Raw genomic sequence first — 55,483 nt, forward strand, 5'->3', positions numbered from 1 at the left:
GCATCTGCTCTTTCCTGTGGACGCAAAGCATGGTGCGCGAGGACTGGAAGCGCAGCATGCTGTTCGAGCTCGATCAGAACATCCAGAGCGTGCGCGCAGAACACGGCGATTCGCCGGCCACCGTGGGACTGACGGGGCATTATCACAATCTGCTGCGCATGTGGGCGGAGATGTAAGGCTGGGGTCAGACCCCCGGTGAAGTTGGCGCTGAACCTTGCGTTGGCGGTGTTGAGGGTCTGACCCCATAGCGGGCAAAAAAAAGTCTGCCTGGCCCGGGGATGTAGGCTGGCAGACTGAAACAAGCAAATCGCTTGACTAAAAAGGGCGCAAAAAAGCAAGCAGGGCACAGGGTGCGATGCTTGCGGGCTGGCAGCGGCCCTAGGGCCGCAGGAAGGCTAGCTCAACTGGAAGGTCAGGGGGACAAGCACGTACACGGGGACGGGTTTGCCGTTTTCGATCATCGGCTTGAACAGCGCGCGCTGCGCGGCCTGGCGGCCCGCTTCATCGAGGTTCGTGTAGCCGGTCGATTTCTGGATCAGGATTTGCTCGGGCAAGCCCTTTTCATTGATCAGGATGCGCAGCACCACGGTGCCGCTTTCGCCCAGGCGGCGCGACAGATTCGGATAGATCAGCTGCGGCGCCTTGATGTATTCGACGCTGCTGACGGTGCGCGGCGTCGCTGGTGCCGGTGGCGTCGGCGACGGTGCGGCTGGCGCCGTCGGCGCGGCGGTGGCGACGGGCGCCGCTTCGGCGCGCGTCGGCTGCGGCGGCGTGATCGTCGGTTCGCTCGGCGCCACGGCGATCAGCGGCAGCGGCGGGATCACGGCGCGCGGCACGGGCGCGCTCAGTTCCACGGTTTTCGGTACGGACGGCGCCGGCGGTTTCGGTGGCGCCGGCGGGGCGATGATGCTGATGGTGGTGATGGTCGGCATGGCCGCCGTGACGACGCGGCTCAGCAGGCCGCTCTGGATGGCGTAAAAGCCGGCGATATGCAGGACGACGATGGCCATCAGCGGCGCGAATTTGTTGCGCTTCTTGTCGAAGTCGGCAAATTGCTGCACGGCCTGCACCGTTACGGGCGGGGGCATCATCGTCATGGCGTTCATCGCTTTCTTTAGTTTGTCAGTACAGCTCGCATCAATACGGTTTCTTGCAGCGCCACGGTGGCGTTCAGGTGATCGTTCAGCACTTCCCGCGCGCAGGTGTGGCATTTGCCGCAGCAGGTGGCCACGCCCAGGTCGCGGCGCAGTTCGGCCATGCTGGACAGGCCAAGATCGACGGCTTGACGGATTTCACGATCAGATATGTTGTTGCAGACACATACAATCATTGATACACCTTCTGGCTGGAGGATGAACAGACACTAGTGCTTGAAAGCATTGTTGCTAGTGTTTTAATGAGAATCATTATCATTACGTTTCATTGTCGCGCAAAGTGCAGGACAATGCAAGCGATTTTGATCAAGTGTGCGGCAGTTGGCGGCCTGGCGCGGCAGCTTGATCTGCGCTTTGCGCGCATGGCGCAGCCCTTGGCAGGGGCGGCTCTCCGGGCTAAATAAAAACAATTCGCATTCATGTTTATAATGCTGGTATTGTCTCGGACGGTCGCCGTCTGGACACATTGAAAGGCCGCTTGTCGGTAATGCGCAACAGTTGCGTTTTACCTCACAACATCAGGGCATGCGCCAGGCGCAGCAGTCTGTCCCCGGTGTTCTTAATTTGAACGGAATTTGCTCATGACTCTAGTTCCACCCCTGATGACGCTCGACGCGCTGGCAGTCGGCCAGAGCGGCACGGTGTTGCATATCACGCCCAACGCGGCAGGACAGACGGAAGACGGCGTCGACCTCGTCCGCCGGTTGATGGAGCTGGGATTCGTTCCCGGCGAACGAATCCGCATGCTCAAGCGCGGTATTCCCGGCGGCGATCCGCTGGCCATCAAGGTCGGCAATGCCACGTTCGCACTGCGCCGCTTCGAAGCGGCGCTGATCACGATTCAACCGCTGCTTCAACCGGAATAAATATGGGTGCCGTAGAAACTATCGTGGAAGCGGGCGCGCACAAGCCGCCGCACCAGCCACAAATCGCCTTGCTGGGCAATCCGAACTGCGGCAAGACGGCCCTGTTCAACCGTTTGACGGGCGCGCGCCAGAAAGTGGCGAACTACGCCGGCGTGACCATCGAGCGCAAGGAAGGCCATTTCACGTCGCCAAGCGGCAAGCCCGTGCGCGTGCTCGATTTGCCGGGCGCCTACAGCCTGTCGGCCACCACGCCCGATGAAGCCATCACGCGCGACGTGGTGGGCGGGCTGCGCCGCGGCGACCCGCGTCCGGACGCCATCATTTGCGTGGTCGATGCCACCAATTTGCGCCTGAATTTGCGCCTGGTGCTGGAAGTCAAGCGCCTGGGCCTGCCCATGCTGCTGGCGCTGAACATGACGGACGTGGCGCGCAAGCGCGGCATGCTCATCGACACGGCCAGGCTGTCGCAGGAACTGGGCATGCCCGTGGTGGAAACCGTCGCGGTGCAGCACGATGGCGAAAAAGCCTTGTTGGATGCCATCGACGCCATGCTGCCGCTGCCTGCGGTGGAAGCGAAACCGCTGGCGGCCATCGACGCCGTCAGCGTCGAAGAAACGCAGCGCGAAGTGCGCCGCATCCTGGCCGCCGTCAGCAACGACACGCGCGACAGCGGCAACCTGACGGAAAAGATCGACGACGTGGTGCTGCATCCCGTCTTCGGCCCCATCATCCTGGCCGTGCTGATGTTCCTGATCTTCCAGGCCGTGTTTGCCTGGGCTGCCACGCCGATGGAAATGATCACCGATGGCGTGGGCCACCTGGGCGCCCTGCTGACGGCGAACATGCCCGACGGCCACCTGAAAAGCCTGCTGGTCGAAGGCATCATCGGCGGCGTCGGCAGCGTGCTGGTGTTCCTGCCGCAAATCCTGATCCTGTTCTTCTTTATCCTGAGCCTGGAAGACTGCGGCTACCTGCCGCGCGCGGCCTTCCTGCTGGACCGCCTGATGGGCGGCGTGGGCCTGTCGGGCCGCGCCTTCATCCCGCTGCTGTCGAGCTTTGCCTGCGCCATCCCCGGCGTGATGGCGGCGCGCACCATCCAGAATCCGCGCGACCGCCTCGTTACCATCATGATCGCGCCGCTGATGACGTGCTCGGCGCGCCTGCCCGTGTATGCGCTGATCATCGCCGCCTTCATTCCCCAGCGCCAGGTGTGGGGCTATCTGAGCCTGCAAGGCCTGGTGCTGTTCGTGCTGTACTTCGCCGGCATCATCTCGGCCATGGCCGTGGCCTGGGTCATGAAGCGCAGCATGGGCGTGCGCGGCAACCAGCCGCTGCTGCTGGAATTGCCGGCCTACCACTGGCCGCATCTGCGCAACCTGGCCGTCAGCCTGTGGGAGCGCGCGAAGATCTTCCTCACGCGCGTCGGTACCATCATCCTGAGCCTGATGATCATCCTGTGGTTCCTCAGCACCTTCCCCGGCGCGCCGGACAACGCGATCCATCCGCCCATCTATTACAGCCTGGCCGGCATCCTGGGCCGCGGCCTGGAAGTGATCTTCGCGCCCATCGGTTTTAATTGGCAGATATGCATCGCACTGGTGCCGGGCATGGCGGCGCGCGAAGTGGCCGTCGGCGCCCTGGGCACCGTGTATGCGCTGTCGCAAACGGGCGACGCGCTGGCCTCTACCCTGGAACCGCTGATCGCCCATTCGTGGTCGATGGCCACTGCATTGTCATTGCTGGCCTGGTATGTGTTCGCGCCGCAGTGCCTGTCGACCCTCTCCGTGGTGAAACGCGAAACGGGCGGCTGGCGCTATCCGCTGCTGATGGCCGGCTATATGTTCGCCCTCGCGTATGCCGCCTCGTTCATCACGTACCGCGTCGCCCTGTTGCTGGGCGCTTAGGAGAAACCATGTGGCAAACCCTCATCGTCGCCCTGATCGTCGCAGCCGCGCTGCTGCATTTTTCGACCAAGTACCTGCCGGCCGGCGTGCGCCGCGCCATCGTGCGCGGCCTGGTGCGCTGCGGCCTCGATGAGGCGAAGATGTCGACCTTCTTCAAGGTAGCGCCGGGCTGCGGCAGCGGCTGCGGTTCCTGCGGTTCCTGCGACAGCCCTCCGCCGCCGTCCGCCACGCCGCCGGCCGACGGCAGCAGCAAGCGCGTGATCCTGATGCAGGTGCAGCGCCAGGATTGATGCATCGGCCTGTTCCTCGGACCCTTTGCCTGGCCGCCCGTGCCGACTATTCCGACTATGTCGCGGCCCTGAACGTAAAAAAACCCGCTGCTGCGGGTTTTTTTACGCCGGTACTGCGCCTACGCCTTGCCGGCCAGCTTGTCGACGACCGGCACCAGCGCGGCCGGGCGACAGCCGAAGGCGGCCAGGCGGCCTTGCGCGTGGGGCGCCAGGTCCAGGTCGTAGGGCAGGCGGCCTGCCACCAGCCACAGTTTGTCGTGTGGCAGGGCCTCGACCAGGCGGCGCTGGCCGTCGACGAACATGGCGTTATACGTTTGCAGCACGATCTGCCGCGCGCCTTGCGCAAAGGCGATGGCTTCGTTGACCTCGTCGTCCAGCGCTTCGGCCGACAAGGCATATTCGCGCACGTCCAGACCCGCTTCGAGCAGCGCCGGCAGCATCGAGCTGCGCGCTTCCTTGTTGCGGCCCAGCGCCACTTCGTCGATCTCGCTGCGCGAGCGCACTTCCACCGTCAGCAGGGTCACGGGCAGGCTGGCGTCGAGCGGGCGGTAGTCGCCCTGCACGCGCAGCGCCGCCTTTTGCAGCAGCTGCGACAGGGCCATGGCGGCCGGCTGCATCAGCGCCGGCGGGGCGACAGGACGTTCGCGCCAGTCGCGCACGGCGCGGTTGCGCTTGAGTTCCGCCACGCGCGCGCAAGCCGCCTCGATGCGGGAGATCGCAATGTCGCCGCGCTCCACTGCGGCGATGACGGCCTCGATGGCCGCCGTCTGCTGCGCTTCGCGGTGCGAGATGAGGACGATGTCGGCGCCCGCCTGCAAGGTGGCGATGGCGCCCCGGGCGATGCCGATGCCGTCGGCGATGGCCGCCATTTCCAGGCAATCGGTGATGACCACGCCCTTGTATTGCATTTCACCGCGCAGCAGGTCCGTCAGCACGCCCTTCGACAGGGTGGCGGGCACGCTGGTATCGGCCTCGAAGGCGGGGAAGACCACGTGCGCCGTCATGATGGCGTCCACGCCGCCGGCAATCGCCGCGCGGAACGGCGCCAGTTCCACGGCGCGCAGGCGTTCCTTGTCGTGCGGGACCAGCGCCATGGCGTAATGCGTGTCGATGGCCGTGTCGCCGTGGCCGGGGAAGTGCTTGGCGGTGACGGCCACGCCGCTGGCGCGCTGGCCGCGCATGGCGGCCATGCCGTAGTCGATGACGGTGGCGGCATCCTCGCCATACGCGCGCACGCCGATGACGGGGTTGTTGCGGTTGTTGTTCACGTCCAGCACGGGCGCGAGCAGCATATTGATGCCCACCTGGCGCATCTCATCGCCGCTGATCTGGTTCATGCGTTCGCAGTCTTCGATGGAGCCGGCCGCCTGGAAGGCCATCGCCGCGGGAATCGGCGTGACGCCCTGCTCGATGCGCATCACCATGCCGCCTTCCTGATCGATGGAGATCAAGAGCGGGATGTCGGACACTTCCGCGTTGATCTCCTGCAGTTCGCGGCACAGGGCCGACACTTGCGCGGGCGTGTGCACGTTGCGGCGGAACAGGATCACGCCGCCTACCTTCTTTTCGCGTATCAAGGTCTTGATATGCTCGTCCGCCTGCAGGGCGTCGAAGCCCACCATGAACAACTGTCCTATTTTCTCGCGCAAACCCTGCTCCATGCTGCAACTCCTCCGGTATTGATTGTGACGACGGCATACGTATTCTGGCACCGTGGTGGCGCATCGTGGCGGTCACCGGAAAAGCTGCCTTGGTTTTGTACTTGTTTTGGTATTGTATTGGATTTGGGTTTTTGCGCAAGTGGTTATTAAGTGGTATTGCTCCACTTGCGCAAACACCGTATCAATCGAGGCGCTGGAACGAGGCCGATTGCGCCTTGGGCCAGTACAGACCGAACACGGGCGGCAGCTGCGGCAGCTGGCTCGGGTCGAGCAACTGGCCCGCTTCCAGGAAGGGCAGCAGGGCGGACGCCAGTTTCACCTGATTCGGCGAGATGCGCCGCACCAGGTGGTGCGGACGCAGTTCCTGCGGATGCGCCAGGCCGGCGGCGGCGATCAGTTCGGCCAGCGCCTTCATGGTGTTCTGATGGAAGTGCGCCACGCGGGCGATCTTGTCGGGCACCACCAGCGCGCGCTGGCGCTGCGGGTCTTGCGTGGCCACGCCCGTGGGGCAGCGGTCCGTGTGGCAGCTTTGCGACTGGATGCAGCCCAGCGCGAACATGAAGCCGCGCGCCGAATTGCACCAGTCGGCGCCCAGCGCCAGCAAGCGGGCAATGTCGAAGGCCGTGATGATCTTGCCCGAGCAGCCGATCTTGATCTTCGCGCGCAGGTTGGCGCCCACGAGAGTGTTATGCACGAGTACCAGCGCTTCCTGCAGTGGCGTGCCCACGTGGTCCGTGAATTCCAGGGGCGCCGCGCCCGTTCCCCCTTCGCTGCCGTCGACGACGATGAAGTCGGGCGTGATGCCCGTTTCCAGCATGGCTTTCACGATGGCGAAGAATTCCCACGGATGGCCGATGGCCAGCTTGAAGCCCGTCGGCTTGCCGCCCGAGAGCGTGCGCAGGCGGTCGATAAAATGCAGCATTTCCCGTGGCGTGGAAAAGGCGCTGTGCGCGGCCGGCGAGACGCAATCCTCGCCCACCATCACGCCGCGCGTGGTGGCGATCTCGATCGTCACTTTCGGGCCGGGCAGCACGCCGCCGTGGCCCGGCTTGGCGCCTTGCGACATTTTCAGCTCGATCATCTTGACCTGCTCCGAGCTGGCGTTGGCGATGAAGCGCTCTTCCGAAAACGTGCCGTCCTGATTGCGGCAGCCGAAGTAGCCGGAGCCGATTTCCCACACCAGGTCGCCGCCGTTTTTGCGGTGGTAGGGGCTGATGCTGCCTTCGCCCGTGTCGTGCATGAAGCCGCCGCTGCGCGCGCCGCCGTTCAGGGCCAGGATGGCGTTGGCCGACAGGGCGCCAAAGCTCATCGCCGAGATATTGAAGACGCTGGCCGAATACGGCTTGGCGCGCGGGCAGTCCGGATGGTTGCCGATCTCGATGCGGAAATCGTGGCCCGTGACCTTGGCGGGGGCGATGGAGTGGTTGATCCATTCGTAGCCTGCTTCATACACGTCGAGCTGGGTGCCGAACGGGCGCTTGTCCGTCTGCTCCTTGGCGCGCTGGTAGACGATGCTGCGCTGGCTGCGCGAAAACGGCGTCGCCTCGCTGTCGCTTTCCAGGAAATACTGGCGGATTTCGGGGCGGATGCTCTCAAAAAAGAAGCGGAAGTGCGCGAGGATGGGGTAGTTGCGGCGCAGGGCGCGCTTCGTTTGCAGCAGGTCGCTGATGCCGACCAGGGTCAGCGCACCGGCCAGCACGGGCAGCCAGTAATGGTCATAGTAAAACAGGGACAGGACAAAGATGGCTGCCGTCGCAATGAAGGTCAGGTAGCGAAATGGTACTAGGTGCATGGGCACTCCGGGAAAGTCAGACTGATATTGCTGAGTCTACCTTCGATTCACGGAACGTGCTGGTGGGAAAGAACGCGGCGCCCATAGGACGCCGCGCACGGTACTTAGCGTTGTGCGGCGCGGATGCGTGCGATGCGCTCAGTGCTGGCCGGATGGCTCGACAGGTAGGGCGTGCCATGGTCCAGCTTGCCCAGGGCGACAAACACCTGCGCCAGGTGTTCCAGGGGAATACCGTTCTGGCGCAGCATGGCAATCGCGTAGTCGTCCGCCTCGCGCTCGACATCGCGCGAATACTTCAAGTCCAGCAGCAGCGGCGGCAAGGTCGCCACCACGGTCGAGACGTCGCCGAACAGCAGCGCCGCGCCGGCGCCCACGGCCGAGGTCTGGATCAGGCGGCGCGTCAGATGGCGCTGCTGCAAATGGCCCAGTTCATGCGCCAGCACGCCCATGATGGCGTCGTCGTCCGGCATCAGCTCCACCATTTCATCGGTCAGCACGATGTCGCCGGACGGCAGGGCGAACGCGTTCGGACCGATCTTGCTTTTGCGGAAAACGATGCGGTGCGCGGGCGCGCTGTCGCCGGGCGTGGCCAGGCGCGCGAAACGGGCGCGCAAGGCTTGCTGGCGCGCGCCATCGAGCTTGCTTGCCTCAAACACGTGGCCGTCGAGGAAATCGAGCACGCCCTGGCCCAGCTGGCGCTCGACGGACTGGGGAATCGCATACGCGACGCCCTTCGCCACCACAGGCAGCAGGTACTGATAGCTGAGCCACAGGGCCAGTACGGTGGCGACCGTGGCCAGCAGGGCGCCGCGCCAGCTTTGCTGCAGCCGCACGACCCAGCCGTCGCGGTGGCCCGTCTCATGCAGCACGTCGTTGAAGGCCGCCTGGTCGGCGATCTCCAGGTAGGCGCCGTCGGGAAAGCTGACCTTGCGCACGGCGTGGCTGCTGCGTTCGGACACGTGCAGCTCGCCCAGCGGGCAGCTGCGCTCGATGTCGCCGGCCAGCACGGCCATGCCATCGCGCACGCTGAGCGTGACGTGGTACAGGCGCGAGGTCTGGCCGTCGAAATAGCGCGCGGGCACGGGGACCGCGCCCGGCGCGTGGTGATCGAGCGTCATGCTACAGCGACAGGTCGAAGTCCAGCAGATCGACCATGCCTTCGCCCGTGGCAGAGACTTGCTCGCCGGTGGCGGCGACAAAGGCGTCCAGGCTGCCGTGCACCAGCATCGACGTCGCTTCCAGGCGGTACTTCAGCCAGCGCACCTGGGCGAATGGCGAAAACAGGCCCAGGGTGACGACGATACCGAGCAGGTTGGTCAGCATGACGAACGTGGTGCGGCCCCAGGTCAGCTGCGACTGGAACTGGTGCTGCTGCAGGCGCGTATGGTTCCAGATCAGGTTCTGGATCATGGTCAGGAACAGCGGCAGCACGATAAAGGCCCACGCATACAGGGCCGCCACGGCGCCGAAGATGCTGCCGGCCTTGGTGACATCGTTGGCATCGGTGGCAAAGGTGGCGAAGACGCTGGCGAAGACGACAAAGATCAGGACCAGGAAACCGGCCAGCAGCAGGGCGAAGAACAGCAGATAGGTCTTGTAGAAGCTGCCAACCGAGGCGTCAAAGCTGAAATTGGTGCTGCCGAAGCGGCTCTGTGTGTGCTGGAAGCGCTTCAGGCGCTGGTGCAGGAACGGCGTCATCAGGCCAGCCGTGAAGGTGTTCAGGATGGGCAGCCACAGGAAGTATTTGTAGGCTTCGCTGGCGCTGCCGTCGAAGCCGAAGCGGATGCCGCGGTAGCTGGTGTTGTAGAGCTTGAACTGCAGGCTTTTCCAGACCAGCCATGGCAGCACGGCCATCATCAGCACGAGCATGATCAGGCCGACGATGGGCGAGATCTGGAAGGCGATGTTGTAGCCGCCGATCAATACCACTGCCGCGATGCGGCCCTTCAGGATGGCGACGGCATTGCCGTGGTATTCGAAGCTGCTGCCAGCGAGGTGGGTGCTGGAATAGAAATAGCGGTTGCGGCGCACCTTGGCCCAGGCGGAATAAATGCCCAGGGTGACAATGCTCAGCAGCAGGTTGACGATCCAGATACGGAAGTATTCGCTGCCGGTGGCGCTGAAGGTAATGGCTTCACGCTTGGGCGTGGTGTTGTTGGTATCGAAATCCACGGGGGAGTTTCCTTACTTATTGGAAACAAAACAAGATAAGGGAAGATTGAAAAGTTATCAATTGAAAATAGTGTTTTTCGCAATTATTTTTTGGTGTGCGGCCCCTGTCGCCGCGATTTTCCCGTCCCGGCTATACTGGGACTCAACCATTGCCAACGGAAATCGCCATGATCGTCGTCCACCATCTGAACAATTCGCGCTCGCAGCGCGTGCTCTGGCTGCTCGAGGAGCTGGGCCTCGACTACGAGGTCAAACGCTACCAGCGCGACCCGAAAACCATGCTGGCGCCCGCTTCGCTGAAGGCCGTGCATCCGCTGGGCAAGTCGCCCGTGATCACGGACGGCGCGAACACCATCGCCGAATCGGGCGCCATCATCGAGTATCTGGTCGAGCGCTACGGCAATGGCCGATTGATACCGGCGGCGGGCACGCCCGAGAAGCTGCGCTGGACCTATTGGCTGCATTTCGCGGAAGGCTCGGCCATGCCGCCGCTGCTGATGAAGCTGGTGTTCGACAAGGTCGAATCGTCGCCGATGCCGTTTTTCGTCAAACCGATCGCGCGCGGCATCGCCAGCAAGGTCAAGAGCAGCTTCATCACGCCCAATATCAACAGCCAGCTGGCCTACATGGAAGCGGAACTCGAGAAAAGCAAATGGTTTGCCGGCAATGAGTTCACGGCGGCCGACATCCAGATGAGCTTTCCGCTGGAAGCGGCCGCCATGCGCGGCGGGCTCGACGAGCGCCTGCCGAAGCTGACGGCGTTCCTGCAGCGCATCCATGCACGCCCGGCCTACCAGCGCGCCCTGGAACGGGGCGGGCCCTACGATTTCGCCAAATGAAGGGTATTCAAGCCCGATGTGCGGGGAACCATACGGTAAAATGATCGATTCAACCAGTATCCACTTACCGCATGGCCAGACTCCTCGCTATCGACGGCTTGAATATCGTACGCCGCGTCTACGAAGCCAGTCCTGAACCCGATTCCGACCTGAAGGCGGAGATCGCGCTGCGCCATGCGCTGTCGTCGTTTCGCACCCTCATCAACGACCATGAGCCGACGCACATCCTGCCGGCCTTCGACTTTGGCGGGCCCACCTGGCGCCACGCCCTGTATGCCGGCTATCGTGAAGGGCGCCAGCCGATGCCGCAGGTGCTGCGCGACGCCTTGCCCGGCTTTTACGCCACCCTGGCCAGCTTCGGCATGCACGTGGTCAGCATCCCCGAGGTCGAGGCCGACGACGTGATCGGCACGGCCGTAATGCGCTGGCTGCACGAGGGGCGCGGCGCGGCCGTCATCGCCACCACCGACAAGGATTTGCACGGTCTGATCGCCCACGGCGCGCTCGTGTGGGACCATTTCAAGGGCGTCTGGCACGACCACGCCTGGGTCGAGAAAAAGTTCGGCGTGCCGCCGGAACTGCTGCCCGACCTGCTGGCGCTGATGGGCGACGTCACCGACAGCATTCCCGGCGTGTCGAAGATCGGCCTGAAGACGGGCGCGAAACTGTTGCGCGCTTACGGCAATATCGACGCCGTGATGGCCGGCGCGGGCATTTTGCCCGGCACGCTCGGTGAAAGCCTGCGAAAAGAGCGGGAAATACTGTATCTTTCAAGAAAGTTGGTCGAACTCAAGACCGACGTGACGTTGGGCGTCACCTGGAACAAGCTGGCGTGGGAAAAGTAGAGCGCCCAAAAAAAGCTCATGGCGTTGTTGCCTTGCCTCGTCGTACATTCGTACTGCCTTCGGCAACGCGCCTAGCCCTGAGCATTTTGATGGGCGCTCTCTGAGTGGAACTCGCAATAGAAAATCAAGCAAGGGAAGTAATCATGATGTTAAAGACAGTCCTGATCGATAGCAGCGCCGTGGCGCGCGGCCTGCTGAACACGGTCCTGACCGATGGCGGCTACGATGTCTGCGGGCAGACGCATACGAGCGCGCTGGGCTTGGCCCTGCTGGTCAAGCACCATCCGCATTTCGTCTGCATCGCGCGCGAGCAGGTGGAAGATGGGACGAATATTGTGCAAACCATCCGCGCCCAGTATCCGAAGACGCTCATTTTCATGGTCTCGGGCGGCATCGACGCGGCCTCGCTGCAGGCGGCCCACGCGATGGGCGTGTCGGGCTTCATCGTGAAACCGTTCATGGCCGACACGGTCCTGAAAACCGTGCGCAATACCGTCATTGCGATGGTGCGCAAGCAGCAGGCCTTGGCCGCCGCTGCGCAAGGCAACAACTCCTAGACGCCGGCCAGGCCCGTCGCACTGGCGATGATGCCGCCGCCGAGGCACACGTCGCCGTCGTACAGCACGGCCGACTGGCCCGGCGTGACGGCCCATTGCGCCTGGTCAAACGCCAGGCTGAACAGTTCATTTCCATCCGGCAACAACTGGCAAGCCACGTCGGCCTGGCGGTAGCGCGTCTTGGCGGACAGGGCGCCCGCCTGCGGCGCCGTGCCGGCCACCCAGCTGGCCTGGTCGGCCGTCAATGATGGCGACAGCAGCCACGGGTGGTCGTGGCCCTGCACCACCCACAGGGTGTTGTTGACGATATCCTTGCGCGCCACATACCAGGCGTCGCTGCTGCCATCGGCATTCTGGTACGACTTCACGCCGCCGATGCCGATGCCCTTGCGCTGGCCCAGGGTATAAAAACTCAGTCCCACGTGTTCGCCCACGGTCTTGCCGTCGGCCGTTTTCATCGGGCCCGGCTTGTACGACAGGTAGCGGTTCAAGAATTCGCGGAACGGGCGTTCGCCAATGAAGCAGATACCCGTGGAATCCTTCTTCTGCGCGTTCGGCAGGGCCAATTTTTCGGCGATCTGGCGCACTTGCGTCTTCGGGATTTCACCGAGCGGAAACAAGGTCTTGGACAGCTGCGCCTGGTTCAAACGGTGCAGGAAATAGCTTTGATCCTTGCTGGCGTCGACGGCCTTGAGCAGTTCATAACGGCCCGCATCGGTCGGCGCCTGGCGCACGCGCGCATAGTGGCCGGTGGCGATCAGGTCGGCGCCCAGGGTCATGGCGTGGTCAAGGAAGGCCTTGAACTTGATTTCGGCGTTGCACAGCACGTCCGGGTTCGGCGTGCGGCCGGCCTGGTATTCGCGCAGAAAATCGGCGAACACGCGGTCCTTGTATTCGGAAGCGAAATTGACGGCTTCGATATCGACGCCGATGACGTCGGCCACGCTGGCCGCGTCGATCCAGTCCTGGCGCGTGGAGCAGTATTCCGAATCGTCGTCATCTTCCCAGTTTTTCATGAACAGGCCGATGACTTCATAGCCTTGTTCCTTCAGCATCCATGCCGCGACCGAGGAATCGACCCCGCCCGACATGCCGATCACGACTTTCTTCTTGCTCATCTTGCTTTCCAGTGTACTTTAATAATATGGCAATGCGTATTGCTATGCGCTATTGAAAACGGACGCATGCGTGTGCAGCAGGGCCAGCGGCGCGCGCCGGCCAGCCAGGTATTCGTCCACGCACTGCAGCACCAGCGGACTGCGGTGGCGCTCCTGGCACGCCGCCAGCTCGTCGCGCGTCATCCACAGGGTGCGGATGATGCCTTCGTCCAGCGGGCGATCGTGTTCGGCGCCGGCCGTGCCGCAAAAGGTGAAGCGCAGATAGGTCACGTCCTCGCCCGTGCGCAGTGACTGGTAGCGCGACATGTACATGCCGACCAGTGCCGTGGGAATGAAATCGTAGGCCGCTTCTTCCAGCGTTTCGCGGATCACCGCCTGTTCCAGCGACTCGAACGGGTCGAGGTGGCCGGCTGGCTGGTTGAGCTTGATGCCTTCGCTGGTCTCTTCTTCAATCAGTAAAAACAGGCCATCGCGCTCGACGATGGCGGCCACGGTGACAGAGGGTTTCCAGATTCTCGGCATGATTCCATCCTTGAAAGAGCCGACATTTTATCTTGTTCTGCGCGCGCGGTTTGAAGCCGGCCTTTTGTTGCGCGGACATATTGATAAATGACAACGTTTTAGCAAATAGCGGTGGGAGGTACTTACGTCTTTCCCGGGGAGCGCACTAGCATGGGGGCTTAGTTGGCAAGATGGCAGGAAGCGCCCGCTAATATAGGCTTTCCCTGTGGTCAAAACAAGCGCGCACGCTTGCTCGACTGTGGTGAGATTGACACACCTTTCCCACAATATGGGCGCCGCGCCGCATGGTGAAACAAATCATGGATGCGGATGAAATTAGTGTCGTACGACTAAAAGTTGCTGGTTCACAAACGTTTAGCGCGCTGCTTTCCGTGTTAGATTCTAGTCAGTTTATCAATTAGCGGAGGCATCATGAGGATAGGCATACCGGCCGAAACACGGCCTGGTGAAACCCGGGTGGCAGCCACGCCCGAGACAGTCAAGAAGCTGGCAGCCAAGCATCAAGTCGTCGTGCAGTCGGGGGCGGGCGTGCAAGCCTCGATTCCCGACGAGGCGTATGCTGCCGCCGGCGCGCAGATCGGTACCGCCCAGGAAGCCTATGGCTGCGCCATCGTGCTCAAGGTGCGCGCACCGGACGCCGGCGAACGGGCCCTGATGGCCAGCGGCACGGTGCTGATCGGCATGTTGAACCCGTTTGACGCCGACAATATCGCCGCCATGGCGACGGCGGGCCTGTCCGCCTTCGCCCTCGAAGCCGTGCCGCGCATCACGCGCGCGCAGTCGATGGACGTGCTGTCGTCGCAGGCGAACATCGCCGGCTACAAGGCCGTGCTGGTGGCCGCGAATACCTATCAGCGCTTCATGCCCATGCTGATGACGGCGGCCGGCACCGTCAAGGCGGCCCGCGTGCTGATCATGGGCGTGGGCGTGGCCGGCTTGCAGGCGATCGCCACGGCCAAGCGCCTGGGCGCCGTCATCGAGGCGTCCGACGTGCGCCCGCCCGTCAAGGAGCAAGTGGAATCCTTGGGCGCCAAGTTCCTCGACGTGCCCTTCCTCACCGACGAAGAAAAGGAAATCGCCAAGGGCTCGGGCGGCTATGCGCGCGCCATGCCGGCCGACTGGATGCGGCGCCAGGCCGAACTGGTGCACGAACGGGCGAAACTGGCCGACATCATCATCACCACGGCCCTGATTCCCGGCCGCGCCGCGCCAGTGCTGATTTCAGAAGAAACGGTGAAAGCCATGAAACCGGGCTCCGTCATCGTCGACCTGGCCGTCGAGCAGGGCGGCAACTGCCCGCTGTCCGAGCTGGGCAAGACGGTGCTCAAACACGGCGTGTACATCGTCGGCGAGCCGAATCTGGCGACCCTGGTGGCGGCCGACGCCTCGGCCCTGTATGCGCGCAACGTGCTGGACTTCTTAAAGCTCATCATCGACAAGGACGACCAATTGCTGATCGACCGCGAGGATGAAATCATCAAGGCCAGCCTGGTTTGCGCAGGCAATGACATCCTCAGAAAATAACGCGGCGCCGGAGAGAACAACATCATGGAAATCAGTCACACCATCACCAACCTGATCATCTTCGTGCTGGCCATTTATGTCGGCTACCACGTCGTCTGGACCGTCACGCCGGCGCTGCATACGCCGCTGATGGCCGTCACCAATGCCATTTCCGCCATCATCATCGTCGGCGCCATGCTGGCGGCCGGTCTGACCGATGGCCCGCTGGCGCAAGTGGCCGGTACCCTGGCCGTGGCGCTGGCCGCCGTCAATGTGTTCGGCGGCTTCCTCGTCACGCAGCGCATGCTCGAGATGTTCCGTAAAAAAGAACCGAAGGCCAAGCAAGGAGCAAAAGAATGAGTCACGCCATGAGCTTCGTCACCATGAACCTGGTGACGATGATGTACCTGATCGCCTCGGTGTGCTTCATCCAGGCCCTGAAAGGCCTGTCGTCGCCATCGACGGCGCGCCGCGGCAATGCCTTCGGCATGAGCGGCATGGCCATTGCCGCCGTCACCACCGTGGCGCTGATCCTGAAACTGAAGGAACAGCAAACGGGCGGCATGGGCCTGACCCTCGTCATCATCGGCATCGTCACGGGCGGCGCCATCGGCGCCTACCTGGCGAAAACCGTGGAAATGACGAAGATGCCGGAACTGGTGGCGGCCATGCACTCGCTGATCGGCCTGGCGGCCGTGTGCATCGCCGTGGCGGCCGTGTCGGAACCGTGGGCCTTCAATATCGCGAAACACGGCGAGGCGCTGCCCATCGGTAACCGCTTCGAACTGTTCATCGGCACCTTTGTCGGCGCCATCACGTTCTCCGGTTCGGTGATCGCCTTCGGCAAGCTGTCGGGCAAATACAAGTTCCGCCTGTTCCAGGGCGCGCCCGTCAGTTTCAAGGGCCAGCACATGCTCAATCTGGTGCTGGCGCTGGTGATGGTGGGTCTGGGCCTGGCGTTCTGCTTCGCCGACGGGGTGGAGCCTGCCTGGACGCCGTTCGTCATCATGACCCTCATCGCCTTCGCGCTGGGCGTGCTGATCATCATCCCCATCGGCGGCGCCGACATGCCGGTGGTGGTATCGATGCTCAACAGTTACTCGGGCTGGGCTGCGGCCGGCATCGGTTTTTCGCTGAATAACTCGATGCTGATCATCGCCGGCTCATTGGTCGGTTCGTCCGGCGCGATCCTGTCGTACATCATGTGCAAGGCCATGAACCGCTCGTTCTTCAACGTCATCCTGGGCGGTTTCGGCGGCGATGCGCCGGCCGCAGGCGCAGCCGGCGCGCAGGAACAGCGCCCGGTCAAATCGGGTTCGGCCGACGACGCCGCCTTCATCATGAGCAATGCGGAAACCGTCATCATCGTGCCCGGCTACGGCCTGGCCGTGGCGCGCGCGCAGCACTCGTTGAAAGAACTGGTGGAAAAGCTCACGCACAAGGGCGTCACCGTCAAGTACGCGATCCACCCCGTGGCGGGGCGCATGCCGGGCCACATGAACGTGCTGCTGGCTGAAGCCGAGGTGCCGTATGACCAGGTCTTCGAGATGGAAGACATCAACGGCGAATTCGGCCAGACGGACGTGGTGCTGGTGCTGGGCGCGAACGACGTCGTCAACCCGGCGGCGAAAGACCCGAAATCGCCGATCGCCGGCATGCCGATCCTCGAAGCCTATAAGGCCAAGAGCATCATCGTCAACAAGCGCTCGATGGCGTCCGGCTATGCGGGCCTGGACAACGACCTGTTCTACCAGCCGAACACGATGATGGTGTTTGGCGACGCCAAGAAGGTGATCGAGGATATGCTCAAGGCAGTCGAATAAGCGGTATTTTTTTCCGTAGGTCGGATTAGCGGGGCAAAGCCCCGCGTAATCCGACGTATTGGGGCCAACAATGTTGTCGGATTACGGCCTTCGGCCTCGGCGGCCCCGCCTAATCCGACCTACGCTTGTCTTCAGGCTGCGACGACTTTATTGCGTCCCTGGTGCTTGGCCGCGTACAGGGCCTTGTCGGCATCCGACATGGCCGCGTCCAGGCTGGCGCCGGCCGTCAGGGAGGCCACGCCGATGCTGATGGTCACCTGCAGTTCGCCGCCATCGGGCAAAGGCGTGATGGCGGCGGCCACGGCGGCGCGGATGCGTTCGGCCACCTTGTGCGCCTGCCGCAGGCTGGCGTCGGGGAACAGCAGGCCGAACTCCTCGCCGCCGAGACGGGCCGCCACGTCGGTGATGCGTCCCGTGTCGCGCAGCGCCTGCGCCACCGTGCGCAGCACGGCGTCGCCCACGGCATGGCCGTAGCGGTCGTTGATCTTCTTGAAATGGTCGAGGTCGGCCACGCCCACGGTCAGGGCGGCGCCGCTGCGTGCCGCGCGCGCCATCGCCTGCTCGGCTTGCGCTTCATAGGCGCGCCGGTTGGGCAGCGACGTCAGCGCATCGTGCAGCGCCTGCTGTTCCAGCTGCGCCAGCAGGCTGGCGTTCTTTGCCGCCAGTTCGCGCCGTTCGCGCACGTCGAGCAGGAAGGCGCCGAAATAGCGGATGCCGTCCACCACGCCCAGGTCCAGCGCCTTCATTTCGATGGGTATCATTTGCGCATCGCGGTGGCGGATGGCGAATTCGCGTATCTTGCCCAGCACGCTGGAGGTGCGCGAGCTGCGGATGTAATTGATCACGTGGTTGTCGTGCTGCGCGCCGACGGCGTCGGGCAGCAGGCCGTTCAGGGTCTGACCCAGCAATTCCCCGCTGGCATAGCCCGACAGCGCCTGCATGGCGCCATTGATATAGCGGATGCGGCAATGTTCATCGATGATGATGACGGCGTCGAGGGCGTCTTCCAGCAGGCGGGAAAAGAGCACTTCGGGAAGAGCGGCAGGCGGTGCTGCGGGCAATGCATCTGTCATGGAACGGTCGCCAAAAACCAGGTGACAGCCATTGTCGCATCCGCAGGCCGTTTACTCCATGCCGGAGATGTTCCCTGTTTCTTTTTCGCCCGTGCCCTTTACTTATTGTTAAGGTTCAGCGGCGGCCGTACATCATCAGGGTGGCCAGGCTTTTGCGCGCGGGGCTGAAAACGTCCAGCAAGCCCAGCGACAGACCCAGCAAGCCTTGCGTGGGGGCGCTGCCCGTGAAGATGCGCGCCATGGTGTCGGTGACGCGCACGGTCAGGCCCCGGTCGGCCTGGCGCAGGCTGGCGTAGCGTTCCAGCCCGGCCGGGCTGCTGTTCTGCGCCAGCACGCGGGCCAGCACGGCGGCGTCGCGCAGGCCCAGGTTCAAGCCCTGTCCCGCCACCGGATGCAGGGTTTGCGCCGCATTGCCGATGGCGACCGTGCGCGCCGTGCCGTTCGCCTGCGCGTTCAGGCCCAGCGGATAGGCCAGGCGCGCCGTCGTGTGGCTAAAGCGTCCCAGGCGGCTGCCGAAGGCGGCGCCCAGGCGCGCCAGGAAGGCAGCGTCGTCCAGGGCCAGCAATTGTTCGGCGCGCGTGGGCGGAACGCACCACACCAGCGCGTAGCCGTCGTCCTGCGGCAGCAGCGCCAGCGGACCTTCGTCGGTGAAGCGCTCGTAGGCGCGGTGGGCGATGGGAGCGCTTGTACGCACATGGGCAATGATGGCGCTTTGGCCATAATCGCGGCTGACGGCGCGTTCCGGCTGCTGGCCGAACAGGCCGCCCTCGGCCTGCACCAGCAGGCTGGCGCGCAAGCTCGACGCGGCGCCCGCCTGGTCGATCTGCACGGACACGCCATCGGCATCCTCCGTGCTGCCCGTCACCAGCGCCGGACGCAGGCTGGTCACGCCCAGGCGCTCGCACACGTCGGCCAGCGCGCTGACGACGGCGCCGTAACGGGCCACGTAGCCGAGCGCCTCGACGCCATGCTCGCTGCGGTCCATCAGGCTGCGCCCGAACTGGCCGCGGCGCGACACGTGGATCTGGTGGATAGGCGTCGCCTCGACGGGCCAGGCGCCCGCTTCTTCGAGTATCTGGCGGCTGCCGTGCGACAGGGCGATGGTGCGCGGGTCGCGCCGGGCCTGTTCGATGGATTTGGCGTCGAGCAGGGCGATGCCGGCGGCGCGGCTGCCGCGCTGTACCAGCAGGGCGGCCAGCGCCATGCCGACGGGGCCGGCGCCGCAGATGGCGAGATCGAAAGTGGACGGTGTATGCATGCGGCGGGGTTAATCCTGTGACATCAGTTGTTCGATTTCAGCGACGCTCCTGGGCGCCGAGCTGAAGACTTCATGGCCTTGCGGCGTGACCAGCACATCGTCTTCGATGCGTATGCCGGTATGCCAGAACTGCTCCGGCACGCCCGTACCCGGACGCACGTAGATGCCCGGTTCGACCGTCAGCACCATGCCCGGTGCCAAAGCGCGCCAAGGCTTGCCGGGCGCATCCGTGTCGCGGTAGGCGCCCACGTCGTGCACGTCCATGCCCAGCCAGTGGCTGGTGCCGTGCATGTAGAAGGGCATATAGGCCTTGTTGGCGATGACGTCCTGCACGCCGCCGCTTTTTTGCCGGTCCAGCAAACCCAGGTCGAGCATGCCTTGCGCCAGCACTTGCACGGCCGCTTCGTGGATGGCGCTGTGCGGCAAGCCGGGGCGCACCATGTCCAGCGCCGCCTGCTGGGCCGCCAGCACCAGTTCGTACAGCGCCCGCTGCGGGCCGCTGAAACGGCCGTTGACGGGCCAGGTACGCGTGATGTCCGAGGCATAGCCATCGAGTTCGCAGCCGGCGTCGATCAAGACCAGCTCGCCGTCTTTTAATACCGCGTTATTGGCGCTGTAGTGCAGGATGCAGGCGTTGCCGCCGCCGGCGACGATGGAGGAATAGGCGGGAAACTGCGCGCCGCTGCGCCGGAATTCGTACAGCAGCTCCGCTTCCAGCGCATATTCGTGCAGGCCGGGCCGCGTGGCGCGCATGGCGCGTACGTGCGCGGCGCTGGAAATGGCGGCGGCGCGGCGCATCAGCTGCTGTTCCTGCGTGTCTTTCAGCAGGCGCATGGCGTCGAGCATGCCATTGATGTCATGCGCGATGGCGGGCGCCGTGACGCCGCTGCGGGCCTTTTGCCGCACGTTGTGCCGCCAGAGCTTCACCTGCGCATCAAGGCTCCCGCCCAGCGCATAGTAGATGGCGGGAGAGTCGGCCAGCAGGCGCGTCATTTCGACGTCGAGTTCCTCGATGGGGAAGGCGCTGTCAAAGCCGAAGCTGATGCGCGCCGCCTCGGGGCCGTGGCGGAAACCGTCCCAGATTTCGCGCTCCGTATTCTTGGCGCGGCAAAACAGGATGGCGCGCGCCGGGGCTGTGGCGCTGGCGGCCACGAGGGCCACGGCGCTGTCGGGTTCCGTAAAGCCGCTCAGGTAATAGAAATAGCTGTCGTGGCGGTACGGATAATCGCAATCGCTGTTGCGCGGCACTTCGGGCGCCGTGGCGAGGATGGCCACGCTGCCCGGCAGCATCTGCGCCAGCAGCGCCGCGCGCCGTGCCGCGTAATTGGCCATCATGCCGCTGGCGCCTTCGCTGCCACACCGTTGAGTACGTCGAGCTGCGCCGGCGTACCCACATTCGTCCACTCTCCGGTATAGACTTCGCCGCCCACGCGGCCTTGGTCCGCGTACTGGCGCAGCAAATCGCCCAGTCTGGCGTGGCTGCCGGGCGCGATGCCGTCGAACATTTCAGGACGGTACACGCCGATGTTGGCGAAGGTCCACTTGGTTTCGTCTGTATTGTTGATCGAGAACAAGGTCAGGCCGAAGTCGCCCTTGGGATGGAAGTCGGGATTGGGCACCAGGTAGGTCCAGGCGATGTCGCGCTGGTCGGCCGGATACGGCGTGCCCAGCACATCCTTGTCGGCCAGCACGTCGAGCACTTGCTTGAAGTCGAAATACGGGCAATAGATGTCGCCGGAAATGGCGAGGAACGGTTCCTCGCCCAGCAAGTGGCGCGCCTGGGCGATGCCGCCCGCCGTTTCCAGCGGCGTGGTCTCGGGCGAATACGCGATGCGCGCGCCATACGCGCTGCCGTCGCCCAGGGTTTCCTCGATCAAATGGCCCAGGTGGGAATGGTTGATGACGATGTCCGTGATGCCGGCGCGCACCAGATTCAGCACATGCCAGACGATCAGCGGACGGCCGCGCACTTTCAGCAGCGGTTTGGGACAGGTATCGGTAAGCGGACGCATCCGTTCACCGCGGCCTGCGGCAAAGATCATGGCTTTCATGGAATACTCGTTTTCTGATTTATTTTGTAAATTGCTCTGAAGTCATCAGAATGTATAGCCCACTTGTGGGGTCTTGTTTTCCAGGGCGTCCAATAAGCGCACCAGCGGCTTGAGTTCCGTGTAGCGGTTGGCCGTCTTGCGCACGTAGTCGAGCACGGTCGGCAGGTCGCCCATGTACAGATCCTTGCCGTCGCGGTAGTTCAGGCGCGCGAACAGGCCGAGGATTTTCAGGTGGCGCTGCAGGGCCGTGAATTCGAAATCGCGGTAGAAGGCATCGATGTCGGGATTCACCGGCAAGCCCAGCTGCTTGGCGCGCTGCCAGTAGCGGATCACCCAGTCGAGCACCAGTTCCTCGTCCCACTGGATATACGCGTCGCGCAGCAGCGAGGCGATGTCGTAGGTGACGGGGCCGAAGACGGCGTCCTGGAAGTCGAGGATGCCGGGATTGGGGATCGAACCATCGTTGATGTGCATCAAATTGCGCGAATGGTAGTCGCGGTGCATGAATACTTGCTGCTGCGACAAGATATTCGCTGTGATGGCTTCGAAGACCTTGTCCAGCTGGGTTTGTTGCACATCCGTCAAGGTGGCGCCCAGGTGCTTGCCGATGAACCATTCCGGGAACAGATTCATTTCGCGCAGGATGAAGGCGCGGTCGAATTCGGGCAGCACGTCGGGGGCGCTGGCCAGCTGGATTTTCATCAAGGATTCCAGCGCTTCGGCGTACAGCACGCTGGCGTTGTCGTGGTTCAGGGCGTCCAGATACGTGGTCGTGCCCAGGTCGGACAGCAGCAGGAAGCCCTGTTCCAGGTCTTGCGCGATGATTTCGGGCACGGACACGCCGGCGCCTTTCAGCAAGCCGGCCACCTTGACAAAGGCGGGCACGTTTTCGCGCTCGGGCGGCGCATCCATGGCGATCAGTGTCTTTCCTGGCAATGTTGTGTTGCTTGGCAGCACATCGAGACGGTAGTAGCGGCGGAAGCTGGCATCGCTGGAAGCGGGACGGGCGGATTCGGGCGCGACGAGGTTAAGCGAGGTCAACCAGGCTTTCAACAGGGTCAGGCGAGCGTCGGCGGAGACCGGCGCGGTGGAGGAATTGGGGGAGAATGACATTAAGCGGCCTGTGGAATCGGGTTGATGGTGCAGATTCCCATATAATAAGGGATTCAAATCAAAAAATCGCCTGTCAATGGTGCTTGCCCCTTCCAATTCATGAGCTGGTTTTCGGCCTCCCCCCCTTCGCAGCGCTGGGCTTTCGCCATCAGCGCGCTCGTCGCCGCCACGACGGTGCCTGTCCACGCCCAGAAAGCACCGCGTCCGGTTCATGTGGAAGATCCCGACGCGCCTACCGTCATGACGGCGAACAGCATGAACGGTCGACCGGAAAGAGAGATCAATCTCGACCAGAATGTCGTGATTGAGCGCGGAAAAACCACAAAAATGACGGCCGATACAGCTTGTTACAAACAAGTTGAAGATCAGTTCGACGCCGAGGGCCATATCAAGATGTGGCGTTTCGGCGATTACTACACGGGTGACGTCCTGAAGCTGAACATGGAGACCGGCAAGGGTTTCCTGCTCAACCCGACTTACCGCTTCGCAGTGGGCGGCGGCCAGGGCAAGGCCGAGCGCGTCGACTTCATCAATCCAGACGAAGCCAATGTTATCGAAGGCACCTACAGTACCTGCGAAGGGCCGAATCCGGACTGGTACCTGAAATCGAGCACCTTGAACCTCGATACGGGCCGCGACGTGGGCACGGGCAGCAAGACCATCATCTATTTCAAGGACGTGCCGATCCTGGGCACGCCGGGCATGTCGTTTTCGTTGTCGGGTGCGCGCCGCTCGGGCTGGCTGGCGCCCACGCCGGGCTTTGCCTCGAAGAACGGTTTCGAGCTGCTGATGCCGTATTACGTGAACATCGCGCCGAACCGCGACCTGACTCTGTATCCGCGCTACATCCAGCGGCGCGGCATTCAGCTCGGTGCGACGGGCCGCTACATGGGCGAGACGGATGCCGGCTTGTACAGCGGTGAAACGTCGTTTGAATTTTTGCCGAACGACAAGCAGACCAAGACCAACCGCTACATGATCAAGTCCAAGCATGAGCAGGCGCTGGCCAAGGGCTGGACTTACAGCTGGGATCTGCGCGAGGCGTCGGACGATAATTACCCGAACGATTTTTCGAAAACCGTCGCCACCGCCACCGAGCGCCAGTTGCTGCGCGAATTGCGCACCGATTACCGTACCGAGGACTGGAGCCTGACGGCGCGCGTGCAGAATTACCAGGTGCTGCAGGATCCCGATCCCAACGTGGTCGTGCCACGCCCGTATGACCGTTTGCCGGCGGTGAACTTCCATGCTGGCAAATACGATGTCTGGGGCGGTTTCGACTGGACCTTTGACGCGGAAGCGACGCGCTTCGCGCATCCGACACAGGTGCAAGGCTCGCGTCTCGTGGCCGTGCCGCAGGTGAGTTTTCCCATCATGCGCCCTGGCTACTTCATCACGCCCAAGCTGATGCTCAATGCCAGCGCGTATCAGCTCGACAATGACGCCCGGACCAAGGCGCTGTTTAAAACCACCTCGTTTACGCGCGCCGTGCCGACCTTCTCGGTCGACAGCGGCCTGGTGTTTGAACGCGACACGAATCTGTTTGGCACCAAGGGCGGCACGCAAACCCTGGAGCCGCGCCTGTTCTACGTCTACACGCCGTACCGCGACCAGTCGCAGTTTCCGAACTTCGATACGGCCGATGGGACGTTCAACCTGACGCAAATCTTCACGGAAAACCGTTTTGTCGGCAGCGACCGCATCGGCGACGCCAACCAGGTCACGGCCGCCGTCGTATCGCGTTTCCTGCAATCGGACGGCACGGAGCGCATGCGCCTGACCTTCGGTCAGCGTTTCTATTTTGCCGACCAGCGCGTGCAGCTCAATTCGACGACGCCCGTCAACCAGTCGCGTTCCGATATCCTGCTGGCCGCAACGGGCCGCGTGTCCGAGACTTGGACCGTCGACAGTCTGGTGCAGTACAATCCCAGCGATCGCCAGTTGATGAGCTACAACTACACCTTGCAATATCAGCCTGGTGCCAAGAAAGTATTGAATTTCAGTAACCGTTTTCAACGTGGCGTGCTGCGTAATGCGGAAGTGTCGACGCAGTGGCCGTTGACGGACCGCCTGTATGGCGTGGGCCGCATCAGTTACTCCATCAAGGATCGCAGCATGCTGGAAAGCCTGGTCGGCCTCGAATACAAGGGCGACTGCTGGGTGTTCCGCATGGGGGCGCAGCGTTTCGTGACGACGACCAAGACTGTCTCGACGCCGATCTTCTTCCAGCTGGAATTGACGGGCTTGTCGAGTGGCCTGGGCCTGGGTGCGAATGGCCTGGAAACTTTTACAAAAACTATCCCTGGTTACCAGACATTGAGCCAGCCACTCCGTTAAGATAGTCACCGTTGCCGCCGCCGGTGTCCCCGGCGCTGGCACAAACCGGTTTTTTTATTCACCTGAACTCATGAGCGCTCTACACATTATGCGTAATGCCAGTATGCACCAACTCAAAATTGCAACGGTTTTGTTGTGCGCCATTTCCGGCGCCACGACCAGTAGTGTCTGGGCGCAACAGGCTGCGCCAGCGCCTGCGGCCAAGCCTGCTGCCGCTGCCCCAGCGCCAGTCAAGGGCTTCACGCCCCCTGCGTCGAGCAGTGGCCAGACCATCGACTCCATCGCCGTTGTCGTCAATGACGATGTGATCACGCGCAATGAAGTGGCGGCCCGCATCAAGAGCGTGGAGCAGCGCATGAAGGCGCAGAATATCCCGCTTCCCGACCCTGCCGACCTGCGCCGCCAGTTGCTCGAACGCATGATTGTCGAGCGCGCGCAAATGCAGCTGGCCAAGGAAATGGGTGTGCGCGTGGATGACCTGACCCTGGACCGCGCGATTGGCCGTATTGCTGAACAGCAAAAGATGACGGTGCAAGAGCTGCGCAACCAGATGGAAAAGGAAGGCACGCCGTTTGCGACCTTCCGCGAAGAAATCCGCGATGAAATCATCATGCAGCGCCTGCGCGAGCACGAAGTCGACGCGAAGATCCAGATTTCCGATTCCGAAGTGGATAACTTTCTGGAAGCGGAAAAAGCGGCAGCCAGCGAACAGGTAGAGCTGAACCTGGCGCAAATTCTCGTGCGCATTCCGGAAAATTCCAGCCCCGAACAAATCGCCGCACGCCGCGCGCGCGCCGAAGAAGTCAGCCGCCAGTTGCGCACGGGCGCCGATTTCGCCAAGATGGCCGCCACCTATTCCGACGCCAGCGATGCGCTGAGCGGCGGCGATATCGGCTGGCGCCAGAGCGACCGCCTGCCGCCCCTGTTCACGGAACAGTTGCTGAAATTGAAGCCTGGCCAGATCACGCCTATCATCAAGAGCAACACGGGCTTCCATATCCTGAAACTGGTGGACCGCCGCAGCGCTGCCGAGGCACAAGCTGTCGCCGCCGTGCAGCAGACGCATGCCCGCCATATCCTGCTGAAAGTGACGCCAACCCTGTCGGCGGCCGAAGCCAAGCGCAAACTGCTGGAATTGAAAGAACGTCTCGACAACAAGGCCGCCAAGTTCGAAGACCTGGCCCGTTTGTTCTCGAACGACGGTTCCGCGGCCAAGGGCGGCGACCTGGGCTGGCTGTATCCGGGCGACACCGTGCCGGAATTTGAAACGGCGATGAATGCGCTGAAACCGGGCGAAGTGAGCCAGCCGATCGAATCGAGCTTTGGCTTCCATCTGATCGAAGTGCTGGAACGTAAGAGCGACGACGTCTCGAAAGAGAAGAAACGCGCTGCCGCACGCAATGCCTTGCGCGAACGCAAGCTGGAAGAAGCGACGGAAAACTGGGCGCGCGAAGTGCGCGACCGTGCTTACGTCGAATTCCGCGCGGACGACCAGTAATGCTGCTGACTGATTGCGCATGAGTAACTTGCCTGTTGTACGCCGCCCGGCCATCGCCATTACCTGTGGCGAACCGGCCGGTGTCGGTCCGGAAATCTCGATACGCGCCGCCTGGGCCATGCGCAATGAAGTCAACTGCATCCTGCTGGGCGACGCCGCCTTCCTGGCGCTGACGGCCAGCCTGATCGATCCGGAGATCCGCCTGGCGGCGCTGTCGCTGCAAGCCGTGCGCAACAGCGGCTTGCCCCAGTTCGGTCCCGGCCGCCTGGCCGTGATCGATATTCCCACTGTGAACAATGTCATTCCTGGCGTGCTGGACAAGGAAAACGGGCGTTCCGTGCTCGCTACCCTGGACGCGGCCGTGGAGGGTGTCCAGGCGGGCTGGTTTGGCGCCATGGTCACGGCCCCCTTGCAGAAGAGCACGATCAACGACGCGGGCGTGGCCTTTTCCGGCCATACGGAATACCTGGCAGAAAAAACCGGCACGCCGCAAGTGGTGATGATGCTGGCCGGCGAACCGGGCCACGGCGAGCCGACCCTGCGCGTGGCGCTGGCCACCACGCATTTGCCATTGAAGGACGTGTCCGCTGCCATCACGATGGACAGCCTGGCCGTCACGCTGGATATCATTCAGCTTGATTTGCAACAGAAATTCGGCATCGCCGCGCCGCGCATCCTCGTCACCGGCCTGAACCCGCACGCGGGCGAGGGCGGGTATCTGGGACGCGAGGAAATCGATGTCATCACCCCGGCGATTGCCGCGGCGCAAGCGCGCGGCATCGATGCGCGCGGACCGTACCCGGCCGACACCTTGTTCCAGCACAAATACCTGGCGGACGCCGACTGCGTGCTGGCCATGTACCACGACCAGGGCTTGCCGGTGCTGAAATACGCGACCTTCGGGCGCGGCATCAATATCACCCTGGGCTTGCCGCTGATCCGCACCTCGGTCGACCATGGCACGGCGCTGGACCTGGCCGCGCAAGGGCTGGGCCTGGCCGATTGCCACAGCATGGAGCAAGCGCTGCAAACGGCGCTCGACATGCTGCGCGCCAGCACCCCGACCAGAGCGTAGGTCGGGTTAGCCGCAAGGCGTAACCCGACGCTGCCTGCTCAACGATCCCGCCGGCCTGTGCCGGCTTTACCGCATTGATAGAAAACACATTATGAAACACGTTGCCCGCAAACGCTTTGGCCAGAACTTCCTGCATGACCGCTTCGTCCTCGATGACATCACGGCCGCCATCGCGCCGCAGCCGGACGATGCCATGGTCGAGATCGGCCCCGGCCTGGGCGCCATGACGGAGCAGCTGCTGCGCCATTTGAAACAGATGCATGTGGTGGAACTGGACCGCGACCTGATCGTGCGCCTGGAAAAGACCTTCAATCCGGCCAAGCTGACGATCCACTCGGGCGACGCGCTGAAATTCGATTTCGCGCAAATCCCCGTGCCAGCCGGTCAGAAGCTGCGCATCGTGGGCAACTTGCCATATAACATTTCCAGCCCCCTGCTGTTTCACCTGGCGGACTTCGCGCCGCTGGTGCAGGACCAGCATTTCATGCTGCAAAAGGAAGTGGTCGAACGCATGGTAGCCGAACCGGGCAGCAAGGCGTATGGCCGCCTGTCCGTGATGCTGCAATGGCGCTACAAGATGTCGCTGCTGTTCATCGTGCCGCCGACGGCCTTCGATCCGCCGCCGAAAGTGGAATCGGCCATCGTGCGCATGATCCCCGTGGCCGAGCGCCTCGCATGCGACCAGGCCACGCTGGAAGCCGTGGTCATGAAGGCCTTTTCGCAGCGCCGCAAGGTGATCCGCAATTGCCTGGCCGGGATGTTTACGGAAGAGCAGATCAAGGCGGCCGGCATTGATCCGACCCTGCGTCCGGAAACCGTGGGCCTGGAGCAATACGTGGCGCTGGCGAATCTGCTGAAGGCACCTGCTTGAGTTTTAACTTAAAACCACTGGTCGACCTGCTGCAAATCCTGGCGCAACGCTGAAAAACAGTCGTCCACATGGTGGTTGCGGCTGATTTCATTGCGCCGCATCAGGGCGATCTTGCGCTTGCACGTGGGCTGGCGCAGGGGCGCCACATGCAGGTCCTCGTCGTTGAGGAACGTCGTGTACAGGCTGGGCATGATGCCCACGGCGATGCCGGCGCGCACCACGCCGTACAGCGACTCGCTGTGGATCATCTGGTACAGGTTTGACGGGCTCAGGCCATGCTGGCGCAGGGCGCTCGAGGCGAACTCCCAGATGCTGCCCTTGGTAAACACGACGATTTCCTGGCCCGCCAATTGCTCCCAGCGCACTTCCTTGAGCGGCGCCAGCGCATGGCGTCCCGCCGTCACCAAGACCAGCTCGTCTTCGAACAGGCCCACGCTTTCCAGCGACACGGAACCGGGCACCTCGATGCCCACGCAAAAGTCCAGCTGGCCCGAATGCAGCGCATGCAGCAAGCCATCGTTGGGCATGTCCGACAGGACGATTTCCACTTCATCGCCATGCTGCTCGCAGTAGCGCGCCACCACGACGGCCGTCATCGCCATGGCCGAGGGGATGGCGCCGATGCGGATGCGATGCCGGCCGCTGCCGATGGCGCGCTGGATATCGGCAAAGGTGTTGCTGGCCGTATTCAATAAATGCGTGGCGTATTCGAGCGCCAGCTTGCCTTCGCGCGTCAGTTCCAGCTGGTGGGTTGTGCGGTTAAACAACTTTTTTCCCAGCTGATTTTCCAGCAGCTTGATCGACGCGCTGAGGGCCGGCTGGGTCACGCACAATTCCTGTGCAGCCTTGCTGAAGCTGTTTACCCGGGCTAGGGTGGAAAACGCTTGTAAATGTCGTAAGGAAATTTTCTTGCTCAGTTCATGCATGGGCGTTGCTTATTAGAAAAAGTAATGGATTTATAAAAATAAACAAATTTTCTTATCCCGCAATTTACCATATTCTGGACTGGTCCTTACTTGTCTTGAAGGCAACAATATTCGGGAGAAGCGCCTGGAATGCGGTGCCGGCACGTACGGCGGCGCGCCATGCAAGGGATGCATCAATAAAATAATTCCAAAAAAACTCAGGGTTTATTCTTTTTAGGGTGGCGGCGATGAACAAATGGATGACGGGAACGATGGTAGTGGGTGGCTTGCTGGCGGCGCACGGCGCGGCGCAGGCGCAAAGCAGCGTGCAAGTGTATGGACTGCTGTCGGCCGGTATCGGCTATGTGTCGGATGAGGGCAAAGGCAGCCGCACGCATGCGCTGAGCGGCACGAATCAGAATCCCCGCATCGGTTTCCGCGGCCAGGAAGACCTGGGCGACGGCACCAAGGCGATCTTCGTACTGGAAAACGGTTTTAACGTGATGACGGGCACGGCCTCGCAAAGCGGCCGCCTGTTCGGCCGCCAGTCGTATGTGGGTTTGTCCAGCAACGACAAGGGCACCTTGACCCTGGGCCGCCAGTACGAAGCCGTCAAGGATCTGCTGGGTCCCGTGGTCATCGCCAGTAACGGCGTGCACATCGGCGACAACGACAATGGCTACAACAACCTGCGCGTGCAAAACGCCGTCAAGTATGTCAGCCCGAATATCAGCAACCTGTCGTTCACGGGCTTGTATGGTTTCAGCGAGAACCCGGAAGATTCGAACCGCAACCGCGTCTACAGCATGGGCGCCGGCTACAAGGTCGATGCCTTCAGCTGGGCCGTCGCCTACACCAAGATGGATCGCCCGAACAGCCCCGATGCGCCGAATGGCGCCATCGGCAATGACTATGCCAGTTCCCTGTTGATCTTCAACAAGAGCGCCGTCAAGGGCGCCGGCGTGGACAGCCAGGCCATCGCCGGCACGGGAGGCTTTTATAATGTGGGCAAGACCAAGTTTGGCGCCTTGTACACCAATGTGCGCTACCACTACCTGGATCAAAGCAATCTGACCCTGCAGAACGTGGACTTGAACGTGAACCACAAGCTGACGGAAGCGTTGAACCTGGGCGCGTCGTATTTCTATACGACTGGTAAATATGACGTGATCAACAAGACGCCGAAATGGCACCAGGTTAACTTCCAGGCCGATTACTTCCTGTCCAAGCGCACCGATGTCGCCATCACCTGGAGCTACCAGAAAGCGGCCGGCGATGCGACGTTCGCCCGCGTGTTCGGCTTCGGCGCCTCGGGCGGCAAGACGCAAAGCGTCCTGATCGTTGGCATGCGACATTATTTCTGACACTGATTCATCTTTACAGGCGCTGTCCCGCAGCGCCGTCCCCTGAAAGGAAGCATCTTGAAAAAGCACCTCATGTTGGCGTTGAGCCTAGGCTTGCTGGCCAACGCCGCCCACGCGGAAAAACGCGAGCTGGTCATTTCGGCCTATCCGATTGCCCAGCCCTTGTTCATGAAGTATGTGTACGAGCCGTTCAAGGCCAAATGCGGTTGCGATATCAAGGTGGAAACGGGGAATAATGCGGACCGCATCGCCAAGCTGGTGGTGCACGCCAAGAACCCGGTGATCGACCTGGTGCTGCTGTCCGATTCCGGCATGCTGGAAGCGGCGCAAAAGGGCGTGATCCAGCCCATGGATTACTCCAAGCTGAGCAATTACAAAGCCCTGTACGACGTGGCGAAAAACCCTATCGGCGGCAACTTCGCCGTCGGCTACACCCTGTATTCGGTCGGCCTGGTGTACCGCAGCGACAAGGTTGCCCCGCTGACGTCCTGGAAGGACCTGTGGCGCCCCGAACTGAAGGGCCGCGTGGCCTTCCCCGACGTGAGCACCACGCAGGGCCCCTTGATGCTGCGCATGGCCGACGCGGCCTGGGGCGGCAAGACGGACGACTATGCCACGGGCTTTGCCAAGATCGTCGGCATGAAGGGCAACGTCGTCACGTTCTCGAAAAACAGCGCGCAGCTGGCCGCCCTGTTTGCGCAGGATGAAATCTGGGCCGCGCCCGTGGCGCGCTTTACCTGGTCGCAGATGCTCAAGACGGGCCTGCCCCTGAAATGGAGCATCCCGGCCGAAGGCCAGGCGGCCGGCATGAACGTGATGGGCATCGTTGCCGGTTCGAAGAACGCGGACCTGGCCTACCAGCTGATGGATTTCTGGCTGTCCAAGGAAGTGCAGACGCAGCTGGCGACCAACCTGGTCGACTCGCCCGTCAACAAGGACGTGCGCCTGTCGGTGGCGGCCGCGCAATTCAATACCTATGGCGCCGATCAAATCAGCTCGCTGAAGTTCGTCAAGCCGGAAACCATCATCAAACAGCGCAGCAACTGGATGACGCAGTGGAACAAGGCCATGAGCAAATAGTGGTGACGAGGAGAAAACACCATGTTTGCTGATCCAAAAAAGCGCCTGGGACTGCTGCTGGTCCTGCCGGCGCTGATCTTTATCGTCGTCTGCTTCCTGCTGCCCGTGCTGGCCTTGCTGGTCGACGCCTTCCGCGTCGGCGACGGCATGCAGTGGGGTGTTGAGCGCTTCGTTGCATTCTTCTCGCAGGAATTCAACCGCACCATCTTCTGGCGCACCCTGCGCATCGCCGCGTTGGTGACCCTGGCGTCCATCATCCTCGGCTATCCGGCCGCGCAAGCCGTGGCGCGCGTGTCGCCGAAGTGGCGCGGTCTGGTGGTCGGCATGATGATTCTGCCGCTGATGGTCTCGCCGATCGCGCGTACCTATGCGTGGATCGTGCTGCTGGGCCGTAATGGCGCCCTCAACGCGGCGCTCGTCAACATGGGTTTCACGGACGAGCCGCTGCGTTTGCTGTTCAGCGAGTTCGCCGTCTTTGTCGGCCTGCTGCAATTGCTGCTGCCCTTGATGCTGATGTCGCTGGCGGGCGCGCTGGAAAACCTGCCGCGCGACGTGGAACCTGCCGCAGCGACTTTGGGCGCGAATCCATGGCAAGTATTCTGCAAGGTCACCCTGCCGCTGACGCAGGAAGGCCTGGTGGTCGGCGGCACGCTGGTGTTTACGGGCTGCGTGACGGCCTACGTGACGCCGGCCCTCTTGGGCGGCACCAAGGTGCTGATGCTGGAAACGCTGCTGTACCAGAAGGTCAGCGTGGAGAGCGATTTCGGCGCGGCCAACGTCATCGCCGTCATCCTCGTCTGCATGACCCTGCTGGTGAATGCCGGCCTTAAACGTATTTCCTCGAGCCGGAGCTCCGTATGAAAGAAAGCCTGTTTTCACGTGCCGTTTTATGGCTGGTGTTCCTGTTCCTGCTGGGACCATTTGCCATCGTCGTGCTGGCCGGCTTTTCCGGCGGCGAAACCTTGGCCTTCCCGCCCGAGTCGTATTCGCTGCGCTGGATCCTCGAGGTGTGGGCTGCGCCCGAGTTCCGCCGCGCCTTCCAGACCAGCCTGGAAATCGGCCTGATCGCCACCGTCATCGCGCTGTTGCTGGGCATCCCCGTCGCGTATGCGTTTTCGCGCATGCCGCCGCCCGGTATCGGCGCCATCCGGCAAATCCTGACGTCGCCGCTGATCATTCCCGCCATCCTGGTCGGTTTGGGCTTGCTGCACCACCTGGTGCTGACGATCAATGCGCCCGTGTACGTGGGCCTCTTGATCGGCCATATCGCGCTGCTGATTCCGTACTCGGTGCGCGTCGTGTACGCCAGCCTGGTGAATTTGCGCGTCGATATCGAGGACGCGGCCATCACCCTGGGCGCGTCGCGTCTGCGCGCGTTCTTCATGATCGTGCTGCCGAATATCCGCAACGCCGTGATCGCCGCCTTCTTCCTCGCCTTCGTCACCTCGTTCAACCAGGTGCCCGTCTCGCTGTTCCTCACGGGTCCCGGCATCAGCACCTTGCCCATCGAGATGCTGGGCCATATGGAAAACAGTTTCGATCCGTCGATCGCTGCCCTGTCGACCTTGCTGGTCTTGTTCACCATGGCCTTCGTGATGGTGACCGAAAAGGTGCTGGGCATTTCTAAATACATGTAAGAGGCAACACACGATGAGTTATCTGGAACTGCACAAGCTGAACCTCGGCTACGCCAAGAACACGACGTCCGTGAAAGACCTGGACTTGCACGTCGAGCAGGGCGAGCTGATTTCCCTGCTGGGCCCCAGCGGCTGCGGCAAGACCACCACCATGCGCGCCATTGCCGGCCTGATGCCGCTGCAGTCGGGCCGCATCGTGCTCGACGGCCGCGAAATCGGCAAGCTGGCGCCGAACAAGCGCAATATCGGCATGGTCTTCCAGTCGTACGCGCTGTTCCCGCACTTGAACGTGTACGACAACATCGCCTTCGGCCTGCGCCTGCGCAAGGTCGCGCCGGCGCTGCTGAAAACGAAAGTGGAAGCCGTGATCGCCGCCGTGGGACTGACGGGGTTCGAGACGCGTTTGCCGGCGCAGATGTCGGGCGGCCAGCAGCAGCGCGTGGCGCTGGCGCGCGCCATCGTCGTCGAACCGGCCCTGCTGCTGCTCGATGAACCGCTGTCGAACCTGGACGCCAAGCTGCGCGTGCAGATGCGCGCCGAGCTGCGCCGCATCCAGCGCGAACTGGGCATCACCATGCTGTACGTGACGCACGACCAGGAAGAAGCGCTGGCCCTGTCCGACCGCATCGTCGTCATGAACGGCGGGCGCATCGAGCAGCTGGCCGCGCCGGAAGCCGTCTTCAATACGCCGTCCACGCGCTTCGTCGCCAACTTCATGGGTTTCGAAAACCTGTTCGACTACCGCGACGGCGCGCTGCACCACGCCGGCGCCAGCCTGCCGTACACGTCCCCCGTCGCTGCCGGCACCACGGTGCTGGGCTGGCGTCCGGACAAGGTGCGCGTCTGCGCGGCCGACGACGCGGCAGGTCAGTACCCTGGCACCGTGCTGGCGCGCGGCTTCCTGGGCGACACCGTCGAATACCTGCTGCAAACGCCGCTGGGCCAGGTCAAGGGCATTTGCGCGGCCGGCGGCGCCGCCTGGCGCGAAGGCACGGCCGTCTCGTTCGTGCTGCCGTCCGACAGCGCCCTGTGGCTGGCTGCCTGATTTTTAACCTGAGACCATCATGACCCAAGCCTTGAAAAAGATCTGGCTCGACACCGATCCCGGTTTCGACGACTGGCTGACGATGCTGCTCTTGGGCAGCAATCCCGACATCGAGTGGCTGGGCGTGAGCGTGGTGGCGGGCAATGCGCCCGTCGACATCACTTACGACAACGCCTTGCGCATCAAGGCCCATGACGGCTTGACGGTGCCGATCTACCGCGGCTGCGAAGAACCGCTGGCCGGCGTCATCGAAACGGCGCAGCGCATCCTGGGCGACAGCGGCATGCCGACCACGGGCGACATCCTGCCGCCCGGTGCCGCCAGTGACGCTGCGGGCCACGCCGTCGACGCGCTGATCGCCGCCGTGCGCAAGCATCCCGGCCAGATCACCATCATGGCGATCGCGCCGATGACGAACCTGGCCACGGCCTTGTCCCGCGCGCCCGATATCGCCGAGAAAATCGTCGAGATCATCCTGATGGGCGGCTCGACCGACCAGGGCAACCATACGGCGGCGGCCGAATTCAATATCTATGCGGACCCGGAAGCGGCCGCCCAGGTGTTCCAATCCGGTATTCCGCTGCGTATGTTCGGCCTGAACCTGTGCCGCCAGCTCCTGGTGACGAATGCGGAAGTGGAACGCCTGCGCGCCCTCGGCACGCCGCGCGCGCTACGTCTGGCCGGCTACCTGGAAGCGTATGTGCGCATCCGCAGCAGCGACGGTTCCGTGCCCATGCCCATGTACGACCCCGTGGTGGCCCTGTACCTGGAAGCGCCGCAGCTGTTCCAGTTCCAGCCGGCTCACGTGGCCATCGAATTGACGGGCGAACTGACGCGCGGCATGACGGTGTGCGAATTCCGCGTGCCGCGCCGCGCCGCCATCAACACGCAGGTGGCGATGCTGGCCGATGGCCAGGCCGCCATCGAGCGCCTGATGCGCCGCCTGGCCGCCATTCTCGTCTGACCCACTTCACTACGAAACGAGCTTCATGTCTAATTCTCCCCTGAGCATCGAACAGTTTTTACGCGCCATGCCGAAGGTGGAGCTGCATTGCCACCTGTTCGGCACGGTGCGGCAAGCCACTTTCCGCGCGCTGGCCGCCAAGACGGGCAATGCCGTCACTCCCGAGGAAATCGACGCGTTCTATACACGCGGCGACAAGCCCGTCGGCGTGCTGCGCGTGCTGCGCGCGCTCGACGCGCACCTGATCGTCTCGCCGACGGACCTGTATTGCCTCGCGTATGAATACCTGGAAGACGTGCATGGCCACGGCGTGCGCTATGCGGAATTCTTCTGGAATCCGACCGGCACCGTGCGCGTCTCGGGCATCCGCTACGAGTCGGCGCAGGACGCCATCGTGGCCGCCATCCGCGATGCGCAAAGGGATTTCGGCGTGATTGGCCGCTTGATCCCCAGCATCGACCGTGAAGCGGCTCCCGCCGAAGCCGTGCAGATGGTGGAGTGGATGAAGGCCTACCGCGCGCCGGAAGTGATCGGCATCGGCATCGACTACCGCGAAAACGACCGTCCGCCCGAACTGTTCATCGAAGCCTACCGCGCCGCGCGCGCGGCCGGCTTCAAGTGCACGGCGCATGCGGGCGAATTCGGCATGCCGTGGATGAATGTGGCGACGGCGATAGACGAATTGCAGGTGGACCGGGTCGACCACGGCTACACGATCGTCGATAACCCGGAGCTGGCGCAGCGTTGCGTGGAGCGGGGCCTGGTGTTCACCGTCGTGCCCACCAATTCGTATTATCTGCGCACACTGGCGCCCGAGCGCTGGGCGCTCGATCACCCGATCCGCGCCATGGCCAAGCTGGGCCTGAAACTGCATCCGAACACGGACGATCCGACCCTGCACCACGTGACGCCGACGGGCGCCTGGATGATGATGCGCGAATTCGGCTTCGGTCTCGACGACATGCGGGGCTTCATGTTGAATGGCCTCGACGCGGCCTGGATAGACGAGTCCACGCGGCGCGACTGGCGCGCGGAATTTGCGCGCGCATTCGACGCGTTGCGGGCAAGAGTCGTCGGGTAAATCAGGCCGATGCCGGTGGCGGTGCCAGCAGCGACGGAAACGCCCGCTGCGGGCAGCTTTGGCGCTCGCACACCTTGCAGCCCGTGCCGATCGGCGTGGCGCTGGAAGGGTCGTGCAAATCGAGTCCCTTCGAATAGATCAGCCGGTGCGCCTGCGAGATGTCGCAGCCCAGCGCCACGGCAAACGTCTTGCCGGGCGCCCGGAAGCCCGGTGACGCCGTGCTGACCTGGCGCGCGATCCATAAATAGGTGCAGCCGTCGGGCATGCTGGCCACTTGCGTGAGCACCTGGCCCGGATGGCTGAAGGCGTCGTACACGATCCACAGCGGGCAAGTGCCGCCCACCCGTGAAAAGTGAAAGTCCGTGGCCGACTGGCGCTTCGAGACATTGCCCGCGCGGTCGACGCGCACGAAGAAAAACGGCAGCCCCGCCGCCTCGGGGCGCTGCATGGTGCTCAAACGGTGGCACACGGCCTCGAAGCCCACGCCGAACTGGTGCGCCAGGCGCTCGATGTCGTAGGCGCGCGTTTCCGCCGCCTGTAAAAAACGCTGGTACGGCATCAAGAGGGCGCCGGCGAAATAATTGGAAAACGCCAGGCGCGCGCCAGTCTGCGCGGCCGCGCCCGAGAGTCCCGCCGCCAGCACCAGGGCGTCGATGAGGTCGCTATGTTCGAGCAGGCTGATTTGCGCCGCCATCTGGAAGGCGCGCTGGCCGCCTGTCAGGGTGTCGGGCAGAAACAGGATGTGTTGTTGCGCATCGTAGCGGTGCTTGCGCACCATGCCCGCGTCGCCATCGGACAAGCGCACCTGGATGCCGTGGCGCTCCAGCAGCCGGCCTTGCAGCGCGTCGAGCGTGCGCAGGGAGGGATCGAGTTCGCCCGCCACCCGTTCGGCCGCCCGGTCCAGCTCATCGATGTAGTTTTGCCGCCGGTTCAGGTATTCGCGCACTTCCTCGTCCGTGGACGGGGCCGCCGAGCTGGCGCCGCGGCTGCCGTCGTCGAGGCGCGCGGCCAGCGTATCGGCCCGTTCCGCCATCACGCGGTAGCGCCGCTGCAGGAGCAAAATCGAGCGCGCCAGTTCCGGCATGTTTTCCACCAGCATTTTCAATTCCGCCATCGAGGTGGGCGGCGCGTCGGGCAATTCGCCGAACACGTCGCGCACGTCGGCCACCAGGCTGGCGCTGTCGTGTTCGGAAAAGATTTGCGGATCGACCCCCAGCACCGTGCCGATGCGCAGCAGGATCGGCACCGTCAGCGGGCGCTGGTTGCGCTCCATCTGGTTCAGGTAGCTGGGCGAGATGCCCAGGGCCTTGGCCAATGCCACCTGCGTCATGCGCCGTTCCTCGCGCAGCCGCTGCAGGCGCACGCCCATGAAAACCTTTGCCATCGCGTTTCCTCTTCCCCGTTTGTGGAATCTGCAAATTTACAATCTTTGCAGATTAACAGATTCGTCTTTGCATTATCTCGCATTTTCACGCCTTGTTTGCGTTGGGGATTGTGCGAATAATGCAAACAGACCTATACCAACCAGGAGACTCCGAGTGACCACGCAAAACACAATTCCGACCGTTCCCCTCTTGATCAACGGCGAGTGGGTCGAATCCCGCACCACCGTCTGGCGCGACGTCGTCAACCCCGCCACGCAGGAAGTCCTGGCCAAGGTGCCGTTCGCCACGTCCGATGAAGTCGACGCGGCCATCGCCTCGGCCCAGCGCGCCTTCAAAACCTGGCGCAAGACGCCGATCGGCGCCCGCGCGCGCATTTTCCTGAAATTGCAGCAGCTGATCCGCGAAAACATGGCCGACCTGGCCGCCACCCTGACGATGGAACAGGGCAAGACTTTGCTGGACGCGGAAGGCGACGTCTTCCGCGGCCTGGAAGTGGTGGAACATGCGGCCAATATCGGCACCCTGCAAATGGGCGAATACGCGCAAAACGTGGCCGGCGGCGTCGACACCTACAGCGTGATGCAGCCGCTGGGCGTGTGCGCCGGCATTACCCCGTTCAATTTCCCCGCCATGATCCCCCTGTGGATGTTCCCGATGGCGATTGCCTGCGGCAACACCTTCGTGTTGAAACCATCGGAGCAAGATCCGCTCGTGACGGAAAAACTCGTGCGCCTGGCCTTGCAGGCGGGCATCCCGGCTGGCGTGTTGAACGTCATCCACGGCGGCGAAGACGTGGTCAACGCCCTGTGCGACCATCCGGACATCAAGGCGATTTCGTTCGTCGGCTCGAGCAAGGTGGGTACGCATGTGTACCAGCGCGCCAGCCTGAACGGCAAGCGCGCGCAATGCATGATGGGTGCCAAGAACCACGCCGTCGTCTTGCCGGATGCAAATAAAGAACAGACCCTGAACCAGCTGCTGGGCGCGGGCTTCGGCGCGGCCGGCCAGCGTTGCATGGCCGCTTCCGTCGCCGTGCTGGTGGGCGAAGCGCGCGAGTGGCTGCCGGAACTGGCCGCCAAGGCGCAAACCCTGACGGTGGGCGCGGGCAAGGATAATCCGGACCTGGGCCCCGTGATCTCGTGCGCGGCGAAAGAACGCGTGTTTGGCCTGATCGCCAAGGGCGTGGAGCAGGGCGCCGTGCTGACGCTCGATGGCCGCGACGTGAAGGTCGATGGCTATCCGAACGGCAACTTCGTCGGCCCGACGATCTTGTCCGGCGTAAAACCCGGCATGGTCGTGTATGACCAGGAAATCTTTGGCCCCGTCCTGATCGTCGTCGAAGTCGACACGCTCGATGAAGCGATTGCGCTGGTGAACGCGAATCCGAACGGCAACGGCACGGCCCTGTTCACGCAGAGCGGCGCGGCTGCGCGCTACTTCCAGGAAGAAATCGACGTGGGCCAGGTGGGCATCAACGTGCCGATTCCCGTGCCCGTGCCCTTGTTCAGCTTTACTGGCTCGCGCGGCTCCAAGCTGGGCGACCTGGGCCCGTTCGGCAAGCAGGTCGTGTTGTTCTACACGCAGACGCAGACGATCACCCAGCGCTGGTTCACGGATGCGGCCTCGGTGGGCAAGGTCAACACCACCATCAGTCTCAAGTAAGGAGTGGCCATGGACTTTGAACTGAGCGACGAGCAGCGCGAGTTCCAGCAGGCGGCGCGCGCGTTTGCCGAAGGCGAACTGGCGCCGCACGCGGCGCATTGGGATGCGGAATCGATCTTCCCCGTGGAAACCATCGCCAAGGCGGGCGAGATGGGCTTTTGCGGCCTGTACACGCCGCAGCGCTGGGGCGGCCTGGGCCTGTCGCGCCAGGATGCGGCCATCGTGTTTGAAGAGCTGGCCGGCGGCTGCACCTCGACCACGGCCTATATCACGATCCATAACATGGCCACCTGGATGCTGTCGCGCTGGGGACAGGAAGCCCTGTGCGACGAGTGGGTGCCAGCGCTGGCGGCCGGCCGGAAGCTGGCCAGCTATTGCCTGACGGAACCGCAATCAGGTTCCGACGCGGCGTCCTTGCGCACCAAGGCAGTAAAAGAGGGCGATTTTTACGTGCTCGACGGTACGAAAGCGTTCATCTCGGGCGCGGGGCAGACGGATATGCTGATAGTCATGGCACGCACGGGCGGTGAGGGTGCGGCCGGTATTTCCGCCTTTGCCGTGCCGGCGAATTTGCCCGGTATCGTGTATGGCAAGAAAGAAGAAAAGATGGGCTGGAACAGCCAGCCCACGCGCATCATCAGCTTCGACCAGGTGAAAGTGCCTGTCGGTAACTTGCTGGGTGCGGAAGGCGAAGGTTTTGCCATTGCCATGAAGGGCATCGATGGCGGGCGCATCAATATCGCCGTGTGCTCGGTGGGCACGGCGCAGGCGGCCCTCACGCGCGCGCAAACGTATATGAAGGAGCGCACGCAGTTCGGCCGCGAACTGGCGCAGTTCCAGGCCCTGCAATTCAAACTGGCCGACATGCTGACGGAGCTGGTGGCGGCGCGCCAGATGGTGCGCCTGGCGGCCTGGAAACTGGACCAGGAAAGCCCGGACGCCACGGCGTATTGCGCCATGGCAAAGCGTTTCGCCACGGACGTGGGTTTCAATGTGGCCAACGATGCGCTGCAATTGCATGGCGGCTACGGCTACATCCGCGAGTACCCGCTCGAGCGCCACGTGCGCGACACGCGGGTGCACCAGATCCTGGAAGGGACGAATGAAATCATGCGCCTGATCGTCGCGCGAGCGATTTTGAAAGACGGCGCCACGGAGACCTTACGATGAGCAAAGTGTATACAAATTTACTGCTGGAACGCCGTGGCCATACGGCCCTGGTGACTCTCGACAACCCGCCCGCCCACACGTGGACCCTGGCCAGCCTGAACGCTCTGAAAGAGCTGGTGGCCGACCTGAATGCGGACGCCGACGTGTACGCGCTGGTGATCACGGGCGGCGGCGCGAAGTTCTTCTCGGCCGGCGCCGACCTGAACGTGTTTGCCGACGGTAACAAGGACACGGCCTTCGCCATGGCGGCCGCGTTTGGCGAGGCGTTCGAGGCATTGTCCGCGTTTCGCGGCGTCAGCATCGCCGCCATCAACGGCTACGCCATGGGCGGCGGTCTTGAATGCGCGCTCGCGTGCGATATCCGCATCGCCGAGGAACACGCGCAGATGGCCTTGCCGGAAGCCTCGGTCGGCCTGTTGCCATGCGCGGGCGGCACGCAGCACTTGCCGTGGCTGGTGGGCGAAGGCTGGGCCAAGCGCATGATTTTGTGCGGCGAGCGGGTCGATGCGGCCAAGGCCCTGGCCATCGGCCTGGTCGAGGAAGTTGTGCCAACCGGCAAGGCTGCCGCCACGGCGTTGGCCCTGGCTGCCAAAGTGGCGCGCCAGAGCCCGAGCAGCGTGACGGCATGCAAGACCCTGATCCAGGGCGCGCGCAGCCGTCCGCTGGCCGCTTCCCTGCCCGATGAACGCACCCTGTTCCTCGGCCTGTTCGATACGCAAGACCAGAAAGAGGGCGTGCAGGCGTTCCTGGAAAAACGTCCGGCGGAGTGGAAGAATGGTTGAGACTTTACTTGAAACCGTGAAAATCGAGGAGCGCGACTGTCCCGGCGGCATGAAGCTGGGCGTCATCACCCTCGATGCGCCCAAATCCCTGCACGCGCTGACCCTGGACATGATCCGCGCCATCGACGGCGCTCTCGTGCGCTGGGCCGCTGAAGACGCCGTCGCCTGCGTGGTGCTGCACTCGTCGACCGACAAGGCATTCTGTGCCGGCGGCGACGTGCGCAGCCTGCGCGCGGCCATCGTCGAGCAGCCCGGCGTCGTGCCGAACCCGCAGGCGCTGGCCTTCTTTGCCGAGGAATACCGGCTCGACCACCGCATCCATACGTATGCGAAGCCGCTGCTGGTGTGGGGCGGCGGCATCGTCATGGGCGGCGGCCTGGGCCTGATGGCCGGTGCCAGCCACCGGGTCGTGACGGAAAGCACGCGCATCGCCATGCCGGAAATTACCATCGGCCTGTTCCCCGACGTGGGCGGCAGCTGGTTCCTGGGCCGCATGCCGGGGCGCAGCGGCCTGTTCCTGGGTTTGACGGGCGCGCCCTTGAACGGGGCCGACGCCCTGTTCGCGGGCCTGGGCGACTATTTCCTGCGCCAGGAAGAACGGAACATGGTGCTCGACGCGCTGGCGCTGGCGCAATGGCAAGCCAGTCCGCAGGCGAACAGCGAGCAGCTGGACCGCTTGCTGCGCGGCTTCTCGGCGCCGGCCTCCATGCTGCCCGTGTCCGAAGTGCGCGCCAACTTCGACGCCATCGCGGCGCTGACGCAAGCGCCCACCTTGCCCGAAGTGGTGGCCGCCATTGCCGCGTATGACGGCGACTCGGCCTGGCTGCAAAAAGCGGCCCACTCGCTGGACAAGGGCGCGCCCACTTCGGCCGCCCTGGTGTGGGCCATGCGTGTACGCACGCGCCACATGAGCCTGGCGCAAGTGTTTCAGCTGGAACTGATCGTTGCCGTGCAATGTTGCGCCCATGCAGACTTCAGCGAAGGCGTGCGTGCTTTGCTGATCGACAAGGACAACGCGCCGCAGTGGCAGCCGGCCAGCCTCGCCGAGGTCAGCGAGACGTATCTCAATGAATATTTCACGGCGCCATGGGATAGCCATCCTTTGCGCGACCTGCATTAAAAGAACAAGAGGAGACACATATGCAACATATCGCTTTTATCGGCCTGGGCAACATGGGCGCGCCAATGGCCCGCAACCTGGTGGCCGCCGGCTTTCACGTGTCCGTGTTCGACCTGGCGCCGGCGGCTGTGGCGTCGCTGGTCGAGGCGGGCGCCACGGCAGCCGCGTCCGCCAGCGCGGCCGTGCAGACGGCGGACGCCGTCATCACCATGCTGCCAGCCAACAAGCACGTGCAGGAACTGTACCTGGCGGCAGGCGGCGTGCTCGATTCGGCCAAGCCCGGTGCCCTGTTCATCGACTGCAGCACCATCGCCGCCGACGTGGCACGGCAAGTGGCGCAGGCGGCCAGCGAGCGGGGCTTTGCCATGATCGATGCGCCCGTCTCGGGCGGCACGGCGGGCGCGGCGGCCGGCACGCTGACCTTCATCGTCGGCGGCAGCGAAGCGGCCTTGCAGCAGGCGCGGCCCCTGCTGGAAAAGATGGGCAAGAACATCTTCCATGCGGGCGAGGCGGGCGCGGGCCAGGTGGCGAAGATTTGCAACAACATGCTGCTGGGCATACTGATGGCGGGGACGGCCGAGGCGCTGAACCTGGGCGTGGCGCATGGCCTCGATCCGAAAGTGTTGTCCGACATCATGGCCAAGAGCTCGGGCCGCAACTGGACCCTGGAAGTGTACAACCCGTGGCCCGGCGTCATGGACGGCACGCCCGCGTCGCGCAATTACACGGGCGGCTTCGGCACGGCGCTGATGCTGAAGGACCTGGGTCTGGCGCAGCAGTCGGCCCTGTCGGCGAACGCGCCCACGCCCTTGGGCGGGCTGGTGCGCCAGCTGTACCAGATGCATGCGCAAGCCGGCTATGCGCAGCAGGATTTCTCCAGCATCGTGCAGATGCTGCAGCCGGGCTTGGATAAATCCGCCTGAGGAATTTTGGACAAAAAAAAGCCCGCTGGTGAAAGCGGGCTAAATCCAATTCTTGGAAGAGTTGGAGGAGACAGATGCATTATGCTGCATCGCCACATATAACTCCAATTTATCTTTCGAATATCAAATATAGATTTTCGTGATATCTCTTCCTGGCAGCCGCGTCGCGGCTGCCAGCGCCACAGTCTTAGCCTGGATTGCAGGCGATCTGCACGGTGGTCACGTTTGCTTCACCCATCACACCGACGCCCGTGTTGGGTGCCACGGTGCATTTCAAGCCGGTTGGCTGGGTAAATACGCTGATGCCATACTTGTCGCCATCGGCAACAGGCGATGCCAGAGTGAAGGTCGTGCTGCCTTTGGCCACCGTGGTTTGCGCATTGCCGTTGATCAGGACCAGGCCGTCGGCTGTCAGGCCAGTCACCGTGCCGCCTACCGTGTACGCGTTTCGCGCACAGGAAACCGATGCCTGGATACTGACGTAGTGACCGGCCGAGCCAGTTCCGCCACTGACGGTGCAAGTCATGTGGGCTGGCTGGGTCTGCACGGTGATGTTGTAGTCGGTGCCATAGTCGATGCGCTTGCCAAAGGTAAACGAGGTCTGGCCGGCTTTGATCGGGAGCGGATCGCCGCCATTGACCAGAACCAGGCCTTCGGTGTTCAAGTTGCTGACGGTGCCACTGACATCATACGAGGCCTTGCCGCCGCAAGCAGCCAATCCCAGGGTCAACAGCAGCGCGGCGATAGGGCGCAGGCAGGATAACTTCATGTATTTCTCCAATCCAATATAGTGGTGACGAATCGCTTGGCTTACTGCGCCGTGCAGTTCAGTGCGGCGCCGGTCGTGGCGGCTGAGCCCATGGTGCCGACGACATCGCGGCCGTTGGCGCTGGCAGAACCCACGAAACTGCACGTCTGGCCCGTTGGATACGTCGCGATGGAAATATTGTAGGCGATGCCGTCATTGACATTCGGGAACGTATAGCTGGTGCCGCCTTTCAGCGGGCTGGTGGTGATATTGCCGATGGCCAGGGTCAAACCGTCGGCGGTCAGGCCCGTGATCGTGCCGCTCAGCGGGTAGGTATTGGTCACGCAAATCACCTGGGCCGTGGTCACGGTATAGCTCGATGCCTTGCCGGCGCCATTGGTAATCGTGCACACGGCGCCTTTTGGCTGTTGCGCGATGGTGATATCGTAGCGGTCATCGGTGCTGACCAGCTTGGTGAAAACAAAGGAAGTCTGGCCTGAGGTGACAGGCAGGCGTTCGCCGTCATTCAGCAGAATCAGGCCATCTTTTGCCAGATTGACGACTTGGCCGCTCAGATACAGATTGCCGCCGCTGCCGCCGCAGGCCGCCAATGTGACGGCGCAAGCCGCCGCCAGCATCGAGCGCAGGTACAAATTTTTCATACATTCTCCAAAACGAATTAGGTTGGGTAGCGCAACGCGGACGCTGGCGCCGCATTGGAATGGCGCCTATTTTAGTCTATCTGGCAAGCCGGATGATCTTGCCTTGTATCACCCTGTAACAATTTTTCGCCGGGAAGCGCCGGCCCGGCCCCATTTCATGGGGGCGCCGCCATGCCGGCGGCGGCGATCGGTGCGACAATAGCTGCGGGCTGCGCACCGTGACGCGGCATCTATATAGTGAGTTCCATGTCTCTTGCCCCTGTAAAACCTGCCGTGCCGCCCAAGGCCATCCTCTTCGACCTCGACGATACCTTGTGGCCCATCGCGCCCGTGATTGCCGCCGCCGAAACCCTGCTGCACGACTGGCTGGCCACGCATGCGCCCAAGGTGGCGCAGCAGTTTTCCATCGAGCTGTTGCGCCAGCACCGTCTGGCCATGCTCAATGAACAACCGCATTTCCATGGCAATTTGATCGAGCTGCGCCGCGCGGGATTGCTGACCGCCTTTGAGGCCGCCGGCGAAGATCCCGCCCTGGTCGACGGCGCCATCGCGCAGTTCCTGGCGGCGCGCCATCGCGTGCAGCCGTATGACGATGTCTTGCCCGGCCTGGCCTGGATGGGGCAGCGCATGCTGGTCGGCTCGATCTCGAATGGCAATGCGGACCTTGAAATTATCGGCCTGGCGCAGCATTTTAAAGTGTCGATTGCCGCCAGCGATTTCGGCGTCGCCAAGCCTGACGCCAGCATCTTCCTGGCCGCCTGCGCCGCGCTGGACGTGGCGCCGCATGAAGCCGTGTATGTGGGGGACGACCTGTATTTCGACGTGACGGGAGCGCAAGGGGCGGGCATGCGTGCCGTCTGGATGAACCGCAAGGGCAGCGATGCCCATCTGGCCGCCGGCGTGCAGCCCGACGCCATCTGCGCCAACTTTGATGAATTGCTGCTGTGGCTGCAGGGGCAGCTGGAAGATTGATCGCCGTCGGACGGGCGAACGTGCATAATAGGCGCTGTTGATGCATGTTCGGCCGCTTTCGTTGCCGCTTGCTTAACAATATGCTTGTTTAAAGAATATTTGCTTACCTAAGACACCATGCAACTCGATACACGTGCCCAAACACTGCTGAAAGCCCTGGTCGAGCGATATATCGCCGACGGCCTGCCGGTCGGTTCGCGCGCCTTGTCGAAAATTTCCGGCCTCGACCTGTCGCCGGCCACGATCCGCAACATCATGGCCGACCTGGAAGAGCTTGGTTATGTGTCCAGTCCGCATACTTCGGCCGGACGCATCCCCACGCCGCGTGGCTACCGCATCTTTGTCGACACCTTGCTGACCGTCCGGCACCTGGACGAGCACCTGGTGGAGTCGCGCATGCGCCTGCAGACACCGCAGCCGCAAAAAACCATCGCCAACGCGGCGCAGATGCTGTCGTCGCTGTCGCAGTTCGCCGGCGTCGTGCTCAGTCCGCGCCGCGAATCCGTGTTCCAGCAGATTGAATTTTTGCGCCTGTCTGAAAAGCGCATCCTGCTCGTCATCGTCGCGCCCGGCGGCGACGTGCAGAACCGTTTATTGCTGACGGAGGCCGACTATACGCCGGCGCAACTGGTGCAATCGGCCAATTACATCAACCAGAATTACGGCGGCCTGTCGTTCGACGCCGTGCGCGTGCGCCTGCAAGGCGAACTGCGCCAGTTGCGCGACGACATGGGCAGCCTGATGCAGGCGGCCGTGGAAGCGGGCAGCGAAGCGATGGCCGACCATAGCGACGACATGGTCATTTCCGGCGAGCGCAACCTGCTCAGCGTGAGCGATCTGTCATCGAATATGCATTCGCTGCGCCAGATGTTCGACATGTTCGAGCAAAAAACGGGCTTGATGCAGCTGCTCGACGTGTCGAGCAAGGCGACGGGCGTGCAGATTTTCATCGGCGGCGAATCGAACCTGGTGCCGATGGATGAGATGAGCGTGGTGACGGCGCCGTATGAAGTCAACGGCAAGATCGTGGGAACGCTGGGAGTGATCGGACCGACGCGCATGGCTTACGAGCGCGTTATCCCGATCGTCGACATCACGGCCAAGCTGCTGTCGAGCGCGCTCAGCCATCATTGATGCGGTTCAATGCTGCGCCGGCCGGCCCCTTGCGGGAACGGCCGGCGTGGGTCAGGCTGTTTTGTGCGGGCAAGCTGTCTTGGTGCAGTTGCCGTAGATGGCCAGGGCGTGTTCGGCGATCTTGAAGCCGCGCTCTTCGGCCACTTTTTGCTGGCGGATTTCGATTTCTTCGTCGAAGAATTCTTCGACCCGGCCACAGTCGAGGCACACCAGGTGGTCATGGTGGGAGCCTTCGTTGAGTTCGAAAATCGCCTTGCCGGTTTCAAAATGGTTGCGGTTAAGCAAGCCGGCTTGTTCGAATTGCGTGAGGACACGGTAGACAGTTGCCAAGCCGACATCCATATTGTCGGCCAGCAGAATCTTGTAGACGTCTTCCGCGGTCAGGTGGCGTACCGGGCTACTCTGGAAGATATCGAGTATCTTCAGCCGTGGCAGGGTGGCTTTCAGGCCGCTTGCCTTGAGATCACTAGGATTGTTACTCATGTTTGTTGCTCGTATGTGGGTCAGGTGCTTTATCATATAGCGTTTTGTCGGGGAGTGCCAAAATATGCTTTTTTTTGGCGGGCCGGTCACTCCTGGCGTTTTGTTCATCCAATTGAGGTCATTTATGCGCGTAACCCCGGCTGTATTGCCATCTCTCTGGCACCGTATTTCATTTCGAGCACCAGTCGTGGCAGGCATGGTCTGTGTCGCGCTGGCCGTGTCCGGCTGCGCCAGCCGTGGCATCCTTGGCGAAAAGCCAGCCATCACCCAGAAAGAGGGCAAGGAAGTCGTTCCTGAAAAAGGCGCGCAGACGACCACCATTACGCCGCTGCAAAAATTCATGTGGTTTTTCTCGCCCTACCGTCCTGACATTCAACAAGGCAACTTTGTCTCCGAAGAGATGCTGGCCCAGTTGAAAGTAGGCATGACGCGCGACCAGGTGCGTTTCGTCCTCGGCACTTCGCTGCTGACCGATATCTTCCATGCCGACCGCTGGGATTATCCATTCCGCCTGGCGCGGGGCAGTGGCGAAACCACCAGCAGCCGCGTGGTCGTGTACTTCGGCAAGGATGGCAAGGTTGAACGTTTCGAAGGCGGCAACTTGCCGACGGAGAAAGAATATATCGACCGCATCGCCGGTCCGTCGCCATTCGCCAAGGTCGCCAAGGCTGACGTGCCTGCCGCCGTCGTGCCATCGCCCGTGGCGCCGAGCGCCGTGCCCGTGCCGGCCGATGCCGCTCCTGCCATTCCTGTGAGCAAGCCTGACGTTGCACCAGCACCAGCACCAGCAACGGCGCCTGCCGCCGAGCCAGCACCGACGCCTGCCGCCGAACCCACCAAATAAGTTGTTGTAAGAGAATAAAATGACTGAACTGAAAATTGCCATCGCTGGCGCCAGCGGCCGCATGGGCCATATCCTGATCGAAGCGGTCAGCAACGCGCCCGACGCCGTGCTGGCCGGCGCCCTCGACCGCGCCGGCTCGCCGAGCGTCGGCCAGGATGCCGCCGCCTTTCTCGGCAAGCCTGCCGGCGTGCTGATCGCGTCGGACCTGGCCACCGGCCTGGCCAATGCCGATTACCTGATCGACTTCACGCGCCCCGAAGGCACTTTGCAGCACCTGGCGTATTGCGCCGAGCATGGCATCAAGATGATCATCGGCACCACCGGTTTTGATGACGCGGGCAAGGCCGCCATTGCCGCCGCCGCCGAAAAGACGGCGATCATGTTCGCGCCGAACATGAGCGTGGGCGTGAATGTCACCATGAAGCTGCTGGAACTGGCCGCGAAAAGCCTGTCCGAAGGCTACGACATCGAAATCATCGAAGCGCATCACCGCTTCAAGGTCGATGCGCCGTCGGGCACGGCCCTGCAAATGGGTGAAGTGGTGGCCGGCGCCCTGGGCCGCGACCTGAAGGAATGCGCCGTGTACGGCCGCGAAGGTGTGACGGGCGAACGCGATCCGTCGACCATCGGCTTTGCCACCATCCGCGGCGGCGATATCGTCGGCGACCATACGGTGCTGTTTGCCGGCATCGGCGAGCGCATCGAGATCAGCCACAAATCGAGCAGCCGCGTCACCTACGCCCACGGCGCCCTGCGCGCCGCGCGTTTCCTGGCCGACAAGCCGAAGGGCCTGTTCGACATGCAGGATGTGCTGTCGCTGAAGAACTGAGGAGTACCATGACCACTGCCCTCCTGAATGGAAAAGACATCACCGATGAAGCGAGCTTTCACGCACAATGCGTGCAAGCCTTCGGTTTCCCCGCGTTCTACGGCAACAGCATGGATGCCTGGGTCGATTGCCTCAGCTACCTGCGCGACGATGAAAACATGACGCAGTTCCGTTTGAAACCGAACGAAGTGCTGGACATCGTGGTGCAGGACGCTGACGCGATGAAGGCGCAAGTGCCTGATTTGCTGGAAGAAATCACGTTTTGCATCGCCGGCATCAATGAGCGCTATGACGATTACGGTGAAAAACCGGCATTGAAACTGGTACTCAAGTGAATGGAATCCTAGGTCGGATTAGGCCCTGCGGGCCGTAATCCGACAACATTGTTGGCTGTGCAGGTCGGATTACGCGCAAGCGCCTCGGCGGCCCCGCTAATCCGACCTACGTCCAGACGACCAACATTTACACCACCTTGCGCTCACGCAAGCCGTCAATCTCCGCACCGTCCAATCCCAGCCACTGCTGCAATACCTCGTCCGTATGCTGCCCCAGCAAGGGCGGCGGCAAGCGGTATTGCACCGGCGAGCCGGACAGGCGCACGGGATTGGCCACCAGCGCCACCGTGCCCGCCGTCGGATGCGGCATCTCCACTTTCAAGCCACGCGCCACCACTTGCGGGTCGGCAAAGACCTGGTCGATGCGGTTGACGGGGCCGCACGGCACGGCTTGCGCCTCGAACGCGCTGATCCACTCTGCCGTCGTGCGCATGACCGTGGTCTGGCGCATCAACGGTATCAACACCGCCCGGTGCGCCACGCGCTGCGGGTTGGTGGCGAAGCGTTCGTCCTGTGCCCATTCCGGGTGGCCGGCGACGGCGCAAAAACGCGAAAACTGTCCATCGTTGCCGATCGCCAGAATCATGTCGCCATCGGCCGTGGGAAAGTCTTGATACGGAACAATGTTCGGATGCGCATTGCCCATGCGCTGCGGCACCTTGCCTCCGCATAAGTAGTTGGCGGCCTGGTTGCCCAGCGCGGCCACTTGCACGTCGAGCAGGGCCAGGTCGATATGCTGGCCCAGGCCCGAGCGCTCGCGTTCGGCCAATGCGGCCTGCACGGCGATGGTGGCGTACAGGCCCGTCAGGATGTCCGTTTGCGCCACACCCACTTTTTGCGGTCCGGCGCCCGGCTGGCCATCGGGCACGCCCGTGATGCTCATCAAGCCGCCCATGCCCTGGATTAAGAAGTCATAGCCGGCGCGCGCCGCATACGGCCCATCCTGGCCGAAACCCGTGATGGAGCAGTACACGAGGCGCGGGTTGAGCGCCAGCAAGCTCGCCGCATCGAGGCCGTATTGCTTCAATCCGTCCAATTTGAAATTTTCCAGCAGCACGTCCGATTCGGCGGCCAGCTTGCGCACCAGGGCTTGCCCTTCAGGGGCAGCCAGGTCGATGCACAAGGAGCGCTTGTTGCGGTTGGCGCACTGGAAGTAGGCGGCCTCGGCCGTATCGCGGCCGTCCGCGTCTTTCAGATACGGCGGACCCCAGGAGCGCGTGTCGTCGCCGCGTCCCGGCTGCTCGACCTTGACGACGTCGGCCCCGAGGTCGGCCAGCATTTGCCCGGCCCACGGGCCGGCCAGCACGCGCGACAGGTCGAGCACGCGCAAGCCCGTCAACGGCGCGGGCCGCAGGGTGGAGGCGAGGGTGGAAGCCAAGGCGTCCATCAGTTGCTGAAGGCGGCGATGCCGGTGATGGCGCGGCCGATGATCAGCGCGTGCACATCGTGCGTGCCTTCATAGGTGTTCACCACTTCCAGGTTGACCAGGTGGCGGATGACGCCGAATTCGTCGGAAATGCCGTTGCCGCCCATCATGTCGCGCGCCATGCGGGCGATGTCCAGTGCCTTGCCGCAGCTGTTGCGTTTCATGATGGACGTGATTTCCACGGCGGGCGAGCCCTCATCCTTCATGCGGCCCAGGCGCAAGCACCCTTGCAAGCCCATGGTGATTTCCGTCAGCATGTCGGCCAGTTTCTTTTGCACCAGCTGGTTCGCAGCCAATGGGCGGCCGAATTGCTGGCGGTCCATCGTGTACTGGCGCGCCTTCAGGTAGCAGTCTTCGGCCGCGCCCAGCGCGCCCCAGGCGATGCCGTAGCGGGCGCTGTTCAGGCAAGTAAATGGACCTTTCAGGCCGCGCACGTCGGGGAAGGCGTTTTCTTCCGGGCAAAATACTTCATCCATGACGATTTCGCCGGTGATGCTGGTGCGCAAGCCCACCTTGCCGTGGATTTCCGGCGCCGACAGGCCTTTCCAGCCTTTTTCCAGCACGAAGCCGCGGATCGCGCCTTCATCGTCCTTGGCCCAGACGACGAACACGTCGGCAATCGGGCTGTTGGTGATCCACATCTTGGCGCCGGAGATACTGTAGCCGCCCGGCACCTTGCGCGCGCGCGTGACCATGCTGCCCGGGTCGGAGCCGTGGTTCGGTTCCGTCAGGCCGAAGCAGCCGATGAATTCGCCCGTCGCCAGTTTCGGCAGGTATTTCTGTTTGGTTTCCTCGTTGCCGAAGGCATTGATCGGCACCATCACCAGCGATGATTGCACGCTCATCATCGAGCGGTAGCCCGAATCGACGCGCTCGACTTCGCGCGCGGCCAGGCCGTAGCAGACGTAGTTCAGGCCGGCGCCGCCGTATTCTTCGGGTATCGTCGTGCCCAGCAAGCCCAGCTCGCCCATTTCGCGGAAGATGGCGGCGTCCGTGCGGCCATGGCGGAACGATTCAAGCACGCGCGGCACCAGGCTGCCCTGGCAATAGTCGCGGGCCGCTTCCAGCACGGCGCGTTCGTCGCCCGTCAGTTGTTCTTCCAGCAGCAGGGGGGAATTCCAGTCGAATACGGTTTTGCTCATCACAGGCCTCGCAGGTGAGCGCCGGTGATCGGCGCAAGATTGAATATGGCTCATGGTAGGTTTTTGCCTAGCCTTGCGCAAACGATTTTTTTGCACCCAGACATGCGTGATGCGCATATCTTGCGGCATACTGGAGCCTTTCACCGGCCCGATACCCCCATGTCACGCAAAATTCCCATGCTGCAAGCGCTAAATTGTTTCGAAGCGGCCGCGCGCCACCAGAGCTACACGCATGCGGCGCGCGAACTGTCGCTGACGCAAAGCGCCGTGTCGCGGCAGATATCTTCCCTGGAAATCTTTCTCGGCGTGCAACTGTTCCAGCGCACGCGCCATGGCGTGCTGCTGACCAGCGCCGGTGCCGCATATGCGCGGCAGATTGCGGCCCGCCTCGACGGCCTGGAGCGCGACACGCTTGACACCATGGCGCGCCAGGGCGGCGGCGGGGCGCTGCAGCTCGCGTCCGTGCCCACGTTTGCCACGCGCTGGCTGATGCCGCGGCTGTCGTCGCTGGCCGGTTTGCACCCCGATATCGTCGTGCATATCGATGCCTATACAAAACCGTTCATGTTTGCCGATACGGAATACGATGGCGCCTTGTACGCGGGCACGCCCGAGCAGCTGGCGCGCTGGCCCGGCACGCGCGCCACCTTGCTCATGCACGAAGAAATCGTGCCCGTCGCCAGCCCGCGCCTGTTGGCGGCGCGCAGCGCCTGGCAGCCGCAGGATTTATTGGAACTGACCTTGTTGCAGCAAAGTACGCGCCCGGGCGCCTGGCGCCAGTGGTTTGACGCCATGCAGGTCGATGGGGAACTGGCGCGCTACGGCGCCCGCTATGAGTTGTTTTCCATGCTGGCCATGGCGGCCGTGCAGGGGCAGGGCGTGGTCTTGCTGCCCCGTATGCTGGTCGAAGCGGAACTGGCGCGCGGCGAGCTGCGCATCGCATGCGAGCGCCCACTGCGCGGCCAGCGCTCGTATTACCTGATCACGCCCGAGGCGGCACATGAAAAACTGGCCTTGCAGCAGTTCCGCGTATGGCTGCAAGACGAGGCGGCCTAGATGACCTTGGCCGTATCGAAGTGGGGATTGTCGATCAGGCCGATCTGGTTGCCGAAGGGGTCGAGCAATTCCACCGTGCGGATGCCGTCGCCCACGTCCGTGATCGGATGGTGCAGGCTGCCACCCAGCGCCACGATGCGTTCGACTTCCTGCTCGATGCCATCCACGCCCCAGTAAGTCACGCTGCCCTGCGTGCCAGGCTGGCCGTCCGGCAGCAGGCCCAGCTCGAAGCCGCCGATGGCAAAGCCGACATAGAACGGCTGGTCGAAATACGGTGCCGTGCCGAATACCTGGCTGTACCAGGCTTTGGCCTTGTCCAGGTCGGGGACGGGATAGGTGACGGTGCGCAAGCCCTTGATCATGTTCTGCTCCTGGTGAATGAAGAATAACGCCATCATGCCACCGGCGTGCGCGTGGCGATTGGAAAAATGGAAGGCGCTCACGCGCGCCGGCCCGTCAGCCACGCGTCGGGCGAGCTGCGGGCGAATTCCTGGAAGTCGTGGATCAGGTGCGACTGGTCGAAATAACCATATTGCAAGGCCACCTGCGCCCAGTCCTGCTGTCCCGCCACGCTTTGCATGGCCTGGCTGGCGGCGCGGAAACGGCAGATGCGGGCAAACAGCTTCGGGCTGATGCCCACTTGCTGGCGAAATTGCAGCGCCAGGTGCTGGCGCGACACGCCCAGCTGCTGCGCCAGTCCATCCACGCGCACCTGCCCCGATGCCGCCTCAATGGCCGCGATGGCATGGTCGGCCGCGCCGGCCTGGCGCCGTGGCGGCGCGGCGCGCAGGCGCAGCAGCAGATAATCTTGCAAAATGGCAATTCTTTGTGTGTTGGACAAGGGTTCGCTCCACAGGGCGTCACCCAGGCGCGCCGCCAGCTCGCGGCCCCATAGCTGCTGCAATCCCGTGCGCCCATTGCTCAGTTCGCACAAGGGCAGCTGGAAGAAGCTGGCCGCCGCGCCCGGCTTGAAGCGGGCCGCCACCGTCTGCACGAGACCCTGGCTGATGACGGTGACGGGCGCCGTCATCATGCCGACGGCAAAGCTGGCGTCCTGCTGGTCCTGGCACAGAATATCGATGCAATTGTCGGGCAAGACCTGGTGCGTGAAGGGCGTGGCGCCCGTCTGCACGCGGCAGGTCCAGACGCAGTCCAGCCAGGGCCGCAAGGTGGGGATGGGCAGATATTCCTGATAGACGATCATGGCCGGCTTTGATGCAAAGAACAAGATTGCGCATATATTACACAGCATAATTGTGCGCTTGCCAAAATTTGCCGGCCCGGGCCGCCAGCGCGCCGCGCTATCGGGCGGCGACAACCAGTATAATGCTCGGTTCATATCCACTATTGGCCGCACATCATGCAAGATAAATATAGTCCCGCCGACGTCGAACAAGCCGCCCAATCGCACTGGAAGGCGATCGACGCCTATAAAGCCGTCGAACACGATCCGCGTTTCCCAAAAGGCAAGTATTTTGCCTGCTCGATGCTGCCTTACCCTTCGGGCAAGCTGCACATGGGTCACGTGCGCAACTATACGATCAATGACGTGATGTACCGCTACCTGCGCATGAACGGCTACAACGTGCTCATGCCGATGGGCTGGGATGCGTTCGGCATGCCCGCGGAAAACGCGGCCATGGCCAACAACGTGCCGCCTGCGCAATGGACGTATTCGAACATCGCCCACATGAAGCAGCAGATGGAATCGATGGGCCTGGCCATCGACTGGTCGCGCGAAATGACCGCCTGCAAGCCCGAATACTACAAATGGAACCAGTGGATGTTCCTCAAGATGCTGGAAAAAGGCATCATCTACAAGAAGACGGGCACCGTGAACTGGGACCCGATCGACCAGACCGTGCTGGCCAACGAACAAGTGGTCGACGGCAAGGGCTGGCGTTCCGGCGCGCTGATCGAAAAGCGCGAAATCCCCATGTACTACGCGCGCATCACCGATTACGCGGAAGAGCTGCTGGCCTATGTCGATGACAAGCTGCCGGGCTGGCCCGAGCGCGTGCGCATCATGCAGACCAACTGGATCGGCAAGTCGACGGGCGTGCGCTTCGCCTTCCCGCATGCGATCAAGGACGCGAACGGCGCCCTGATCGGCGACGGCAAGCTGTACGTTTTCACCACCCGTCCGGACACCGTCATGGGCGTGACCTTCTGCGCCGTGGCCGCCGAACACCCGCTGGCCATCCACGCCGCGCAAACGAATCCTGCTCTGGCCGCGTTCAACGCCGAATGCAAGCTCGGTTCCGTGATCGAGGCAGACATGGCAACGATGGAAAAGAAGGGCATGCCGACCGGCCTGTTCGTCACCCATCCGCTGACGGGCGCGCAAGTGGAAGTCTGGGTCGGCAACTACGTGCTGATCACCTACGGCGACGGCGCCGTGATGGGGGTGCC

Annotated in this window: 54 protein-coding genes and 1 pseudogene (2 of these 55 running past the window's edge); 33 read left to right on the forward strand and 22 right to left on the reverse strand. The window is 62.9% G+C overall.

The features are described from left to right. Positions 1-176, forward strand: partial view of a Fe2+-dependent dioxygenase gene (locus OX462_RS01970; protein WP_409027652.1) — the 3' portion only. The gene continues 505 nt to the left of window position 1, outside the view; the window shows 176 of its 681 coding nt (coding positions 506-681); the start codon falls outside the window, past its left edge; the stop codon is at positions 174-176. Between the two features lie 219 nt (positions 177-395). On the opposite strand, the gene OX462_RS01975 is transcribed toward OX462_RS01970, so the two are convergent. Together OX462_RS01975 and OX462_RS01980 are read right to left on the reverse strand one after the other, a co-directional pair. Next, on the reverse strand, positions 396-1,097 hold the full coding sequence (locus tag OX462_RS01975) for an energy transducer TonB (protein WP_070220769.1): 702 nt from the start codon (positions 1,095-1,097) through the stop codon (positions 396-398). A gap of 17 nt (positions 1,098-1,114) precedes the next feature. Next, complete coding sequence (locus tag OX462_RS01980; protein ID WP_034745611.1) at positions 1,115-1,330, reverse strand: (2Fe-2S)-binding protein; 216 nt, start codon at positions 1,328-1,330, stop codon at positions 1,115-1,117. Between the two features lie 405 nt (positions 1,331-1,735). Between OX462_RS01980 and OX462_RS01985 the strand changes: the two genes are divergently transcribed. The 3 genes from OX462_RS01985 to OX462_RS01995 are packed head-to-tail and all read left to right on the forward strand — an operon-like array spanning position 1,736 to position 4,214. Further along, on the forward strand, positions 1,736-2,020 hold the full coding sequence (locus tag OX462_RS01985) for a FeoA family protein (protein ID WP_070220616.1): 285 nt from the start codon (positions 1,736-1,738) through the stop codon (positions 2,018-2,020). Between the two features lie 2 nt (positions 2,021-2,022). Next, positions 2,023-3,924 (forward strand): ferrous iron transporter B, encoded by a 1,902-nt coding sequence (locus tag OX462_RS01990; RefSeq protein WP_070220614.1) that lies wholly within the window; start codon positions 2,023-2,025, stop codon positions 3,922-3,924. Positions 3,925-3,932: 8 nt separating this feature from the next. Continuing rightward, entirely contained in the window at positions 3,933-4,214 is a 282-nt protein-coding gene (locus tag OX462_RS01995) for a hypothetical protein (RefSeq protein WP_070220612.1), read from the forward strand. A 119-nt stretch (positions 4,215-4,333) separates the two neighbouring features. Here OX462_RS01995 and nagZ read toward each other — a convergent pair whose 3' ends face one another. The 4 genes from nagZ to OX462_RS02015 all read right to left on the reverse strand — a co-directional run bounded on the left by nagZ (position 4,334) and on the right by OX462_RS02015 (position 9,839). Next, positions 4,334-5,875, reverse strand: a complete 1,542-nt coding sequence (nagZ, locus tag OX462_RS02000) for a beta-N-acetylhexosaminidase (RefSeq protein ID WP_070220610.1) — start codon at positions 5,873-5,875, stop codon at positions 4,334-4,336. A gap of 181 nt (positions 5,876-6,056) precedes the next feature. Next, positions 6,057-7,667, reverse strand: coding sequence for an FMN-binding glutamate synthase family protein (locus OX462_RS02005; RefSeq protein ID WP_070220608.1), 1,611 nt, complete (start codon positions 7,665-7,667; stop codon positions 6,057-6,059). A 104-nt stretch (positions 7,668-7,771) separates the two neighbouring features. Next, complete coding sequence (locus tag OX462_RS02010; protein WP_070220606.1) at positions 7,772-8,785, reverse strand: M48 family metallopeptidase; 1,014 nt, start codon at positions 8,783-8,785, stop codon at positions 7,772-7,774. A gap of 1 nt (position 8,786) precedes the next feature. Next, on the reverse strand, positions 8,787-9,839 hold the full coding sequence (locus tag OX462_RS02015) for a YjgN family protein (RefSeq protein WP_070220604.1): 1,053 nt from the start codon (positions 9,837-9,839) through the stop codon (positions 8,787-8,789). A 167-nt stretch (positions 9,840-10,006) separates the two neighbouring features. Between OX462_RS02015 and OX462_RS02020 the strand changes: the two genes are divergently transcribed. The 3 genes from OX462_RS02020 to OX462_RS02030 all read left to right on the forward strand — a co-directional run bounded on the left by OX462_RS02020 (position 10,007) and on the right by OX462_RS02030 (position 12,080). Continuing rightward, positions 10,007-10,678: a glutathione S-transferase gene (locus tag OX462_RS02020; protein ID WP_230501713.1), complete on the forward strand. Its 672-nt coding sequence runs from the start codon at positions 10,007-10,009 to the stop codon at positions 10,676-10,678. 71 nt (positions 10,679-10,749) lie between these two features. Next, positions 10,750-11,523, forward strand: coding sequence for a 5'-3' exonuclease (locus tag OX462_RS02025; RefSeq protein WP_070290831.1), 774 nt, complete (start codon positions 10,750-10,752; stop codon positions 11,521-11,523). Between the two features lie 146 nt (positions 11,524-11,669). Continuing rightward, positions 11,670-12,080 (forward strand): response regulator, encoded by a 411-nt coding sequence (locus tag OX462_RS02030; RefSeq protein WP_070220767.1) that lies wholly within the window; start codon positions 11,670-11,672, stop codon positions 12,078-12,080. Here the strand turns inward: OX462_RS02030 and mnmA are convergent. Both mnmA and OX462_RS02040 read right to left on the reverse strand, forming a co-directional pair. Continuing rightward, complete coding sequence (mnmA, locus tag OX462_RS02035; protein ID WP_409027653.1) at positions 12,077-13,198, reverse strand: tRNA 2-thiouridine(34) synthase MnmA; 1,122 nt, start codon at positions 13,196-13,198, stop codon at positions 12,077-12,079. The genes OX462_RS02030 and mnmA overlap by 4 nt on opposite strands. 42 nt (positions 13,199-13,240) lie before the next feature. Further along, entirely contained in the window at positions 13,241-13,720 is a 480-nt protein-coding gene (locus OX462_RS02040) for an NUDIX hydrolase (protein ID WP_010401817.1), read from the reverse strand. A gap of 411 nt (positions 13,721-14,131) precedes the next feature. On the opposite strand from OX462_RS02040, the gene OX462_RS02045 reads away from it, so the two are divergent. The 3 genes from OX462_RS02045 to OX462_RS02055 are packed head-to-tail and all read left to right on the forward strand — an operon-like array spanning position 14,132 to position 17,046. Beyond that, entirely contained in the window at positions 14,132-15,244 is a 1,113-nt protein-coding gene (locus tag OX462_RS02045; RefSeq protein WP_409027654.1) for a Re/Si-specific NAD(P)(+) transhydrogenase subunit alpha, read from the forward strand. Positions 15,245-15,268: 24 nt separating this feature from the next. Next, positions 15,269-15,583, forward strand: coding sequence for an NAD(P) transhydrogenase subunit alpha part 2 (locus OX462_RS02050; protein ID WP_034745644.1), 315 nt, complete (start codon positions 15,269-15,271; stop codon positions 15,581-15,583). A gap of 8 nt (positions 15,584-15,591) precedes the next feature. Continuing rightward, positions 15,592-17,046, forward strand: coding sequence for an NAD(P)(+) transhydrogenase (Re/Si-specific) subunit beta (locus OX462_RS02055; RefSeq protein WP_070220594.1), 1,455 nt, complete (start codon positions 15,592-15,594; stop codon positions 17,044-17,046). A gap of 131 nt (positions 17,047-17,177) precedes the next feature. Here the strand turns inward: OX462_RS02055 and OX462_RS02060 are convergent, their stop codons facing one another. The 5 genes from OX462_RS02060 to OX462_RS02080 form a co-directional block, all read right to left on the reverse strand. Then, positions 17,178-18,119 (reverse strand): GGDEF domain-containing protein, encoded by a 942-nt coding sequence (locus OX462_RS02060; RefSeq protein ID WP_071650188.1) that lies wholly within the window; start codon positions 18,117-18,119, stop codon positions 17,178-17,180. Positions 18,120-18,234: 115 nt separating this feature from the next. Beyond that, positions 18,235-19,377, reverse strand: coding sequence for a UbiH/UbiF/VisC/COQ6 family ubiquinone biosynthesis hydroxylase (locus OX462_RS02065; protein WP_409027655.1), 1,143 nt, complete (start codon positions 19,375-19,377; stop codon positions 18,235-18,237). Between the two features lie 9 nt (positions 19,378-19,386). Beyond that, complete coding sequence (locus tag OX462_RS02070) at positions 19,387-20,709, reverse strand: aminopeptidase P N-terminal domain-containing protein (RefSeq protein WP_409028716.1); 1,323 nt, start codon at positions 20,707-20,709, stop codon at positions 19,387-19,389. Continuing rightward, positions 20,709-21,428 carry an N-acetylmuramate alpha-1-phosphate uridylyltransferase MurU gene (murU, locus tag OX462_RS02075; protein WP_070311748.1) on the reverse strand — a complete coding sequence of 240 codons (720 nt, stop codon included), beginning with the start codon at positions 21,426-21,428 and terminating at the stop codon, positions 20,709-20,711. Before murU ends, OX462_RS02070 begins: the two co-directional genes overlap by 1 nt. A gap of 45 nt (positions 21,429-21,473) precedes the next feature. Beyond that, complete coding sequence (locus tag OX462_RS02080) at positions 21,474-22,541, reverse strand: aminoglycoside phosphotransferase family protein (protein ID WP_230501719.1); 1,068 nt, start codon at positions 22,539-22,541, stop codon at positions 21,474-21,476. Between the two features lie 99 nt (positions 22,542-22,640). Between OX462_RS02080 and OX462_RS02085 the strand changes: the two genes are divergently transcribed. The 4 genes from OX462_RS02085 (at position 22,641) to rsmA (ending at position 28,322) form a co-directional block, all read left to right on the forward strand. Further along, a complete protein-coding gene (locus tag OX462_RS02085) occupies positions 22,641-24,878 on the forward strand; it encodes an LPS-assembly protein LptD (RefSeq protein ID WP_070220574.1) in 2,238 nt (745 codons plus the stop codon). A 103-nt stretch (positions 24,879-24,981) separates the two neighbouring features. Then, a complete protein-coding gene (locus OX462_RS02090) occupies positions 24,982-26,376 on the forward strand; it encodes a peptidylprolyl isomerase (protein WP_227742060.1) in 1,395 nt (464 codons plus the stop codon). A 19-nt stretch (positions 26,377-26,395) separates the two neighbouring features. After that, positions 26,396-27,451 (forward strand): 4-hydroxythreonine-4-phosphate dehydrogenase PdxA, encoded by a 1,056-nt coding sequence (pdxA, locus tag OX462_RS02095; protein ID WP_230501725.1) that lies wholly within the window; start codon positions 26,396-26,398, stop codon positions 27,449-27,451. Positions 27,452-27,542: 91 nt separating this feature from the next. Next, a complete protein-coding gene (gene rsmA / locus OX462_RS02100; RefSeq protein WP_070220568.1) occupies positions 27,543-28,322 on the forward strand; it encodes a 16S rRNA (adenine(1518)-N(6)/adenine(1519)-N(6))-dimethyltransferase RsmA in 780 nt (259 codons plus the stop codon). 8 nt (positions 28,323-28,330) lie between these two features. Here the strand turns inward: rsmA and OX462_RS02105 are convergent, their stop codons facing one another. Further along, positions 28,331-29,248: a LysR family transcriptional regulator gene (locus OX462_RS02105; protein ID WP_070290839.1), complete on the reverse strand. Its 918-nt coding sequence runs from the start codon at positions 29,246-29,248 to the stop codon at positions 28,331-28,333. A 227-nt stretch (positions 29,249-29,475) separates the two neighbouring features. Between OX462_RS02105 and OX462_RS02110 the strand changes: the two genes are divergently transcribed. The 7 genes from OX462_RS02110 to OX462_RS02140 are packed head-to-tail and all read left to right on the forward strand — an operon-like array spanning position 29,476 to position 36,398. After that, positions 29,476-30,591: a porin gene (locus tag OX462_RS02110; RefSeq protein WP_230501727.1), complete on the forward strand. Its 1,116-nt coding sequence runs from the start codon at positions 29,476-29,478 to the stop codon at positions 30,589-30,591. 57 nt (positions 30,592-30,648) lie between these two features. After that, the gene (locus OX462_RS02115) at positions 30,649-31,671 is read left to right on the forward strand and encodes an ABC transporter substrate-binding protein (RefSeq protein WP_230501729.1); all 1,023 of its coding nucleotides are present in this window, start codon (positions 30,649-30,651) and stop codon (positions 31,669-31,671) included. Positions 31,672-31,692: 21 nt separating this feature from the next. Continuing rightward, positions 31,693-32,532 (forward strand): ABC transporter permease, encoded by an 840-nt coding sequence (locus OX462_RS02120; RefSeq protein ID WP_230501731.1) that lies wholly within the window; start codon positions 31,693-31,695, stop codon positions 32,530-32,532. Beyond that, positions 32,529-33,308 carry an ABC transporter permease gene (locus OX462_RS02125; protein ID WP_070290842.1) on the forward strand — a complete coding sequence of 260 codons (780 nt, stop codon included), beginning with the start codon at positions 32,529-32,531 and terminating at the stop codon, positions 33,306-33,308. Before OX462_RS02120 ends, OX462_RS02125 begins: the two co-directional genes overlap by 4 nt. A gap of 13 nt (positions 33,309-33,321) precedes the next feature. Beyond that, entirely contained in the window at positions 33,322-34,353 is a 1,032-nt protein-coding gene (locus OX462_RS02130; RefSeq protein WP_070220558.1) for an ABC transporter ATP-binding protein, read from the forward strand. A 19-nt stretch (positions 34,354-34,372) separates the two neighbouring features. Further along, positions 34,373-35,317, forward strand: a complete 945-nt coding sequence (locus OX462_RS02135) for a nucleoside hydrolase (protein WP_409027656.1) — start codon at positions 34,373-34,375, stop codon at positions 35,315-35,317. Between the two features lie 25 nt (positions 35,318-35,342). Next, positions 35,343-36,398: an adenosine deaminase family protein gene (locus OX462_RS02140; RefSeq protein WP_409027657.1), complete on the forward strand. Its 1,056-nt coding sequence runs from the start codon at positions 35,343-35,345 to the stop codon at positions 36,396-36,398. 1 nt (position 36,399) lies between these two features. Here OX462_RS02140 and OX462_RS02145 read toward each other — a convergent pair whose 3' ends face one another. After that, a complete protein-coding gene (locus OX462_RS02145; protein WP_070220554.1) occupies positions 36,400-37,782 on the reverse strand; it encodes a short-chain fatty acyl-CoA regulator family protein in 1,383 nt (460 codons plus the stop codon). Positions 37,783-37,936: 154 nt separating this feature from the next. Between OX462_RS02145 and OX462_RS02150 the strand changes: the two genes are divergently transcribed. The 5 genes and pseudogenes from OX462_RS02150 to mmsB form a co-directional block, all read left to right on the forward strand. Beyond that, positions 37,937-39,445, forward strand: coding sequence for a CoA-acylating methylmalonate-semialdehyde dehydrogenase (locus OX462_RS02150; RefSeq protein WP_409027658.1), 1,509 nt, complete (start codon positions 37,937-37,939; stop codon positions 39,443-39,445). A 9-nt stretch (positions 39,446-39,454) separates the two neighbouring features. Beyond that, positions 39,455-40,615, forward strand: coding sequence for an acyl-CoA dehydrogenase family protein (locus OX462_RS02155; RefSeq protein WP_409027659.1), 1,161 nt, complete (start codon positions 39,455-39,457; stop codon positions 40,613-40,615). Further along, positions 40,612-41,397, forward strand: coding sequence for an enoyl-CoA hydratase (locus OX462_RS02160; protein ID WP_409027660.1), 786 nt, complete (start codon positions 40,612-40,614; stop codon positions 41,395-41,397). Before OX462_RS02155 ends, OX462_RS02160 begins: the two co-directional genes overlap by 4 nt. Continuing rightward, positions 41,390-42,517 (forward strand): enoyl-CoA hydratase/isomerase family protein, encoded by a 1,128-nt coding sequence (locus tag OX462_RS02165; protein WP_409027661.1) that lies wholly within the window; start codon positions 41,390-41,392, stop codon positions 42,515-42,517. The genes OX462_RS02160 and OX462_RS02165 overlap by 8 nt, the downstream gene beginning before the upstream one ends. A gap of 14 nt (positions 42,518-42,531) precedes the next feature. Beyond that, a pseudogene (mmsB, locus tag OX462_RS02170) lies at positions 42,532-43,440 on the forward strand (3-hydroxyisobutyrate dehydrogenase); the annotation flags it as partial. Positions 43,441-43,627: 187 nt separating this feature from the next. Here mmsB and OX462_RS02175 read toward each other — a convergent pair. Both OX462_RS02175 and OX462_RS02180 read right to left on the reverse strand, forming a co-directional pair. Then, positions 43,628-44,209 (reverse strand): hypothetical protein, encoded by a 582-nt coding sequence (locus OX462_RS02175; RefSeq protein ID WP_070220542.1) that lies wholly within the window; start codon positions 44,207-44,209, stop codon positions 43,628-43,630. A gap of 41 nt (positions 44,210-44,250) precedes the next feature. Further along, complete coding sequence (locus tag OX462_RS02180; protein WP_409027662.1) at positions 44,251-44,850, reverse strand: hypothetical protein; 600 nt, start codon at positions 44,848-44,850, stop codon at positions 44,251-44,253. A 246-nt stretch (positions 44,851-45,096) separates the two neighbouring features. On the opposite strand from OX462_RS02180, the gene OX462_RS02185 reads away from it, so the two are divergent. After that, entirely contained in the window at positions 45,097-45,822 is a 726-nt protein-coding gene (locus OX462_RS02185) for an HAD family hydrolase (RefSeq protein WP_070311738.1), read from the forward strand. Positions 45,823-45,939: 117 nt separating this feature from the next. After that, complete coding sequence (gene hrcA, locus OX462_RS02190) at positions 45,940-46,956, forward strand: heat-inducible transcriptional repressor HrcA (protein ID WP_034745713.1); 1,017 nt, start codon at positions 45,940-45,942, stop codon at positions 46,954-46,956. 51 nt (positions 46,957-47,007) lie between these two features. Here hrcA and fur read toward each other — a convergent pair whose 3' ends face one another. Then, the gene (gene fur, locus OX462_RS02195) at positions 47,008-47,439 is read right to left on the reverse strand and encodes a ferric iron uptake transcriptional regulator (protein WP_034745717.1); all 432 of its coding nucleotides are present in this window, start codon (positions 47,437-47,439) and stop codon (positions 47,008-47,010) included. A 196-nt stretch (positions 47,440-47,635) separates the two neighbouring features. On the opposite strand from fur, the gene OX462_RS02200 reads away from it, so the two are divergent. From OX462_RS02200 to OX462_RS02210, 3 genes are read left to right on the forward strand one after another with little or no spacing between them, the layout of a single operon-like run. Beyond that, positions 47,636-48,283: an outer membrane protein assembly factor BamE gene (locus OX462_RS02200; RefSeq protein WP_409028717.1), complete on the forward strand. Its 648-nt coding sequence runs from the start codon at positions 47,636-47,638 to the stop codon at positions 48,281-48,283. Positions 48,284-48,302: 19 nt separating this feature from the next. After that, positions 48,303-49,112, forward strand: a complete 810-nt coding sequence (gene dapB / locus OX462_RS02205; RefSeq protein WP_409027663.1) for a 4-hydroxy-tetrahydrodipicolinate reductase — start codon at positions 48,303-48,305, stop codon at positions 49,110-49,112. Positions 49,113-49,120: 8 nt separating this feature from the next. Next, a complete protein-coding gene (locus tag OX462_RS02210; RefSeq protein ID WP_409027664.1) occupies positions 49,121-49,447 on the forward strand; it encodes a barstar family protein in 327 nt (108 codons plus the stop codon). A 127-nt stretch (positions 49,448-49,574) separates the two neighbouring features. On the opposite strand, the gene OX462_RS02215 is transcribed toward OX462_RS02210, so the two are convergent. Beyond that, positions 49,575-50,834 (reverse strand): CaiB/BaiF CoA transferase family protein, encoded by a 1,260-nt coding sequence (locus OX462_RS02215; protein ID WP_409027665.1) that lies wholly within the window; start codon positions 50,832-50,834, stop codon positions 49,575-49,577. Beyond that, the gene (locus tag OX462_RS02220; protein WP_070220528.1) at positions 50,834-52,015 is read right to left on the reverse strand and encodes an acyl-CoA dehydrogenase; all 1,182 of its coding nucleotides are present in this window, start codon (positions 52,013-52,015) and stop codon (positions 50,834-50,836) included. The genes OX462_RS02215 and OX462_RS02220 overlap by 1 nt, the downstream gene beginning before the upstream one ends. Positions 52,016-52,174: 159 nt before the next feature. Here OX462_RS02220 and OX462_RS02225 point away from each other — a divergent pair, with 159 nt between their 5' ends. Continuing rightward, on the forward strand, positions 52,175-53,071 hold the full coding sequence (locus tag OX462_RS02225; protein WP_409027666.1) for a LysR substrate-binding domain-containing protein: 897 nt from the start codon (positions 52,175-52,177) through the stop codon (positions 53,069-53,071). Here OX462_RS02225 and OX462_RS02230 read toward each other — a convergent pair. After that, a complete protein-coding gene (locus OX462_RS02230) occupies positions 53,068-53,469 on the reverse strand; it encodes a VOC family protein (protein WP_409027667.1) in 402 nt (133 codons plus the stop codon). The two genes, OX462_RS02225 and OX462_RS02230, sit on opposite strands and share 4 nt — an antisense overlap. 41 nt (positions 53,470-53,510) lie before the next feature. Beyond that, complete coding sequence (locus OX462_RS02235; RefSeq protein ID WP_409027668.1) at positions 53,511-54,275, reverse strand: DUF6597 domain-containing transcriptional factor; 765 nt, start codon at positions 54,273-54,275, stop codon at positions 53,511-53,513. Positions 54,276-54,431: 156 nt separating this feature from the next. Here OX462_RS02235 and leuS point away from each other — a divergent pair, with 156 nt between their 5' ends. Further along, positions 54,432-55,483, forward strand: the beginning of a protein-coding gene (gene leuS / locus OX462_RS02240; protein WP_070311735.1) for a leucine--tRNA ligase. The gene runs 1,588 nt beyond the window's last position; the window shows 1,052 of its 2,640 coding nt (coding positions 1-1,052); its start codon is at positions 54,432-54,434; the stop codon falls past the right edge of the window.

The organism is Janthinobacterium aestuarii (genome assembly GCF_046113285.1).
Lineage (GTDB): Bacteria > Pseudomonadota > Gammaproteobacteria > Burkholderiales > Burkholderiaceae_D > Janthinobacterium.

What these genes read in the sequence shown, in the direction of transcription:
- OX462_RS01975 (WP_070220769.1), bottom strand. Translation starts at nt 1,097, where the DNA reads ATGACGATGATGCCCCCGCCCGTAACGGTGCAGGCCGTGCAGCAATTT.
- OX462_RS01980 (WP_034745611.1), bottom strand. Translation starts at nt 1,330, where the DNA reads ATGATTGTATGTGTCTGCAACAACATATCTGATCGTGAAATCCGTCAA.
- OX462_RS01985 (WP_070220616.1), top strand. Translation starts at nt 1,736, where the DNA reads ATGACTCTAGTTCCACCCCTGATGACGCTCGACGCGCTGGCAGTCGGC.
- OX462_RS01990 (WP_070220614.1), top strand. Translation starts at nt 2,023, where the DNA reads ATGGGTGCCGTAGAAACTATCGTGGAAGCGGGCGCGCACAAGCCGCCG.
- OX462_RS01995 (WP_070220612.1), top strand. Translation starts at nt 3,933, where the DNA reads ATGTGGCAAACCCTCATCGTCGCCCTGATCGTCGCAGCCGCGCTGCTG.
- nagZ (WP_070220610.1), bottom strand. Translation starts at nt 5,875, where the DNA reads ATGGAGCAGGGTTTGCGCGAGAAAATAGGACAGTTGTTCATGGTGGGC.
- OX462_RS02005 (WP_070220608.1), bottom strand. Translation starts at nt 7,667, where the DNA reads ATGCACCTAGTACCATTTCGCTACCTGACCTTCATTGCGACGGCAGCC.
- OX462_RS02010 (WP_070220606.1), bottom strand. Translation starts at nt 8,785, where the DNA reads ATGACGCTCGATCACCACGCGCCGGGCGCGGTCCCCGTGCCCGCGCGC.
- OX462_RS02020 (WP_230501713.1), top strand. Translation starts at nt 10,007, where the DNA reads ATGATCGTCGTCCACCATCTGAACAATTCGCGCTCGCAGCGCGTGCTC.
- OX462_RS02025 (WP_070290831.1), top strand. Translation starts at nt 10,750, where the DNA reads ATGGCCAGACTCCTCGCTATCGACGGCTTGAATATCGTACGCCGCGTC.
- OX462_RS02030 (WP_070220767.1), top strand. Translation starts at nt 11,670, where the DNA reads ATGTTAAAGACAGTCCTGATCGATAGCAGCGCCGTGGCGCGCGGCCTG.
- mnmA (WP_409027653.1), bottom strand. Translation starts at nt 13,198, where the DNA reads ATGAGCAAGAAGAAAGTCGTGATCGGCATGTCGGGCGGGGTCGATTCC.
- OX462_RS02040 (WP_010401817.1), bottom strand. Translation starts at nt 13,720, where the DNA reads ATGCCGAGAATCTGGAAACCCTCTGTCACCGTGGCCGCCATCGTCGAG.
- OX462_RS02045 (WP_409027654.1), top strand. Translation starts at nt 14,132, where the DNA reads ATGAGGATAGGCATACCGGCCGAAACACGGCCTGGTGAAACCCGGGTG.
- OX462_RS02050 (WP_034745644.1), top strand. Translation starts at nt 15,269, where the DNA reads ATGGAAATCAGTCACACCATCACCAACCTGATCATCTTCGTGCTGGCC.
- OX462_RS02055 (WP_070220594.1), top strand. Translation starts at nt 15,592, where the DNA reads ATGAGCTTCGTCACCATGAACCTGGTGACGATGATGTACCTGATCGCC.
- OX462_RS02060 (WP_071650188.1), bottom strand. Translation starts at nt 18,119, where the DNA reads ATGACAGATGCATTGCCCGCAGCACCGCCTGCCGCTCTTCCCGAAGTG.
- OX462_RS02065 (WP_409027655.1), bottom strand. Translation starts at nt 19,377, where the DNA reads ATGCATACACCGTCCACTTTCGATCTCGCCATCTGCGGCGCCGGCCCC.
- OX462_RS02070 (WP_409028716.1), bottom strand. Translation starts at nt 20,709, where the DNA reads ATGGCCAATTACGCGGCACGGCGCGCGGCGCTGCTGGCGCAGATGCTG.
- murU (WP_070311748.1), bottom strand. Translation starts at nt 21,428, where the DNA reads ATGAAAGCCATGATCTTTGCCGCAGGCCGCGGTGAACGGATGCGTCCG.
- OX462_RS02080 (WP_230501719.1), bottom strand. Translation starts at nt 22,541, where the DNA reads ATGTCATTCTCCCCCAATTCCTCCACCGCGCCGGTCTCCGCCGACGCT.
- OX462_RS02085 (WP_070220574.1), top strand. Translation starts at nt 22,641, where the DNA reads ATGAGCTGGTTTTCGGCCTCCCCCCCTTCGCAGCGCTGGGCTTTCGCC.
- OX462_RS02090 (WP_227742060.1), top strand. Translation starts at nt 24,982, where the DNA reads ATGCACCAACTCAAAATTGCAACGGTTTTGTTGTGCGCCATTTCCGGC.
- pdxA (WP_230501725.1), top strand. Translation starts at nt 26,396, where the DNA reads ATGAGTAACTTGCCTGTTGTACGCCGCCCGGCCATCGCCATTACCTGT.
- rsmA (WP_070220568.1), top strand. Translation starts at nt 27,543, where the DNA reads ATGAAACACGTTGCCCGCAAACGCTTTGGCCAGAACTTCCTGCATGAC.
- OX462_RS02105 (WP_070290839.1), bottom strand. Translation starts at nt 29,248, where the DNA reads ATGCATGAACTGAGCAAGAAAATTTCCTTACGACATTTACAAGCGTTT.
- OX462_RS02110 (WP_230501727.1), top strand. Translation starts at nt 29,476, where the DNA reads ATGAACAAATGGATGACGGGAACGATGGTAGTGGGTGGCTTGCTGGCG.
- OX462_RS02120 (WP_230501731.1), top strand. Translation starts at nt 31,693, where the DNA reads ATGTTTGCTGATCCAAAAAAGCGCCTGGGACTGCTGCTGGTCCTGCCG.
- OX462_RS02125 (WP_070290842.1), top strand. Translation starts at nt 32,529, where the DNA reads ATGAAAGAAAGCCTGTTTTCACGTGCCGTTTTATGGCTGGTGTTCCTG.
- OX462_RS02130 (WP_070220558.1), top strand. Translation starts at nt 33,322, where the DNA reads ATGAGTTATCTGGAACTGCACAAGCTGAACCTCGGCTACGCCAAGAAC.
- OX462_RS02135 (WP_409027656.1), top strand. Translation starts at nt 34,373, where the DNA reads ATGACCCAAGCCTTGAAAAAGATCTGGCTCGACACCGATCCCGGTTTC.
- OX462_RS02140 (WP_409027657.1), top strand. Translation starts at nt 35,343, where the DNA reads ATGTCTAATTCTCCCCTGAGCATCGAACAGTTTTTACGCGCCATGCCG.
- OX462_RS02145 (WP_070220554.1), bottom strand. Translation starts at nt 37,782, where the DNA reads ATGGCAAAGGTTTTCATGGGCGTGCGCCTGCAGCGGCTGCGCGAGGAA.
- OX462_RS02155 (WP_409027659.1), top strand. Translation starts at nt 39,455, where the DNA reads ATGGACTTTGAACTGAGCGACGAGCAGCGCGAGTTCCAGCAGGCGGCG.
- OX462_RS02160 (WP_409027660.1), top strand. Translation starts at nt 40,612, where the DNA reads ATGAGCAAAGTGTATACAAATTTACTGCTGGAACGCCGTGGCCATACG.
- OX462_RS02165 (WP_409027661.1), top strand. Translation starts at nt 41,390, where the DNA reads ATGGTTGAGACTTTACTTGAAACCGTGAAAATCGAGGAGCGCGACTGT.
- OX462_RS02175 (WP_070220542.1), bottom strand. Translation starts at nt 44,209, where the DNA reads ATGAAGTTATCCTGCCTGCGCCCTATCGCCGCGCTGCTGTTGACCCTG.
- OX462_RS02180 (WP_409027662.1), bottom strand. Translation starts at nt 44,850, where the DNA reads ATGAAAAATTTGTACCTGCGCTCGATGCTGGCGGCGGCTTGCGCCGTC.
- OX462_RS02185 (WP_070311738.1), top strand. Translation starts at nt 45,097, where the DNA reads ATGTCTCTTGCCCCTGTAAAACCTGCCGTGCCGCCCAAGGCCATCCTC.
- hrcA (WP_034745713.1), top strand. Translation starts at nt 45,940, where the DNA reads ATGCAACTCGATACACGTGCCCAAACACTGCTGAAAGCCCTGGTCGAG.
- fur (WP_034745717.1), bottom strand. Translation starts at nt 47,439, where the DNA reads ATGAGTAACAATCCTAGTGATCTCAAGGCAAGCGGCCTGAAAGCCACC.
- OX462_RS02200 (WP_409028717.1), top strand. Translation starts at nt 47,636, where the DNA reads ATGGTCTGTGTCGCGCTGGCCGTGTCCGGCTGCGCCAGCCGTGGCATC.
- dapB (WP_409027663.1), top strand. Translation starts at nt 48,303, where the DNA reads ATGACTGAACTGAAAATTGCCATCGCTGGCGCCAGCGGCCGCATGGGC.
- OX462_RS02210 (WP_409027664.1), top strand. Translation starts at nt 49,121, where the DNA reads ATGACCACTGCCCTCCTGAATGGAAAAGACATCACCGATGAAGCGAGC.
- OX462_RS02215 (WP_409027665.1), bottom strand. Translation starts at nt 50,834, where the DNA reads ATGGACGCCTTGGCTTCCACCCTCGCCTCCACCCTGCGGCCCGCGCCG.
- OX462_RS02220 (WP_070220528.1), bottom strand. Translation starts at nt 52,015, where the DNA reads ATGAGCAAAACCGTATTCGACTGGAATTCCCCCCTGCTGCTGGAAGAA.
- OX462_RS02225 (WP_409027666.1), top strand. Translation starts at nt 52,175, where the DNA reads ATGTCACGCAAAATTCCCATGCTGCAAGCGCTAAATTGTTTCGAAGCG.
- OX462_RS02230 (WP_409027667.1), bottom strand. Translation starts at nt 53,469, where the DNA reads ATGATGGCGTTATTCTTCATTCACCAGGAGCAGAACATGATCAAGGGC.
- OX462_RS02235 (WP_409027668.1), bottom strand. Translation starts at nt 54,275, where the DNA reads ATGATCGTCTATCAGGAATATCTGCCCATCCCCACCTTGCGGCCCTGG.